This is a genomic window from Bradyrhizobium sp. URHD0069 (assembly GCF_000701345.1).
GTDB lineage: Bacteria > Pseudomonadota > Alphaproteobacteria > Rhizobiales > Xanthobacteraceae > Bradyrhizobium.
In genome coordinates, this window is the sequence record NZ_KL370775.1 from 288,357 (window position 1) to 345,782 (window position 57,426).

The window sequence follows — 57,426 nt, forward strand, 5'->3', positions numbered from 1 at the left end:
AGTTCTATGTCTTCGAAGGCATGAAGGACAACGAGATCGGGCTTTATTCCAAGATGCATCACGCCTGCATCGATGGCGGCGCGGGCGCCGCTCTCACCAACATGATCTACGATGTGACGCCGGTGCCGAGAAAGATCGAGCCGCCGACGGCGCGCGCCAAGGTCGGGCAGGAGCCGCGCGATATCGCGGCCAATCTCGTCGATTCCTATCAGCAGCTCTGGACCCAGCCGTTCGATGCGTCCGCTGCCGCCAAGGGCATCGATCTGCCGCGCTCGGGAAAAAGCGATCTCGGATCGATCCTGTTCGACAATGCCATGTTCCAGATCGAAACCGCGGTGAAGTTTGCCGGCAGCGTTCCGACGCTGTTGAAGAGCGTCTCTGATGTCGTCGGGAAGATTGCGGATCCTAAATCGCGCGACAGCATCGCCAGCATGGTGTCCCCGTCGACGATCCTGAACAAATCGATTTCATCGGAGCGCAGCTTTGCCGGGGTGTCGATCTCGCTTTCGCGTGCCAAGGCGCTGGCCAAGCAGGCCGGCGGCAAGCTCAATGACGTGGTGCTTGCGGTTTCGAGCGGCGTGGTCAGACGCTATCTGGTGGAGCGCGGCGCGCTGCCGGCGAAATCGATGACGGCCGCGGTGCCGATCTCGTTGCGCGAAGAGGGCAATACCGACGCCAACAATCAGGTGTTCGGCATGATCTGCTCGATCGCCACCAACATCGAGGATCCCAAGGCGCGGCTGGAGGCGATCATCGCGCAGTCCACCAAGTCGAAGGAAATGTCGCATCCGCTGCGGGCCTTGATGCCCCAGATGTCCAACCTCTCGATGCTCGGCGCGCCGATCGTGGTCCAGATTCTGGCGCTGTTGTATAGCCGCTCGAGCCTGTCCGACGTGCTGCCGCCGGCAGCGAACATTACCGTCTCCAACGTGCCGGGGCCGCGCCAGACGCTGTATGCAGCCGGTGCGGAGCTGTTGCACATCTTCCCGGTGTCGATTTCAACCCATGGGCTTGCGCTCAACATCACCGTTCAGAGCTATCGCGATCAGCTGGATTTTGGCTTCATCGCCGGCGCCAACATCATTCCGCATGTCCAGGTTCTCTGCGACATGCTGCCGGGAGAATTCGCCGCGCTGGAAGCCGCGTTCGCCCCACCGGCCGACCTCAAGAGCGCGGCAAGCTAGCGCATGATCGGCGAAAAGTGGGAACCGGTTTTCCGAGAAGATCATGCTCCGATCGACGAGAGCATGATCCTGGAAATGAGGTGAGTTGACGATGATAGACATGCCGCCGCCGCAGTTCGCTCAGACCAATGGCATTCGCATGGGCTATTACGAAGCGGGCCCGAAAACCGACGCGCCGCCGGTGGTTCTCTGCCACGGCTGGCCGGAGATCGCGTTTTCGTGGCGCCACCAGATCAAAGCGCTGAGCGAAGCCGGCATTCGGGTGATTGCGCCCGACCAGCGCGGCTACGGCGCGACCGACCGGCCAGAGCCCGTCGAATCCTATGACATCGAGCACTTGACCGGCGATCTTGTCGGGCTGCTCGACCATCTCAAGATCGAGAAGGCGATTTTCGTCGGCCACGACATGGGCGGCTTTGTCGTCTGGCAGATGCCGCTCCGGCATATCGATCGCGTCGCCGGCGTCGTCGGAATCAATACGCCCCACACCAATCGCGCGCCGGCAGACCCGATCGAACTGTTTCGCAAGCGCTTCGGCGACCACATGTATATCGTGCAGTTTCAGAATCCCGCAGGCGAGCCCGACAGGATATTCGACAGCCGGGTCGAGCAGACCTTTGACGCTTTCATGCGCAAACCCGTCCCGCGCAGCGAGCCCGGGCCTTCGGAGCCGCCGACCGCAGGTGTCGGCGCGTCGCCCAGAATCAACCTGGCGTTTCCGCAAATGATCGCAAACTACGATGCCAGCCACGATCCGCGGACGCCGATCCTGTCGCCGGAGGAAAAGAAAGTGTTCGTCGATACCTTCACCAAATCCGGCTTCACCGGCGGCATCAACTGGTATCGCAACATGTCGCGCAACTGGCAGCGCTCGGCCGACCTCGACCACGCCGTGCGCGTACCTTCGCTGATGATCATGGCCGAGAACGATCGCCTGCTGCCGCCGTCTTCGGCCGACGGCATGGAGAAGATCATTCCCGATCTCGAAAAGTATCTGGTCCGCGACAGCGGCCATTGGACGCAGCAGGAAAAACCGGATGAAGTCAGCGCCAAATTGATTGAATGGCGTAGACGAAGATTTGGATAAGTGGACCAACATCATTACGAGGAGCGTCAGCGACGCAGCAATCCAGTTCTTTCGCGTGATATCTGGATTGCTTCGCGGAGCCCGTCATCGGGCGCGGATTCGCGCGGCCCGCTCGCAATGACGGTTGAGGCCACAACTCGTTATCAAGAATCGGATTAAGGCAGGGGATATTATCGCGATGGCGTCAACGAACAGACTGAGCCCGATACCGCAACCCCCGACGAAGCCGGTGGTCGGCAATATGCTGTCGCTGGATTCCACCGCGCCGGTACAAAACCTCGCTCGGCTGGCCAGGGAATTGGGGCCGATCTTCTGGCTCGACATGATGGGCGCGCCGCTCGTCATCGTCTCCGGCCACGACCTCGTGGACGAACTCAGCGACGAAAAGCGGTTCGACAAGGCGGTGCGCGGACCGCTGCGACGTGTCCGTGCGGTCGCCGGCGACGGCCTGTTCACCGCCGACACGTCAGAGCCGAACTGGAGCAAGGCGCACAACATCCTGCTGCAGCCGTTCGGCAACCGCGCCATGCAGTCCTATCACCCGAGCATGGTCGATATCGCCGACCAGCTCGTGAAGAAATGGGAACGGCTGAACGGCGACGAGGAGATCGATGTCGTTCACGACATGACCGCGCTGACGCTCGACACCATCGGGCTGTGCGGGTTCGACTACCGTTTCAATTCGTTTTATCGGCGTGACTACCATCCGTTCGTCGAGTCGCTGGTGCGCTCGCTCGAAACCATCATGATGATCCGCGGCCTGCCGCTGGAAAATCTGTGGATGCAGAAGCGCCGGCGCGATCTCGCGGGCGATGTCGCGTTCATGAACAAGATGGTCGACGAAATCGTCGCCGAGCGACGCAAGAACGCCGAAGCCGCCGAGGGCAAGAAGGACATGCTGGGCGCCATGATGACCGGCGTCGACCGCGCCACCGGCGAGCAGCTCGATGACGTCAACATCCGCTACCAGATCAACACCTTCCTGATCGCGGGGCACGAGACCACCAGCGGCCTGTTGTCGTGCACGCTCTATGCGCTGTTGAAGCATCCCGACGTGCTCAAGAAAGCGTATGAGGAGGTTGACCGGGTGCTCGGACCCGATCTCGATGCCAAGCCGACCTATCAGCAGGTTACCCAACTCACCTACATCACGCAGATCTTGAAGGAAGCCCTGCGGTTGTGGCCGCCCGCGCCTGCCTACGGCATCTCGCCGCTCAAGGACGAGACGATTGGCGGCAAATACAACCTCAAGAAAAACACCTTCATCACCGTGCTGGTGCTGGCGCTACATCGCGATCCAAGCGTGTGGGGACCCAATCCCGACGCGTTCGACCCCGAGAATTTCAGCCGCGAGGCCGAGGCGGCGCGGCCGGTCAACGCCTGGAAGCCATTCGGCAATGGCCAGCGCGCCTGCATCGGCCGCGGCTTTGCGATGCATGAAGCCGCGTTAGCGATAGGCATGATCCTGCAGCGCTTCAAGCTGATCGATCACCATCGCTACCAGATGCAGCTGAAGGAGACGCTGACCATCAAGCCGGACGGATTCAAGATCAAGGTGCGTCCGCGTACCGACAGGGATCGCGGCGCTTACATCGGCCGCATCACGGCGACAGCGGCGGCATCGAGTGCCGCGGCGCCGCCGCGCGCCCGGACCCGGCCGGGGCACAACACGCCGCTGCTGGTGCTTTACGGATCGAATCTCGGGACCGCCGAAGAGCTCGCGACCCGCGTTGCCGATCTTGCCGAGGTCAATGGCTTCGCCACCAAGCTCGCGCCGCTCGACGACTACGTCGGCAAGCTGCCGGAGCAGGGCGGCGTGTTGATCTTCTGCGCCTCCTACAATGGCGCGCCGCCCGACAATGCGACGCAGTTTGTCAAATGGCTCGGCGGCGACCTGCCGAAGGATGCGTTCGCCAAGGTCCGCTACGCGGTGTTCGGCTGCGGTAACAGCGACTGGGCGGCGACCTATCAATCGATCCCACGGACCATCGACGAGCAACTGGCGGCGCATGGCGCTCGCGGTGTGTATGCTCGCGGCGAGGGCGATGCCCGCAGCGATCTCGATGGTCAATTCGAGAGCTGGTTCGCAACCCTTGCGCCGTTGGCGATGAAGGAATTCGGCGTCGATTCGAATTTCAGCCGCAGCGCCGACGATGAGCCGCTTTACAGGATCGAGCCGGTCGCGCCGACCGCGGTCAATGCGGTCGTTGCGCTTGGCGGCGTCGCGCCGATGAAGGTGCTGGTCAACACCGAATTGCAAAACAAGAACGGCGCCAATGCATCTGATCGATCGACCCGACACATCGAGGTGCAACTGCCTTCCAGCATCGCCTACCGCGTTGGCGATCATCTCAGCGTGGTGCCGCGCAACGATCCGGCGCTGGTGGATTCCGTCGCGCGCCGCTTCGGTTTTCTGCCCGCCGACCAGATCCGGCTGCAGGTCGCGGAAGGCCGGCGCGCGCAATTGCCGGTCAGTGACGCGGTGTCGGTCGGGCAGCTATTGACCGATTTCGTCGAATTGCAGCAGGTCGCCACCCGCAAGCAAATCCAGATCATGTCGGAACACACGCGTTGTCCGGTGACCAAGCCGAAACTGCTGGCCTATGTCGGCGACGATGCCGCCGCGTCAGAGCATTATCGCTCGGACATTCTGAGCAAGCGAAAATCGGTGTTCGACCTGTTGGAGGAACATCCGGCCTGCGAGTTGCCGTTCCATGCCTACCTCGAAATGCTGTCGCTCTTGGCGCCGCGCTACTATTCGATCTCTTCCTCGCCGTCAGTCGATCCGTCGCGCTGCAGCGTCACCGTCGGCGTGGTCGAAAGCCCTGCCAGTTCGGGACGCGGCGTCTACAAAGGCATTTGCTCGAACTATCTCGCCGGCCGCCGCGCCGGTGAGACGATCCATGCCACGGTTCGCGAAACCAAAGCCGGCTTCCGGCTGCCCGACGACCCGTCGGTGCCGATCATCATGGTAGGGCCCGGCACTGGTCTTGCGCCATTCCGCGGCTTCCTGCAGGAGCGCGCCGCGCTGAAAGCCAAGGGCGCCAGCCTCGGCCCGGCGATGCTGTTTTTCGGCTGCCGGCATCCCGACCAGGATTATCTCTACGCGGACGAACTGAAGGCATTCGCCGCCGACGGCATCACCGAACTGCACAGCGGGTTCTCGCGTTCCGAAGGTCCGAAGACTTATGTGCAGAACCTGGTCGCGGCGCAGAAGGATCGGGTCTGGAGCCTGATTGAAAAGGGCGCGATCGTTTACGTCTGCGGCGACGGCGGAAAGATGGAGCCGGACGTCAAGGCCGCGCTCGTTGCGATCTATCGCGAACGCAAGAGCGCCGATGCCGATGCGGGGCTGCGCTGGATCGAGGATCTCGGCACTACAAATCGCTACGTGCTCGACGTCTGGGCAGGCGGGTAACATTGTTCAGCGAATACCGACCTCATCCTGTGAGGAGCTTGCAAAGCAAGCGTCTCGAAGGATGGACGCAACGCATGGACTCGCGGCCATCCTTCGAGACGCCCGCAGGGCGCGCTCCTCCAGCGATAACGGCGAAGCCGTTACGCCGGGATGAGGTCGGAGATACATTCAACGGCTCTCAGATACATTCAACGGCTCTCAGGATGACGATACGACCGCTACGCCGCCTTCGCAGCCGCTCCATGCGCATGCTTGTCGATCGCGTCGATAATCTGAGGCCACATCGGAATCGGCAGCGCGTGACCCATGCCTTCGATCATCAGCAGCTTCGCGCCGGGAATCGAGGCGGCGGTGTCCTTGCCGCCTTCCGGGCGCACCAGCGGATCGACGGTGCCGTGAATCACCAGCGTCGGCGCCTTGACGGATGCCAGCCGTTCCTTGCGGCTGCCTGAGGCCAGGATAGCGCGGAGCTGCCGCCCGACCCCGGCGGGATTGAGGCCGCGCTCGAACGTGCGCTCGGCGCGGGCGCGATCGAGCGCTTCGTCCTGCGGGAAGCTGCCCGCGCGCAGAATCTTCCAGGTCTGCGCGAAGCGCGCGAAGTATTCCTCCTTGGTGGCCGGTGGCGGCGCCATCAGGACCGCGGAGGCTTCGCGGGTTGGCGGCGGCACTTTTGGATTGCCCGTCGTTGACATGATCGAGGTGAGCGAGCGCACCCGCTGCGGAAACGAGATCGCGATTTCCTGGGCGATCATGCCGCCCATCGAGGCGCCCACCACGTGCGCCGACTTGATGCCGAGCACGTCCATCAAGCCGATCACATCCTGCGCCATGTCGCGCAGCTTATAGGGCGCCGCGACCGGGATTTTCAGGAACCGAAGCTTGAGCAGTTCGAGCGGGGTCAGGCGGTTGCCGCCGGACAGCTTGCTGGATTTCCCGATGTCCCGATTGTCGAAGCGGATGACGCGAAATCCGCGCGCTGCAAGTTGCCGGCAGAAATCGTCGTCCCAATGGATCATCTGGGCACCTAGCCCCATGATCAGCAGCATCGGCTCTGCATCGGCATCGCCGAAGATCTCGTAGCAGAGGTCGATGCCGTTGGCGCGGGCGATCTGCGGCGGCTGGTGGGCGACTGAGTTCACCTGTGGGTCCTCGATGGTCAGCGAAAAGGCAACTCTATCGCACGGTTTGTGGCGCCGCAGAAGCCTTCGCGACGGCAGGGAAGCGGCAAATCGACGTCCGCGATGTTGACGGTGCTATCGCAAGGGTGTGGTATGACGAAAACAAGGCGGGGCTCTAAAGCCGTCGTGATGACGTGGGAGGGCGCTATGACAGACAAAAGCAACGATCCGGTCGCGATCTGGCAGAACATGATCGGCGAGATGGAGAAGGGATTCAACACCGTCGCCAATCACGCAATGGCGTCGCCGGAATTCAGCAAGGTCGTCAATCAAGTCGGTGGAGTCGCGGCGGGGGCGCAAAAGCAGCTCGGCGATCTCATGGAGAAGTATCTTGTCACCATGAACCTGCCGAGCCGAGCGCAGATGGTCAGCATGGCCGAGCGGCTGCAGTCGATCGAAGGGCAACTGAACGAGATCAAGGCGCTGCTGCATCAGGTTCGCAGCAATTCTGGCGGACTGGAAGGCGGGTACCCGGCGACGCCGAAGCCTCCCCGCACCAAGCGTCCGCCGTCGGCGGACGGAGAGCAAAAATGAATGGGCCGCCGGGTCTCGATCTCGCGGCGATCCCGGAGCGAATTCAGTCCGAGGTGCAGCGCGCGATCCAGCGCAGCATCAAGGGCGTCGAATATTTCTCTAGCTCGGGTCCGTCGCTCGGGTTGACGCCAAAGGACATCCTGCACGTCCGCGGCACGATGAATCTCTATCACTACTGGCCGGTCGCCGACGAGATCTACCGCGTGCCGATCCTGATCGTGATGGCGACCACCAACCGCGGCTACATCCTCGATATGGTGCCGGGCCAGAGTTTTATCGAATTTCTCCTCAAGCGCGGCTACGATGTTTACATGCTGGACTGGACCGCGCCAAAGCCGGAAGAGAAGTCGCTGCGGATGGAGGATTACGTCCTCGACTTCATTCCGGATTGCGTCCGCCGCGTGCAGCAGGATTCCGGCGAGACCGAGCTCACGGTGATCGGCTATTGCTTCGGCGGCGTGCTGTCGCTGCTCTACGGCTCGATTTTCGCCGACGGCCCGATGAAGAACCTGATCTGCTTTACGACGCCAGTCGATTTCCGCGAAATGAAACTGTTTCAGAACTTCTCTGACCGGCGCTATTTCGACCTCGACCGATTGATCGACAGCGTCGGCAACGTCCCGCCCGAAATGATTCTTTCCTCGTTCGAGATGTTGCGGCCGGCGTCACGCGCCGCGAGCCAGGTGCAGTTGTGGGAAAACATCTGGAATGACGAGTACGTCAAATCATACCGCATGTTCGATCGCTGGGCCACCGACACGCTGCCGCTGGCCGGCGAGTATTTCCGCGCAATCACCAAAGACCTGATGTGGGATAACAAGCTTTACAACGACACGATGTCGGTTGGCGGACGGCCTGCGGATATTGCCAAAATCAAGGTGCCGATCCTGCACGCCGTCGCCGAGCATGATCACATCGTTCCCTATGACGCCGCGAAGCCGCTGATTCAAAAGATCGGCTCGACCGACAAGGAAGAAGTGATTCTGAAGGGCGGCCACGTCAGCCTTGTCGCCGGCGCCAACGCCGTCAAGCGGCTATGGCCGAAACTTGATTCATGGTTAGGTGGAAGATCGACATGAGCAGCGAAACACGTTCCTATCCGCGCCGGGTGACGACCGAAGCCGGCGAGATCGAATTCCGGTTGATGTCGCGGGCCGACGAGGCCGCCGTGCTCGCCTTTGCGCAAGAACTCCCGATTCACGATCTGCTGTTCCTGCCGCGCGACATCAGCGAGTCGAAGGTGCTGGCGGCCTGGCTCAAGGAGATCGAGCGCGGCGCGATCACCAGCCTGCTCGCAGTGAAGGCGGGCAGGGTGGTGGGATGCGGTACGTTGGTGCGAGATCCGCTGTCCTGGTCGCCCCATGTCGGCGAAATCCGCAACGTGGTCTCCTCGGACGTCCGCGGCCAAGGGGTCGGACGCGTGTTGTCGCAGGAGACGTTTGCCTTGGCGTTGGGCGCCGGTCTCGAGAAGGTGGTGGTGCAGATGACGGTCGATCAAACCGGCGCCATCGCGATTTTCGAGGGCCTGGGGTTCAAGGCCGAAGCGTTGCTGCGCGACCAGGTGAAGGACAAGGCCGGCAAAAAGCACGATATCGTCGTGCTCGGGCACAATGTGGCGCAGGTCCGGGCCCAGCTGGAAGCCTATGGACTGCCGGGCGCCGTTCAGCACTGAGGCCCATTTACCGGGCAGACCGCCTACCACCTGAGCAGATCACGAATTCGTGATATCGCATCGCAACATCGATGTTGCATTGCACCATTAACTATGGCACAACGATCGCGCCCCGGGCCAATCCGGACGGGGTGAGCCCATAGCTCAAACCTGAGGATGGAGAGACGAAAATGACCACCGAGACCGACACAAATTCCGTGCTGAACAGCGTTGAGGAAGTTTTCGCGCCCGTTACCGAGGCGTTCAAGAACCTCCAGAAATTGGAAGTTCCCGAGGCTGCCCGTGAGTTCGTGAAGAAGACTGCCAACACCGCCAAGGAGCGTGCCGCCGACCTGCATGCCGGTTCGGAGAAGGTGACTGCTGCGATCGAGACCGCCGTTGCCGGTTCGGTCAGCGAGGCCGCCAACATCAGCCGCAGCATCCAGCAGGCGATTTATCAGGACGCCGAAGCGTTCTTCGCCGGCATCGGCAAACTGGCTTCTGCCAAGTCGTTTAACGAGGCGGTTCAAATCCAGTCCGATATGGTGCGTGCGCGCGGCGAAGTGTTCGTCTCGCGGGCGAAGTCCACCACCGAATATCTCGGTAAGCTCGTCGCCGACAGTGCGAAGACCGCCCAGGACAACTTCGCCAAGGTCTACAACAAGACCGCCTGATCGCATTCGGATCAGTTGCCAGCCGTTAGTTCGAGGGCCCGCTCACGCGGGCCTTCTTTTTGAGGTGCGTGCCCCAACATCAATGTTGCCCCTCATGGTGAGGAGGCGCTCTTGCGTCGTCTCGAACCATGAGGCCTCATCCTTCGAGACGCGGCGAAGAGGCCGCACCTCAGGATGAGGGTCTTCGTTCATTCGAAAGCCACCATGACCGTCCCCGCCACCTTCTCATTCGACGCGCCCGGCGATGCCGAGCGCGCGGCGGCTGAGCTGCGGCGGGTCAAGGCCCTGGCTACACTGGTGCTCGCGGGCACGCTGGCACTATTCGTGACTGCGAAGGCGTTACTCCCGGTGCATCCGGTGTTCGGCTTCATCGCGGCGTTCGCGGAAGCCGCTACCATCGGCGGACTGGCCGATTGGTATGCGGTGGTGGCGCTGTTTCGCAGGCCGCTGGGGCTGCCGATCCCGCACACTGCCATCATCCAGAGCAATCAGCACCGCATTGCCGACAAGCTCGGCGAATTCATCGAAGTGCATTTTCTCGAGGCGGCGCCGGTCGAAGCCAAGCTGCGCCAGATCGACTTCGGCTCGTTCATTGCCGACTGGCTGCGCGACCGCAAGCGCAGCGCCGATCTCGCCCGCTTCACGCTGCGGCTTTTGCCGGAAGCAGTCTCGGCGACCGAAACCTCGGGTCTGATGACGTTCATCACCCGCCGCATTACCACCCAGCTGCAGTCGATCGATCTCGCGCCGCTCGCCGCCGGCACGCTGCGCGCCTTCGTAAGCGAGGGCCGCCATCAGGGACTGCTCGATGACATCCTGCGCGCAGTTCATGAATCGCTGACCCAGCCGGAAACCATGGCGATGGTCCGCCAGAAAATCCGCGGCGAGCTGCCGACGCTGCTGAAACTGTATCGCGCCGACAAATATCTGGTGAACAAGATCGTCGCATCCGCGACCACGTTTTTCGAAGAGGTTCGCAGCGATCCGAAGCATCCGTTCCGCGGCGAGTTCGATCGCATGGTGTTGACTTTCGTGGACCGGCTCGGCAACGACCGCGCCTACGCCGATCGCATCGACGGATTGAAACGCGACCTGCTGGCGCGTCCCGAGCTCGGCGATCTCGCACGCACCATCTGGTCGAACACGCGGACGTTCATCGAACGCAGCGCCAGCGGCGAGACCCAGGTGCTGCAGCATTACCTGGCGAGAATGTTCGTGGAAGCCGGCGAGGCGCTCGCCGGCGATTCCGAGTTGCGGGCGGAGATCAACCAGGGTCTCGTTGCTGTGTTCAGGAGTTTTATCGCCGACCAGAAAAGCGGTGTATCGAGCTTCATCTCCGATCAGGTCAAGGCCTGGGACATGGGGCAATTGATTTCGCTGATCGAAATCAACATCGGCAGGGATCTGCAATACATCCGCTTCAACGGCTCGCTGATCGGCGGCATCGCCGGCTTGGCGCTTTACTCGATCGAATTCCTGCTGCGGCTGCTGTGACTAATTGATCACTGCGAGGCCCCTAAATGCAGCGATCCCTTGCTCGGTCAACATGAGCAGGCTTGCAAGGCCGAAACGGGTTCCCTAGCTTTGATGATGAGATTGTTACATTGCGGAACGATTCTTACGAGGTTTGTGTCTTCTTATCGATCCATGTGGCCGGCCGCCAAAATTCAACGGCCCCGGCGCTGAGAGGAAATGCGATGTCCGCCACTGCCCAGACGCTGCGCCCGCCCTCCAGAACCCTGATGTTTCTGGAGGGGCGGGCGATTCACGAGCTTGGCGCGTTTCTGGGCGCATTGCCGCTTCTCAATCTGGCTCCAAGGGGCGACGGCCATCCGGTGCTGGTATTGCCCGGGCTTGTCGCTTCGGACACCTCGACGCGCCCGCTGCGCAGCTTCCTTAGGAATCGCGGCTATGCCGTCAGCGGCTGGCGTCAGGGCCGCAACCTCGGTCTGCGCGATGGCGTGCAGCGTGCGATGGTCGATTTGGTGGACGAGCTTAGCGACACGCATGGGCGCAAGATCAGCATGGTCGGCTGGAGCCTCGGTGGCCTCTACGCACGCCAGCTGGCGAAGATGATGCCGGATCGCGTGCGTTCGGTGATCACGCTCGGCAGTCCGTTTGCCGGCCATCCAAAGGCGACCAACGCCTGGCGCGTCTATGAGATGGCAAGCGGCCGCCGCGCCGACGAAGAGGACCCGCGGTTCGGCGGTGCGCTGGCGGAGACGCCGCCGGTGCCGACCACCGCGATCTTCAGCCGTACCGACGGCATCTGCGCGTGGCAGGGCTGCATGGAAAAGCCGTCCGCCCGCTCCGAGAACATCGAAGTCGAAAGCAGCCATTGCGGCATGGGCCATCATCCCGCCGTAGTTTACGCGGTCGCCGAGCGTCTCGCCCAGCCCGAAGGCAAGTGGGCGCCGTTCGACCGCAGCGGCTGGCGTAGCGTGGTCTATCCGGATCCCAACCGTTAAGCGCCGCGCGCCGGCTGCCAGCTGGTGTGTCGTAAATCCTGAAAACGCGCTATGCCCTGAGCATGCCGCACCCGCTTGCCCGCATCATCGAACAGCTCAAGCGCGAGCCCTCGCGCACCGGCTCGATCGTCATCACGGTGTTTGGCGACGCGATCGTGCCGCGCGGCGGTTCGGTCTGGCTCGGAACGCTGCTGGAGTTTTTCAAGACATTGGACATCGACAGCGGCGTGGTGCGCACGGCGATGTCGCGGCTCGCAAGCGACGGCTGGCTCGAGCGCAACAAGGTCGGCCGCAACAGTTTCTATCGTCTGGCGGACAAGGGACGTCTGACCTTCGATGCCGCGGTCAAGCATGTCTATAATCCGCAATCGCCCGATTGGACCGGACGCTTCGAACTTCTCTTGATGGCGAATGCGGCGGATCGCGAGGCATCGCGCGGGGCGCTGGAGGCGGCCGGCTTCGGCAGCCCTCTGCCGGGCGTGTGGATCGCGCCCTCGGGCGTTCCCATTCCGAAAGTGGCGGCGCGGGCGATCCGGCTGGAAGTGTCAGCCGAGGACGACAGCGGACGGAGATTGCTCAGCGAAAGCTGGCCGCTCGATCGCACCGCCGACGCTTATGTGAAATTCACCAAGACCTTCGAGCCATTGCGGGGCTGGATCGGACGGCGCGAGCGGCTTTCGGATACCGATGCGTTCACGGCTCGAATCCTGATGATCCATCACTACCGGCGGGTGGTGCTGCACGATCCGTTGCTGCCGGTCGCGCTGCTGCCAAAGAACTGGCCGGGTAGGCTGGCCCGTCAGCTTTGCCGGGAAATCTACCGAGGCCTCCTTCCTGCATCCGAACAATGGCTCGACCGGAACGGTTCGAATGAGGCGGGCGCCCTGCCGGCTGCCGGTGTGGAACTTGGGCGACGATTCGAGGATGCGTAAATACGTTACCTTATTAACGTGAGTTTGTGATTTCTTGTCATACGCTAAGGCATCGCCTCCCTGAGGTCGGTCATGTACACGCAGGCGCTCAATACATCCGACGGCGAAGACCGCAACATAGAGGACGCCGCGCGCGCCGCGCATTTCCAGGCGCGCATCGATGCCGAGGAGCGCATCGAGCCACGAGGGCGAAACCTACTCCTTTGGCCGCTTGTCGATGATGCGCTTGGCCTTGCCGAGCGAGCGCTCCAGCGTATCGGGCGCGACCGCCCTGACGCGCGCGGTGATGCCGATGCTGTTCTTGATAGAGGCGGTGACCCGCTCGGTATGCTCAAGTAGCCCGCTGCCGTCCCAGCTCTCGGGGCGCGCTTCCGCCAGCACCGTCATCTCGTCCATTCGTCCCTCGCGCGTCAGTTCGATGATGAAATGCCCGCCGCACCAGTCGGTGGCGACCAGCACTTCCTCGATCTGGGTCGGGAAAAGATTGACGCCGCGCAGGATGATCATGTCATCGGAACGTCCCGTCACCTTCTCCATGCGCCGCATTCCCGGCCGTGCTGTGCCCGGCAACAGTCGCGTCAGATCGCGGGTGCGGTAGCGGACGACCGGAAACGCTTCCTTGGTCAGTGAGGTGAAGACAAGCTCGCCGATTTCGCCGTCGGGCAGCATCGCGCCGGTCTCGGGATCGATCACCTCCGGATAGAAATGATCCTCCCATATATGCAGGCCGTCTTTGGTCTCGATGCATTCCTGCGCGACGCCGGGGCCGATCACTTCGGACAGGCCGTAGATATCGGTGGCGTCCATGTCGAACGTCGCTTCGATCTCACCTCGCAGCGCATTGGTCCAGGGTTCGGCGCCGAAGATGCCGATTTTCAACGACGACTGGCGCGGATCCAAACCCCTGCGTTTGAATTCGTCCGATATCGCCAGCATGTAGCTCGGCGTCACCGTGATGATGTCGGGCTTGAAATCGTTGATCAACTGCACCTGCCGCTCGGTCATGCCGCCGGAGACCGGCACCACGGTACAGCCCAGCCGCTCGGCGCCGTAATGCACGCCAAGGCCGCCGGTGAAGAGGCCATAGCCGTAGGCGTTGTGGATGATCATGCCGGTGCGGCCGCCCGCGGCGCGGATCGAACGCGCCATCACGTCGGACCAGACATCGATATCGGCTTTGGTATATCCGACCACGATCGGCTTGCCCGTGGTGCCGGAAGAGGCGTGGACGCGGACCAGCTTTTCGCGCGGCACGGCGAACATGTTGAACGGGTAGTTGTCGCGCAAGTCGGTCTTCACCGTGAAAGGAAAATTGCGGAGATCCGACTGCTGCCGAAAATCATTGGGATGCACGCCGGCGCCGTCAAAGGCTTTTTTGTAATGCGCGACGTTGTTGTAGGCGTGCGCAAGGGTCCAGGCGAGTCGTTTGGTTTGCAGCGCTATGATCTCATCGCGCGAAGCCCGCTCGGCCTCGTCCATCTCGGCGCTATAGCCGCTGCGCCTGGATTGAGGGGTCCTCGAAGCCATCGCGCGCTCCCCGAAATCGCCTGTCTAATCCAATTGGGCCTCGGCGCCAGTCGGCACCCATGCGCCGCCGAGTGTGCGCGAATGGCCGCGCAACTCGGCGATTGCGACATCATCGATGGTGACGCGCACATCGCAAATCCCGGAACGTCCGGTTCGCGAGATTTCCCGCGCCGTCGCGATCAGGCGATCGCCGAGCTTGCCCGGCCTGATGAAAGAGATGTTGCACTGCGCCGCGACCGTGCGCTCGTTATGGGAGTTGCAGGCAAAAGCGAACGCAGAATCCGCCAGCAGGAAAATAAAGCCGCCATGGGCGATGCCGTGGCCGTTGACCATGTGCGGCTTGATCGTCATCGCCAGTGTGGCTTCGCCTGGCTTGATCTGCAGGATTTCCATGCCGAGACCCCTGCTGGCGTCGTCTTCCTTCCACATCGCCTCGGCGCAGGCGCGCGCGAGATCGTCGGGTAAAAGCGTGGCCTTGACGTTCATCGCGGCCCCTCTGCGAGCGCCAACCTGCCGAGCGGGGATCGATCCAAAGTTGCTCTCCCAGGTCGCCGGGCTTATTGGACAAGCCTCTTGAACTAGCCGATCAGTCGGTTAGTCATGGTGCGAAGCCACCATGGTGTCAGCGATCCCTGCGGGCGTCAAATCGCGTTCGAAATCGCCAAACTCGAGAACACCCATGATGCCGGCCCCCCAAAAACCAGATGGTCCGCCTGTCGCCGTCGAGGCGCGTTGCGTCCGTCTGCCAGCGAAGGCTGATGATCCGGCGTCGCTCGCACCGGCGGTGGAGCGGCGCACGCTTTCGCGAGCGGCGAACGAGGTGCTGATCGAGATCAAGGCGGCGGCCGTCAATCCATCCGACGTGAAGGCTGCGACCGGCCTGATGGCTTACGCGGTATTTCCGCGCACGCCCGGCCGGGACTACGCCGGGATCGTGATCGACGGGCCGGCCGACTTGATCGGGCGCGAGGTGTTCGGCTCGTCGGGCGATCTTGGGATCCGGCGCGACGGCACCCATGCCACGCACCTTGCCGTCGAAGCCGATGCGGTGGTGGAGAAGCCGAAACATCTATCGTGGGATGAAGCCGCCGGGATCGGCGTTCCCTTCGTCACCGCGATGGAGGGCTTTCGCCGCGCCGGAATGCCCAACAAAGGCGAGACCGTGCTGGTGATGGGCGTGAACGGCAAGGTCGGGCAGGCCGCGGTGCAAATCGCAAGTTGGAATGGCGCGCGCGTCGTCGGCGTGGTGCGCAAGAACGAACCCTATGAGGGCCATGCCAATTCGAGGGTTGAAGTGATCGACGCGTCCACGACCGATGTCGCGGCGCGCGTTCGCGAGTTGACGAATGGCAAGGGCGCCGACATCGTATTCAATACCGTCGGCGATCCCTATTTCCAGGCGGCGCACAAATCGCTCGCCGTGCGTGGGCGCCAGATCCTGATCGCCGCCATCGACAGGATCGTGCAGTTCGACATCCTGGAATTTTATCGCGGCCAGCACAGCTATGTCGGCATCGATACGCTGGGGCTGTCTTCAACTGCAACCGGCGAGGTGCTGAGAGAACTCGGCCCCGGTTTCGTCAGCGGAGATCTCAAGCCGTTTCCCATTAAGGCAAGTGCGGTCTATTCGCTGGAAGACGCCAAAGCTGCCTTTCTGACGGTTGCCGGTTCATCGCGCGATCGCGTGATCCTGCGGCCCGCGCCAGCAAGATAATGAATTTAAGCCGTCATGGCGAGCCAGCGGGCGGACGAATCCGCGGCCGATGCCAAGCCCCGGTAACTTGAGATCGGCCGAGCGATTGTTCGTCAATCTGCCGCGTGCGTTACGATGTGAATCTCCGAGGTGAGGGTGCGATGCACCGGGCACTTGTCGGCGATTTCCATCAGCTTCTTGCGTTGTTCAGCGTCTAGCGCACCCTCGATGGTGATGATCCGTTCGATTTGATCGAGCATTCCGACCCGGGTTTCGCAATCGGCGCAATCTTCCGCGTGTATCTTGCTGTGCTTCAGCCTCACCGTCACCCGCTCCAGCGGCAGGGATTTGCGGTCGGCGTACAAGCGCATGGTCATGGATGTGCAGGCGCCGAGCCCGGCAAGCACGAAGTCATATGGTCCGGGTCCGGTGTCCTCGCCGCCGGCGGCGATCGGCTCATCGGCCAGCATGCGATGCGGCCCGGCGGAAATCGTTTGCTGGAATTTGCTGGTGCGGGTTTCGCGAACCACGACGTTTCGCGGCCCTTCGCCGGGATCGACGACCTGCTCGGGCCCGACGGGATCGAAATAGCGCGTCGCCCAGGCGGCAATGACCTCGGCGACATACGCGGCGTCACGCTTGCCGGTGAGCAGATGATCCGCACCGGCCAGCGACACGAAGCTCTTGGGGTGCTTGGCCGCGACGAAAATACGGGTGGCGTTGTCGATGCCGACCGTGTCGTCGGTCGGCGCGTGCATGATCAGCAGCGCCTTGTGCAGTTTCATCACATGTGCCATCAGGCCATGCTCGGCGATGTCGTCGAGAAATTCCCGCTTGATCTGAAACGGCCGGCCGGCGAGCGAGACCTCGACCTTGCCCTGCTCGCGGATGTCCTCGATGCGATCCTTGAACAGGCCGGTGACATGGGCGGGATCGGAGGGGGCGGCGATGGTGACGACGGCCTTGGCATCCGGAATTTGCTCTGCTGCGGCGAGAATAGCGGCGCCGCCCAGACTATGGCCGATCAGGATCGCCGGGCCTTTGCGGGTTTCGCGCAGGTGGTCGGCCGCCCGCACCAGATCCGCGACATTCGAGGAAAACGTCGCGTTGGCGAAATCGCCTTCGCTGGAGCCTAAGCCCGTGAAGTCGAACCGCAGCACCGCGATGCCCTTTGCCGCCAGCGCCACCGCGATCCGCCTGGCGGCCAGCACGTCCTTGCCGCAGGTGAAGCAGTGCGCGAACAGCGCATAGGCAGCGGGTTCATGCTCGGGCAGGTCCAGCGCCGCGGCGAGCTGATCGCCTTCCGAGCCCGTGAATTGGAAACGTTCAGTCGGCACGTCGGCCCTCCATGGTGGCGGTGGGGCTCCCTCTCTCCCTTGGAAAGGATAAGAGAGGTGAACGCTGAAATTCAGTCAATGGCCGGAATAACGCTGCTCCTGCCAGGGATCACCGCGGTTGTGATAACCGCGCACTTCCCAGTAGCCCGGCGCATCCTCGGCGAGGAATTCGATGCTCTGCAGCCACTTCGCGCTCTTCCAGAAATAGAGATGCGGCACCACCAGTCGCACCGGGCCGCCGTGCTCCGGCTGCAGCGGCGCGCCGGACCAGGCGTGCGCGAGCAGGGCGTCTTCGGCGGCAAAATCTTCCAGCGTCAGGTTGGTGGTGTAGCCGTCATGGGAATGCAGCACGACGTATCGCGCTTCGTCGCGCGGCCGGCAGGCCATCAGGAGATCGCGGATCGGCAACCCTTCCCATTGGTTGTCGTAGCGCGACCATGTGGTTACGCAATGGATGTCGGATGTGAACTTCGCCTGCGGCTGGGCCGTGAATTGCGCCCAATCCCAGAATATCGGATTTTCAACTGCGCCGTAGACGTCGAGCCGCCAGCGCTCACGGGAAATCTGCGGCGTAAGGCCGAGGTCGAGGATTGGCCAGTCACGGGTCAGATGCTGCCCCGGCGGCAGGCGCTGCTCCTCCGGACGGGGGGTCTTTCCGGTGAGAAGGCGGCCCTCGCGCGCCCAGCGCTGCTTGCTGCGCGTCAGCTTGCTGATTGGCGGCTGCTGGTTCTCACCGGCCATATCTCATGCCTTCGTTATTCGTGACGATGCATCGCCGATTCATGTTTGGTATCGCGCATGGTCGCGTAGATGATCAGGGAGAGGCAGATCATGCCGCTGAGATAGTAGTAAAACCAGTGCTCGTGGCCAAGGCTCTTGAAATACAGCGCGATCGCAGGCGCGGTGCCGCCGAACACCGAAACGGTGATCGCATAGGGAAGGCCGACGCCGAGCGCGCGGACATTGGTGGGAAACAACTCGGCCTTCACGATGGCGTTGATCGAGGTATAGCCGGCGACGAAAATCCAGGCTGCGCAAATCAGCAGAAACGCCGTGAATGGCGACTTGGTTTCCTTCAGCGTCGTCAGGATCGGAATCGTCGACAGCGTGCCGGCGACGCCGAAAAAGATCAGCAGCGGCTTGCGGCCGATGCGGTCGGACAGCGCGCCGTAAAGCGGCTGAAGCAATGTTGCGAAAATCAGCGAGCCGAAAATCACGAGTGTGGTCTGGTCTTCGGTAAGTCCGACGGACAGTTTGACGAAGGTCTGCATATAGGTCGTGAAGGTGTAGAACGCAGCAGTGCCGCCGGCGGTGAGACCCACTACCAGCAGCAGCTCGCGCGGATATTTTAGGAGGCCGCGGATCGAGCCGGTCGGTTTTGTCACCTTCTTGGCTTCGACGAACGCTTCGGTCTCATGCAGGTTGCGCCGCATCACGGCTGCAAAGATCGCGAGCAGGGCGCCGATCACGAATGGGATGCGCCAGCCCCAGTCTTTCAGCTCCTGCGGCGTCAAAAATACCTTTTGCAGCAACAACAGCACGATAATCGCGGTGAGCTGGCCGCCGATCAAGGTGACGTATTGAAAGCTGGAATAGAACCCGCGATGTCTGGGGTCGGCGACTTCGCTGAGATAGGTGGCGCTGGCGCCGTATTCGCCGCCAAGGCTCAATCCCTCGACGACGCGCGCCAACGCCAGAATCGCCGGCGCGGCGATGCCGATCGAGGCATAGGTCGGCGTTACCGCGATGATCAATGAGCCGAAGCACATGCAGACCACCGACAGCGTCAGCGACAGCCGTCGGCCGTAGCGGTCGGCGATGTAACCGAACAGCCAGCCGCCGAGCGGCCGCATCAGGAACGTCGCGGCGAACAGCACAGCCGCATTGAGCTGCTGCACCACCGGGTCGCTGTTCGGAAAGAAGGCCGGCGCGAAATAAAGCGCGAACGCCGTATAGGCGTAAAAATCGTACCATTCGACAAGATTGCCGATCGAGCCGATGAAGATAGCCTTGATCCGGCGTTGTACATCGCGGATGTCAACTTGATCTACGACGGTCGGATTCACCGCTTGGTCTGTCACGCATAATCTCCGAGTGATGAAGGGCTGGACGCGAAGGCGTCAGCCCGCTTTTCCGAACAGGATCGGAAGCTGCCGTGGGCCGCGTACGGTGCCTTCCGACCAGGTGACCTTGCCGGCCGGGTCCAGCCTGAAATCGGGGATGCGCTTCAGCCACTCTTCGATGGCAACCGTCATTTCCATGCGCGCGAGGTTGGAGCCGACGCAGCGGTGAATTCCAAGGCCGAACGCGGCATGGCGATTTTCCTTGCGGTCGATCACGACCTTGTCGGCATCGGGAAACATGGCGGGATCGCGATTGGCGGCGGGAAACGATAGCAGCACCATATTGCCGGGCTTGACGGGGCAGCCGCTGATAGCCGTTTCCTTCATCACCTCGCGAGCCATCGTCACCGGCGAATAGGCGCGCAGCAATTCCTCGATCGCAGTCGGCATCAATTCCGGCTCCGCGATCAGGCGGTCGCGATCGGCGGGCGTTTTCGCCAGATGCCAAAGCGAAGAGCCGATCGCGCTCCAGGTGGTATCGATGCCGGCGATCAGCAGCAGTCGCAGCGAACCCAGCACATGCACATCGGACAACGGTTTGCCGTCCTTGTCTCTGGCGTTCATCAGCGTCGAGATCAGATCGTCGGTGGGGTGCTTTTTGCGATCCTCGACATGGCCGGCGAAATATGCGGTCATCGCGTGGATCGCGCGCATCATTGTGTCGTCATCCTTGATACCGAGTTCGAGGATTTCGTGGATCCATGTGATGAAAAGATCGCTGTCCTTTTCCGGGATGCCGAGCATATGGGCGATGGCGCGAACTGGAATGTGCTTGGTGTAGCGCGCCGCGGCGTCGCATTTTCCGTCGGTAATGAATTCGTCGATCAGCTCGTTGCAGATCGCGCGAACCCTCGGCTCGAGTTTTTTCATGGCGTCGGGCGTGAACGGCGGCAGCAGCAACTTCTTGGCGGGCTTGTGTTCCGGAGGATCGGAGGTGATCGGCGGCGCCGACTGCGTAGTATCGGGGCGGACGTCGCGCACGATGACCCGACGCGATGAAAAATGTTCGGTGTCGTAGGCGACCTTTTTCACCGCCTCATAGGTAGTCGGCATGTAGCAGCCGAGAAAGCGATCGGTGTGAACCACAGGCGATGCCGTCCGCAACTCGTCCCAGATCGGAAACGGATTCTCCGTCCAGCGCGGATCGGTATGGTCAAAATCGTGAACCCAGTCGGTGACGGGGGCATGATTGGACATCAGGGCATTTCCTCCGGCTTTGGTTCGCTCAATAGTTCAACGAGGGTCGCTATCGCGAACCGAATTCATTCCTCGGTCACATTGATCGCGATCTCCGGACAATTGGCCTTGGCGAGCCACGCTTTGTCCTCAAGTCCCGCAGGGACGGCGCCATCGCCGATTTCGTGCGCGTTGCCGAATTCATCGAGATCAAACAGTTCGGCTGCCAGCGACTTGCAACGGGCATGTCCCTGACACCTCTCCTGGTCAACCCGTACTTTCAATTTTCCGGACATCGAAGCGTTCCTCCATGGTCGAGCTTGTCGCTCGCATCTGTAGTTTCCCGGTGACTATAATGGCGCAGGAGCTATTCGTCAGCGCCGAAAAATCGCGGGTTTTTTGCCGGCAAATCTTTTTCTCAGCCTCATCCTGAGGAGCGGCCGCTTGCCCGCGTCGCGAAGGATGGCGAGGTCTTGTCAACTCATGGTTCGAGACGCCGCGCGAGCTGCGCCTCCTCACCATGAGGGATCTGCCTACTTGGCCGGCCTCGGATCGATCGGCGTCGTGTCGCGTACTCCCAGAATGTCCTCCAGCACCTTCGCGCCCGCCAGAAGCTGTGCTTCGCCGCGCGGCGGCGCCACCACCTGCAACCCGACCGGCAGGCCTGACGCGGTGAACCCGCACGGCAGCGATAGCGCCGGGCAGCAGACCAGCGTGATCGCATAGACGATGCCGAGCCACTCGACGTAGTTGTCGAATTTCTTGCCGGCGCATTCCGCGACATAGCGATCCTCGATCGGAAACGGGGGGACGATGGTCGCCGGCGCCAGCAGAAGATCGTAGCTCTTGAAGAACTCAAGCGTACGCGCGGTCATCGCGACGCGCTGCGCTTCGGCGCGCGTGAGTTGTTCGACCGTCAGCTTGAGACCTTCTTCGATGTTCCAGATCACCTCGGGTTTGAGCAGAGCGCGCTTGGCCCGCAGCAGCGCCGCCTTGCTGATCGCAAAGTCGAAGGCGCGCAGCACATGGAAGCATTCATGGGCCTCGCGCAGGTCCGGATGCGCTTCCTCGACGATCGCGCCGGCTTCGGCAAAACGCGCCGCCGCCTTGCGGGTGATGGCGGCGAACTCGGGGTCGACCGGGGTGATGCCGAGATCGGGCGAGTAGGCAACGCGTGTCGGCCTCGCGCCGGAGCGCGCGGCAGCGCGAAACGACGTCGGCAGCGCGGGCAGCGACAGCGGATCGGCCGGATGCTCGCCGCTCATGGCGTCGAGCAGGAGCGCAAGATCTTCGACGTTGCGCGCCATCGGGCCCTGCACACCGAGATTGCGATCGATCTTGGCGACCGGGGTATGCGCCACGCGGCCGATGCTCGGCCGCATCCCGACGATGCCGCAGAAGCTCGCGGGATTGCGCAGCGAGCCACCCATGTCGGAGCCATGCGCAAGCCAAGCCATACCGGTTGCAAGCGCAACGGCTGCGCCGCCTGAAGAACCGGCGGCAGATCGCGACGTATCCCAGGGATTGCGCGTTGCGCCGAACACTTCATTGAAGGTGTTGGCGCCGGCGCCGAATTCCGGCGTGTTCGATTTGGCGTAAATGAGCCCGCCGTTGCTTTCGAGACGCTCGACCAGAAGATCGGAACGGGCGGGAATATTGTCCTTATAAATCGGCGAGCCTTGTGTGGTCAGCACCCCCTCGACGTTGGTCAGATCCTTGATCGGCAGCGGCATGCCGGCGAGCAGGCCGCGATCGCCGATCGGTTTCTTCATCAAGGCCTTCGCCTGACTTCGGGCGCGGTCGAAGCACAGCGTCGGCAAGGCGTTCACTTTGCCGTCGACCTCGGCGATCCGCTGTTCCAGCACGTCGAGCAGATCGAGCGGTGTGACCTCGCCGGAGTTGAGTTTATCGACGATCGCGCATGCCGTGGCGCGAACCAGCCCCTGATCAGATGTCACTTACGTCTCCATCGTTTCCGCTTCTCGATAGCGGATTGTGTGGTTCTGTAAAACATTTTCCGGCAAAGTGGCAACGCAGCGGAGCTAACCGCCGGAATCGGAGATTTGAGCATGACGACAGCGTTCGACGCGCCTGATTGGCGTGCCATGAGCCAGGAACAACGAGACCTCGGCCTCAATAACGGCGTTGCCGTGGCTGGAAGCGCCGAAATTGTGGCCGGCTGGGAGCGGCATTCAGCTGAGACGCGGGCGCGGTATTCCGATCACCTCGACCTCAGATACGGCCCGCGCGAGCGCAACCGGATCGACTTTCTCAAAGTCGCCGGGAACGGGCCGACGCTCGTGTTCATCCACGGCGGCTACTGGCAGATGCGCGCCAAGGAAGCCTTTACGCTCTTTGCCGAAGGCTCGATGGCGCGTGGCATCAATGTCGCATTGCTTGGCTACACGCTCGCGCCGGATGCGACGCTCGATGAGATCGTCGCCGAAATTCATCGGGCGCTCGACTTTCTGGTTGCACAATTACCTGCGCTCGGTGGCGACGCGAGCCGGATTGTCGTCTCCGGATGGTCCGCCGGCGGACATCTCACTTCGATGGCGCTGTCGCATCCGCAGGTAAAAGCCGGAATGGCGATCAGCGGCATCTATGATCTCGAGCCGATCCGCCACAGCTATCTCAACCTCAAGCTCGGGCTCGACGAAGCGACGTCGCGCCGCAACTCGCCTGTCCTGCAGGCCGGAGGCGTGATGAAGCCGCTGTCGCTGGTCGTCGGCAGTTCAGAATTGCCGCTGTTGCGCAAGCAGACCGCGGATTTCGCAGTCCACCGCGCCAAATACGGTTTGCCCGTCACTTACGAAGAGATCCCCGGCGCCAACCATTACACCATCATGAACGAAATGGTCTCGCCGAGAGGCCGGATCACGACCCTGATCCGGCAGTTGTTCGAGCGCACGGCGGGCTAGCAATCGAGAGTCAACAACGAAGACTAAATTGCTTCGTCGTTAGCGCACCTCGCAATGCGCACCTCCCAATGACGGCGGGCGGAGCGGCTAACCCCAACCAGCGCTGATCCCGCCGTCGACGGTGTAAATCACGCCCGAAGTGTAACCGGAACGGTCGGAGGCGAGGAACGCCATCAGGTCGCCGATTTCCCGCGCCTGCGCCGGCCGGCCGAGCGGCAAGCCTTTTTGGTATTCCTTATAGCGGTTCTCGTCGCCGAACTGCTGCTTGGCGCGCGTCTTCAGCAGCGTGACGTGGCGGTCGGTGCCAACAGGTCCGGGATTGATGCCGACCACGCGGATGTTGTCGGCGAGGCTTTTGCTGCCGAGCGCGCGGGTAAACGCCATCAGCGCCGCGTTGCCGGCGCTGCCGCAGATATAATTGGCATCGAACTTTTCTCCGGCGGCGCCGATGTCGTTGACGATGACGCCATGCCCGCGCGATTTCATCTGCGCGTAGATCGCGCGGGTAAGATTGATGTAACCGAACACTTTCAGCTCCCAGGCGTGACGCCATGTCGCCTCGTCGATCTTGTCGATCGAGCCGCCCGGAATATCGCCGGCATTGTTGACGAGAATGTCGATATCGGAGGCGTCCTTGACAAGCCTGGCAATATCTTCGGGTTTGCGCAGGTCAACGACATGAGCCGTGGCGTCGATTTGATGGGCTGATCGCAGGCGCTCGGCGAGAGCTTTCAGTTGATCGCCGCTGCGGGCCGCCAGCCGCAGATCAGCGCCTTCTTCGGCAAAGGCTTCGGCCGCTGCCGCGCCAATGCCCTTCGATGCGCCGGTAATCAGGACACGCTTGCCGCGCAAATGGAGATCCATGGCATTACTCTCTTTGGTGGGAGATGTCGGAGGAGGGTCGTCGCTGAATTTAACCGTTAGGCTGTCGCCGTCGAAGCCGTCAACATTGCAGTGCAGTGTTGCACCGTGACGAGGTTTGGTTCATTGCAATCCGGTCAAAACGACGTCGCCGGCGCGGCGAGCGCATTAAGGAATCTCTCGATGAGCAACCAAAAAAAGCAATATCGAATCGCGGTCATTCCCGGCGACGGCATCGGCAAGGAAGTGGTGCCGGAAGGGCTGCGCGTGCTGGAGGCGGCCGCGAAAAAGCACGGCGTCAGCATGCATTTCGATCATTTCGATTTCGCATCCTGGGACTACTATGAAAAGCACGGCGAGATGATGCCGGAGGACTGGAAGGCCAAAATCGGCAAGCATGACGCGATCTATTTCGGCGCGGTCGGCTGGCCGGCGAAAATCCCCGATCACATTTCGTTGTGGGGATCGCTGATCAAGTTCCGCCGGGAATTCGACCAATATGTCAATCTTCGGCCGGTGCGGCTGATGCCGGGGGTGCCGTCGCCGCTCGCCAACCGCAAGCCCGGCGATATCGATTTCTGGGTGGTGCGCGAAAACACCGAAGGCGAATATTCTTCGGTAGGCGGACGGATGTTTCCGGATACCGAGCGCGAATTCGTGACGCAACAAACCGTCATGACCCGCATCGGCGTCGATCGTATTTTGAAGTTCGCCTTTGACCTTGCGCAATCGCGGCCGAAGAAGCATCTGACCTCGGCGACGAAATCCAACGGCATTTCCATCACCATGCCGTATTGGGACGAACGCGTGGAGGCGATGGCCAAGAATTACCCTGCGGTGAAGTGGGACAAGTATCACATCGATATTCTCACCGCGAATTTCGTGCTGCATCCGGACTGGTTCGACGTCGTGGTCGGCTCCAACTTGTTCGGCGACATCCTCTCCGATCTGGGGCCTGCCTGTACCGGCACCATCGGCATTGCGCCCTCCGGCAACATCAATCCGGAAGGAAATTTCCCCTCGGTGTTCGAGCCGGTGCACGGCTCGGCACCCGACATCGCGGGGCAGGGCATTGCGAACCCGATCGGCATGATTTGGTCCGGCGCGATGATGCTGGAGCACCTTGGCGAGAAGAGCGCCGCAGCATCGATCGTGGGCGCCATCGAGCGCACGCTCGGCGAACGCACGCTGCGCACCCGCGATCTCGGCGGCAACGCCGATACGGTCGCCTGCGGCAAGGCGGTAGCCGAGATGGTGGAGTAGGGCGGCGAGACCCTCATGGTGAGGAGGCGCCTCTTGCGCCGTCTCGAACCATGAGGCTCCCCGATCCATCCTTCGAGACGCGGCGGAGAGGGCGCTCCTCAAGATGAGGGCAGCGTGTGCGGCGGCTAAGCTGCCGTCGCAATCCGTCTGCAGTGCTCCCATGCAGCCCCAATCAGATTCTCGCTCGCTTCGGGGGTGCGGAAGGCCGAATGCGCCGACAGCGTCACGTTCGGTAATTTCGTCAGCGGATGGTCTACCGGCAGCGGCTCGATGTTGAAGACGTCGAGTCCGGCATGCCGGATGTGCCCCGATTTCAAGGCGTCGATCATCGCACCTTCATCGACCAGCGCGCCACGCGCGGTATTGACCAGGATCACGCCCGGCCGCATCGAGGCGATCCGCTCGCGGGAAAGCAAGCCGCGGGTTTCGTCGTTCAACAAGAGATGCAGCGAGATAACGTGGCTCGCAACCAGCAGCGTGTTCAGATCGACGAAGGCGACGCCCGGATAGGCTTTCGCGGACCGGTTCCACGCGATCACGCGCATACCGCTCCCGAGTGCGATGCGGGCTACTTCCGCGGCGATGCCGCCGAAGCCGATCAGGCCCAGCGTCTTGCCGGTCAGCTGCATGCCGTCCTCGCGCAGCCAGTTGCCGGCGCGCATCTCGCGGTCCATCTGCGCGATACCGCGCGCCGCCGCCCACATCAGCGCGACTGTGGATTCGGCAACCGCCGTGTCGCCATAGCCCCTGATCAGGTGAACGGTTATGCCGAGCTCGGCGAGTTCTTCCGGATTCATATAGCTGCGTGCGCCGGTGCCCAAAAATACCACGTGCTTGAGGCCTGCGCATTTGCGCGCGATTTCGGTCGGCAGCGCGGTGTGATCGACGATCGCAATCTCAGCGTCGTCGATCACCCCAGGCAGTTGATCCGGCGTCACGTCGGGGTCGCGATGAATCTGCACCCTGGGATCGCCTTGCTTCTCCAGACGTTCGAAAATCACCGCCAGCGATTCATTGGCGTCGACGAAAACTCCACGCACTGAATTCTCCGTTGTTGATTAAGAAGCGACCCCGGCGAGCGCGAGCACGGTATGCATTAGCGCGTTGGCGCCGGCGGTGCAGTCGGCTTGGGTCGCGTCCTCAAGCTCGTTGTGGCTGACGCCGTCCTTGCAGGGCACGAAAATCATCGCCGAAGGCACGACGTTGGCGAGGTTGCAGGCGTCGTGACCGGCGCCCGAGGTGATGCGGCGGTGGCTGTAGCCAAGGGTTTTGGTCGCGTTCTCGACCGCGTCGACCAGCTTGGCGTTGAAAACGGTCGGTTCCTTGCGCCAGATCGCATCAAGCGCAATCTCGACCCTGCGCCGCGCCGCGATTTCCGCCACCGCGCTTCGCAAATCCTTGTCGATGGCATCGAGCGTTTCCGCGTTGGGACTTCTAATGTCGACCGTGAAGGCGATCTCGCCCGGGATCACGTTACGCGAGGGCGCGGCAATGACGGCTTCACCCACGGTGCCGACCGCGTTGGGACCATGCAGCTTCGCAATACGCTCAACAGCCAGCACGAATTCGGACAATGTCGCTAAGGCGTCGCGGCGCAGCGGCATCGGCGTGGTGCCGGCGTGACTTTCAAAGCCGGTGACCTTGCCGTCGTACCAGACAATGCCCTGGCCGCGATCCACCACGCCGATAGTCTTGTTTTCGGCCTCGAGCAGCGGTCCTTGCTCGATGTGGAGTTCGACGAAGGCGCCGAACTTGCGCGCGCCGACGGGCTCGCTGCCGCGGTAGCCGATGCTGTCGAGCGCTTCGCCGACGCTGATGCCGGCGCCATCACGCCGCGCCAGAATGTTTTCCGTGGTGTGATCGCCGGCATAGGCCGCAGACGCCATTGTCGCCGGCGCAAAGCGCGAACCTTCCTCGTTGGTCCAGTTGACGATGCAAATTGGCGTTTCGGTCTCGATCCCGGCGTCATTGAGGGTGCGGACCACCTCCAGTGCCGCCAACGTCCCAAGCACGCCGTCGAATTTTCCGCCCGTCGGCTGGGTATCCAGATGCGAGCCAAGCCCGACCGGCGGCTTCGACATGTCGCGACCCTTGCGCAGCCCAAACATCGATCCCAACGCATCGACATGCACTTCGAGGCCCGCGGCCTCGCACGCCCTGCGGAACCAGTCGCGCACCTGTTTGTCCTCGGAGCCGAGCGTCAGCCGCCGCACCCCGCCTTTCGGCGTGGCTCCGAATTTCGCGGTTTCGTGAATGGTATCCCAAAGGCGGGCGGAATCGATTTGCAGATTGGAGGCGACTTTGGCCATAGAGCTATTCCATCAGGAGACGCGCGCACTCGATCATTTTCAATGACGTGCCTGCAGCGGCGCGTCAATAACAGTGCTGCCCTGCGCAAGCTGGACGGCGAGTTCGGCTACGCGCTCGACCGCGACGGTGTCGGGGGAAGCCAGCCAACTCGCCGAGAACGTCAGGATCGGCATTTGCAGATTAGTCGATAGCAATTGCAGCCGTCCGTCGGCCATTTCGTTTTCAACAATCGCGGTTGGAATCACGGCGATGCCGAGGCCTTCGATCGCCATGTGGATGACCGTGGCCAAAGAGGCGCTGGCGTGCAGGCGGATCGGCGGCAACTCGGGCCGATTGAACAGCGAGCGCACCGCTTCATAGAATTGGGTCTTGCGTGAAAACGTGATGATCGGAAATTTCGCCAGGTCGTGCACCGTCAGTCTTCGCGTGCCTAACCCAAGCGAAGGACTGGCAAGAAACCCCACGGGATAGTCGCACAGCACGCGGTTGCTGATGGTCGGCGCGGTCAACGGCCCGAGCAAGAACGCGAGCTCGATTTCCTGCGTCAAAAGCCGCGTCCTTAAATTCGATGTGATGTCGACCTCGATTTCGAGCGAGAGATTGGGATAGGCGTGATCGACGCTCTTGATCAATTGCGACAGCCAGGTGTGGACGATGGTCTCGGCCACGCCGAGCCGCAGCACGCCGCGCATCGCCGAGCGGTCGCCGACTGCCGTCAGCATTTCCGAGCGCAGCCCGATCAGCTTCTCGGCATAAACCATCATTTGCCGTCCGCTCGGCGTCGGTAGCACCATGCGCCGGTCCCGCTGCAAAAGCCGAACCCCCACCTCGCGCTCGAGCTGGGCGATTCGCTGCGAGATCGCAGGCTGAGTGGTATTGAGTTTTTGGGCGGCGCCGCGAAAGCTGCCGAGCGTCACTACCCACATGAAGGTCTCGATTGCCTTGAAATCAGCCATGCCGCCAAAGGCCTCAGGTCGATAAGTAACTTTTATCGATGTCTATTAGATACGATGATTAGACATTATGCTAGCCATATGCGCCATTCGCCGTCGAGCCAATTGGCGGAATCGATGATGACCGGCTTCGCAACAACAGAACGGCCGTTGGATCGCGGGACGAGTGATCGGTTGCCGAGTGTGGCAGCCCGCCTGGCCTGCCGCGCCGGCAGCACGACCACCACGGCCGGTGTCGCCAACGGCTTCGTGCAAGGCAATCTCGCCATCCTGCCGGAGAAGCTGGCGGCGTCATTTCATCGGTTCTGCCAGTTCAACCCAAAACCCTGTCCTGTCATCGGCATGTCCGACGTCGGCGATCCCCACATTCCTTCGCTCGGCATCGATCTCGACATCCGCACCGACCTGCCGCGCTACCGCGTCTGGCGCGACGGCGAGGTGGTGGAGGAGCCGCCCGATATCATGGTGCATTGGCGCGACGATCTCGTGGCTTTCGTGCTGGGCTGCTCGTTCTCGTTCGAGGAAGCGCTGATGGCGGACGACCTGCCGATCCGTCACATCGAGCGCAAACTCCGCGTACCGATGTACCGCACCAATATCGCCTGTGCGCCTTCCGGGCCGTTCGCCGGCCCCATGGTGGTTTCGATGCGGCCGTTCAAGCCGGCCGACGCCATCCGCGCAGTGCAGATCACCTCGCGGTTTCCCGCGGTACATGGCGCGCCGGTCCATCTCGGACATCCCCGTTCGATTGGCATCGCGGATATCGCAAAACCCGATTATGGTGACGCCGTGCCGGTGGAGGCCGATGAGATTCCTGTGTTCTGGGCGTGCGGCGTGACGCCGCAAGCGGTGATCGCCGCTGCGAAGCTGCCGTTCGCGATTACGCACGCACCGGGATTGATGCTGGTGACAGACCTCCGGAACAAGCAACTTGCCGTGCTTTAATGGGCAGCCTTTGCCGCTCTTTGAGGCTTTACCGCCATTTTCAATCGTTTCATCGATAACCGCTGACAAACATAGGATCTCGCAATGACCATCACTCGCCGAAATGTGTTGCTTGGAGCCACCGCCACCGCTGCGCTCTTGCCGATCGCGGCCCGCGCGCAAACATCCGAAGTGGTGATCGGCGTGATCTATCCGCTGTCAGGCGCCAGTGCGCAGATCGGCGTCGATGCGCAAAAGGCGTTCGAGACGGCAGCAGACCTCATCAACAAGAACTATGATTTCGCACTGCCGCTAGCCAAGGGCGAGGGGCTTTCAGGTCTCGGCGGCGCCAAGGTACGCTTGGTGTTTGCCGATCACCAGGCTGATCCGCAAAAGGGGCGCGCCGAGGCGGAGCGCCTCATTACTCAAGAAAAAGTCTGCGCCATCGTCGGCACCTATCAGAGCGCGGTCGCGGTCACCGTCAGCCAAATCTGCGAGCGCTATCAAATCCCGTTCATCTCGGCCGACAATTCGTCACCAAGTTTGCACCGTCGTGGCCTGAAGTTCTATTTCCGCGCGGCGCCGCATGACGAAATGTTCTCGGCAGCGATGTTCGATTTTTTCGACGCGCTGAAGAAGAAGGGTCAAAAGATCGAGACGTTGTCGTTGTTCCACGAAGACACGATCTTCGGCACCGACTCGTCCAATACGCAACTGAAGCTCGCCGCCAGCCGCGGATACAAGGTTGTCGCCGACATCAAGTATCGCGCGAACTCGCCTTCACTGACCGCCGAGGTACAGCAGCTCAAAGCCGCCAATGCCGACGTGCTGATGCCATCGAGCTATACGACGGACGGTATTTTGCTTGTCAAGACAATGGCGGAACTTGGCTACAAGCCTAAAAACATTGTCGCCCAGGACGCCGGCTTCTCCGAAAAAGCATTGTACGACGCGGTCGGCGATAAACTCGAAGGCGTGATTTCGCGGGGCAGCTTCTCGCTCGATCTCGCGGCCAAGCGGCCGATGGTTGGTGCCATTAACGAGATGTACCGCACCAAGTCCGGCAAGGATTTCAATGACTATTCGTCGCGCCAGTTCATGGGCCTGATCGTGATGGCCGATGCCATCAATCGCGCCAAGTCCACCGACGGCGAGAAGATTCGCGAAGCCCTTATTGCGACAGACATGCCCGGCGAAGCCACCATCATGCCCTGGAAGCGGGTGAAGTTCGACGAGATGGGGCAGAACAACGACGCCGATCCGGTGCTGCTGCAATATACCGGCGGCAAGTTCGTCACCATTTTCCCGGCTCAGGCCGCGGTCGCCGAAGCCATCTGGCCGATGAAGTAGGCCATCGACTTTTTGGATCACAAGCGCAACGTCCTCCCTGCGAACGCAGGGACCCATACGCCCGGGAGTACCGTTTTCATCGTGGCCTCACGTCCTTCCTTCAAATACGCTTCCGGCGGTTATGGGTCCCAGCGTTCGCAGGGACGACGTGCGATGGGGGCATGCCTTTGACCGCCGAAACAATCATCCAGAGCCTGGCGAGTGGTTTGCTGATGGGGCTGCTCTACGGGCTGATTGCCGTAGGATTGGCGCTGATCTTCGGGCTGATGGACGTCGTGAACTTCGCCCACGGCGAATTCCTCATGATCGCCATGTACGCGACGTTCTTTCTGTTCGCGTTCTTTGCCATCGATCCGCTGCTGTCGGCGCCGCTGGTCGCGGCGGCGTTGTTCGTGTTCGGTGCGGTGGTCTATCTCCTGATCGTGCGCTTCGCGGTCAGGGCGAAAGCCAATGCCGGCATGGTGCAGATTTTTTCGACTTTCGGGCTGGCGATCGTCATGCGCGGCCTCGCGCAGTTCTTCTTCACGCCGGACTATCGAAGCGTCACGCATTCATGGCTCGGCGGCAAGACCGTGTCGATTGCCGGCGTCTTCCTGCCGGTGCCGCAGTTGGTTGGCGCGCTGGTGGCGATCGCGGCGTTCGGCGCACTGTATTTCTTTATCAATCGCACCGACTTCGGCCGCGCCCTTGAAGCTACTCGCGAGGACGCGGGCGCGGTGGCGCTGGTCGGCATCGACAAGAACCGGGTATTTGCGCTGGGCTGGGGCCTCGGTGCGGCGCTGGTCGGGCTCTCGGGCGCGATCATGGCGATGTTCTTCTACATCTATCCCGATGTCGGCGCATCATTCGCGCTGATCGCCTATGTCACGGTGGCGCTGGGCGGCTTCGGCAGCGTGTTCGGTGCCTTTGCCGGCGGCATCATCGTCGGTCTCGTCGAAGCGACCACCGCATTGATCCTGCCGCCCTCGCTGAAGTCGGTCGGCATCTACGCGGTCTATCTGCTGGTGGTATTCGTCCGGCCGCGCGGCCTGTTCGGGTCGATGTGATGGATACGACCTTTGCCCAGCGCCGCCGTCGCGACCTGATCGTTGCGGGATGTCTCGCGGCGGTCGCCGCGCTGGTGCCGCTGTTCGTGAAGGACGTTTACGTCCAGAACATCATGGTTCTGACGCTGATGTACGCAGCGTTGTCGCAGAGCTGGAATATCCTCAGCGGCTATTGCGGGCAGATTTCACTCGGTCACGCGCTGTATTTTGGGCTCGGCGCTTACACCACCGCGCTTCTCTTCACCAAATTCGGGGTGCTGCCGTGGTTCGGCATGCTCGGCGGCGGCATCATCTCGGCGCTGATCGCGATGGCGCTGGGCTATCCCTGCTTCCGCCTGCGCGGGCATTACTTCGTCATCGCCACCATCGTCATCGCCGAGATCGGGTTGCTGCTGTTCCATAACTGGGACTGGGCGGGCGCCGCACTCGGTATCGATATTCCGATCCGCCGCGACAGCTGGCTCACTTTTCAGTTCACCCGCAGCAAGCTGCCATATTTCTACTTCGCGCTGGCGCTGGCCTGCATCGCCTGGCTCGTGACCTGGTGGCTCGAGGATTCCAAGTGGGGCTACTGGTGGCGTGCCGTGAAGGACAATCCAGACGCCGCCGAAAGCCTCGGCGTGGTCGTGTTCAATTCCAAGATGGGTGCCGCCGCCGTCTCGGCATTCCTTACCGCGGTCGGCGGCAGCTTTTACGCGCAATTCGTGTCCTATATCGATCCCGAAAGCGTTATGGGTTTCCAGTTCTCGCTGCTGATGGCTTTGCCCGCGGTGCTCGGCGGCATCGGTACGCTGTGGGGACCGGTGCTCGGCGCCGTTATCCTGATTCCGCTCACCGAACTCACGCGCTCCTTCATCGGCGGCTCCGGTCGCGGCGTCGATCTGATTGTCTACGGCACGCTGATCGTGCTGATCTCGCTGGCGCGGCCCGAGGGCCTGGTCGGACTGTTCTCGCGCCGGCGCAAGGGAGCGGCCCGATGACACCCTTGCTCGAAACCCGCGCCGTGTGGCAGCGGTTCGGTGGCCTGGTCGCCAACAGCGACATCTCGATTTCCGTCGGGCGCGGCGAGATCGTCGGGCTGATCGGTCCCAACGGCGCCGGCAAGTCGACGCTTTTCAATCTGATCGCGGGGGTGCTGCCGCCGACGCAGGGTTCGATCTGGTTCGACGGCGAAGACGTCACCGCGCTGCCGGCGGCGGAGCGCTGCCAGCGCGGCATCGCGCGCACGTTCCAGGTCGTGAAAAGCTTCGAGACCATGACGGTCATCGATAACGTCATCGTCGGCGCGCTGGTCCGCACCACCATCATGCGCGAGGCGCGCCGCAAGGCCCACGAAGTTCTGGAATTTGCCGGCCTCGCCGCCCGCGCCGACGTGCTCGCCAGCGCGCTGATCCCGTCCGAGAAGCGCCGGCTCGAGGTAGCGCGTGCGCTTGCGACCGAGCCGAAACTGCTGCTGCTCGATGAAGTGCTCACGGGCCTGACGCCGATCGAGGCACAGACCGGCGTCGAACTGGTGCGCCGGGTACGCGCCACCGGCGTCACCGTACTAATGGTCGAGCACGTCATGGAGATCGTGATGCCGCTGGTCGACCGCGCCATCGTGCTCGATCTCGGCAAGGTGCTGGTCGAGGGCAAGCCGACCGACATCGTTCGCGATCCGAAAGTCATCAGCGCCTATCTTGGGGATCGTCATGCTGTCGGTGCATGAAATCACCACCGCTTATCAGGGGCTGGTTGCCGTCTCGGCCGTCAGTATCGAGGTGGCCAAGGGCGAGATCGTCTGCGTCGCCGGCGCAAATGGCGCCGGCAAGTCGACGCTGCTGAAATCCATCGCCGGCGCCGAGCGGCCGCGCTACGGTGCGGTCACCTTTGATGGTAGTCGCATCGACGGCATGGCGCAGCATATGATCACCGCGCGCGGTATCGCCTATGTCCCGGAGAACCGCCGGCTGTTTCCGCGGCTGTCGGTGCACGACAATTTGCGGCTCGGCAGTTATCTCTATCGCAGCCAGCCGGATCGCAACGAACCGCTGGCGCTGGTGTTCAAGCTGTTTCCCCGGTTGTCGGAGCGTTTGGAGCAGCGCGCCGAAACGCTCAGCGGCGGCGAGCAGCAGATGCTGGCGATCGGCCGCGCGCTGATGACGCGGCCGCGGCTGTTGATGCTGGACGAACCGTCGCAGGGTATCATGCCCAAACTGGTCGACGAGATCTTCGCGGCGGTGAAACGCATCCGCGATGCCGGCATGACCGTGCTCATTGTCGAGCAGCGCATGGCGGAGTGCCTCGAAATCGCCGACCGCGCCTATATCCTGCAGACCGGCCGCGTGCTGATGCAAGGCAGCGCGGCCGATATCAAGACGAACCCCGACGTGCGCAAGGCGTATCTGGGGCTGTAGCGTTGCGGTATCTCCGCCCACGCCATCCTCATCCTGTCAGGATGAGGGCCGCGTGTGTGGCGAATGCTCCGGCAGCGTCAGCCCGAACGTCTTTGACAGATCGGCCACCTGCGCCGGCGTCAGATAGCGCGGGTTCAGCCCGCGCAGCAGCAGATAGAGTTTTGCGGTCTCTTCCAGTTCCTCGATGGCGAATACCGCTGTTTCCAGGGTATCGCCTGATACCACCGGGCCGTGATTGGCGAGCAGCACCGATGAATATTTTCCGGCAAGCCCCTTGATCGCGTCGGCAACCGCCGGATCGCCCGGCCGATAATACGGTACCAGCGCGGTGGCGCCGCACTTCATCAGGTAATACGCCGTCATCGGCGGCAATGCGGCGCGCGGATCGATTTCCGGCAGCATCGACAGTGCGACCGAATGCGTCGAATGCAGGTGCACCACCGCACGCGCGGTGCCGCGCGTCTGATAAAGCGCCGTATGCAACGGTACTTCCTTGGTGGGGGCGTCACCGGAGACGAGCCGGCCGTCGGCGCCGAGCCGCGACAGCCGTGCCGGGTCCAGCGAACCGAGCGAGGCATTGGTCGGCGTCACCAGCCAGCCACCGTCGTCGAGTTTCACGCTGATGTTGCCCGACGAGCCCGGCGTCAGCCCGCGCTCGAACAGCGAGCGGCCGAGGCGGCAAATTTCCTCGCGGACCTTCGTTTCGGTCATGGCAGCATCCTCATTTTTAGCCTTTTCTCACGCTTTGGCAGCGCGGCCAAGCCGTGATACCGAAGGGCAAAGCCGGCCTCTGAATTTCGGCCAAAGAGGAAACCAAGGGATCGCCGCATGCCTGAATCCGTAACCGCAAAACCGCGCGTCGCCGTCATCGGGCTGGGCTCGATGGGTTTTGGCATGGCAACCTCGCTCCGCCGCGCGGGCTTTGAAGTCACCGGCTGCGACGTCTCGGCCGATGCGGTGGCGCGGTTCGTCGCCGACGGCGGCGGTGGCGCAACGACGCCGGCGGAAGCCGCAAAGCGCGCAGACATCGTGGTCAGCGTGGTCGTCAACGCCGCCCAGACCGAAGCCGTTCTGTTCGGCAAGGACGGCGTCGCCGAAACGCTGGCCAAGGGCGGCGTGTTCATCTCCTCGGCAACCATGGATCCGGATATCGCGCGACGGCTGGCGAAACAACTGGAGCCGGCCGGCCGGCATTATCTTGACGCGCCGATCAGCGGCGGCGCGCAACGCGCGGCGCAGGGCGAGCTTACCATTCTCGCATCGGGCAGCGCCGCCGCCTTCACCAAGGCGAGGCCCGCGCTCGATGCGATGGCGGCAAAACTCTATGAACTCGGCGATGCCGCGGGGCAGGGCGCCGCGTTCAAGATGATCAACCAGTTGCTGGCCGGCGTACATATCGCCGCCGCCTCGGAAGCGATCACGTTCGCCGCCAAGCAGGGCCTCGATATCCGCAAAGTCTATGAGGTGATCACCGCATCGGCCGGAAACTCCTGGATGTTCGAGAATCGCGTGCCGCATGTGCTCGATGGCGATTACACGCCGCGCAGCGCGGTGGAGATCTTCGTCAAAGACCTCGGCATTATCCAGGACATGGCGCGGACAGCGAAATTTCCGGTGCCGGTGGCCGCAGCGGCGCTGCAGATGTTTCTGATGACAGCGGCCTCCGGCATGGGCCGCGACGACGATGCCTCGGTGGCGCGGATGTATGCCCGCGTCACCGGTACGCATCTGCCGGGCGAACCGAAATAGCCGTAAACAATTAAGAGGACCGCCGATGCCCCGCTTCGCCGCCAATCTCAGCATGATGTTCAACGAAGTCCCGTTCCTCGACCGCTTCGACGCAGCCGCAGATGCGGGATTCACGGCCGTGGAATTCCTGTTTCCCTATGATCATCCGGCGGAGGCGGTAGGCGAAAGGTTACGTCGCAACGGTTTGACGCAAGCGCTCTTCAACCTGCCGCCGGGCAATTGGGACGCCGGCGAAAAGGGCTTTGCGGCGTTGCCGGACCGCTTCGATGATTTGCAGCAGAGCCTGCGCACCTCGCTGCCCTATGCGCAGGCGACCGGCGTCAAGCGCCTGCATTTGATGGCGGGCATTGCCAACCGCAGCGAGCCGCAGGCCGTCGCGGCGTTTCAAAAATCGGTGGTATGGGCCGCCGAGTTTCTTAAGCCCTATGGCCTCGATGTGGTGATCGAACCGATCAATCCGCGCAACGTGCCCGGTTACTTCCTCAACGATTTTGCGTTCGCGCGCGATCTGATCGTCGACCTGCAAATCCCCAATCTGAAACTGCAGTTCGATATCTATCACTGCCAGATCATCCATGGCGACGTGACGATGCGGCTGCGCGAGATGATGCCTGTGATCGGCCATATCCAGATCGCCAGCATACCGTCGCGTAACGAGCCGGACGGTGAAGAATTGAACTATCCGTTCCTGTTCGGTGAACTGGACAGGCTCGGCTATGACGGTTTTGTCGGCTGCGAATATAACCCGCGCGGCAAGACCACCGATGGCCTCGGTTGGTTCAAACCTTACGCTGGAGTGAAACCGTGACGCTGGCACTGGGCTGCATCGCCGACGACTATACCGGCGCATCCGATCTCGCCAATACGCTGACCCGTTGCGGCTTGCGCACCGTGCAGACCATCGGCGTGCCCTCGGAGGATCTTGCGCTGCCCGAGGTCGATGCGGTGGTGGTGTCGCTGAAGAGCCGGTCAATCGAAGCCGGTCTTGCGGTGACACGCTCGCGCGCCGCGGAAAAATGGCTGCGCGGGCGGGGAGCGGGCCATGTGCTGTTCAAGATTTGCTCGACCTTCGATTCTACCGACGCCGGCAATATCGGGCCCGTGATGGATGCGCTGCGCGCCGATTCCGGAGACGCGATCGTGCTGGTGACGCCGGCGTTTCCCGAAACCGGCCGCACGGTCTATCAGGGCAATCTGTTCGTAGGTTCGGTGCCGCTGAACGAAAGCCCGTTGAAGGATCATCCGCTCAATCCGATGCACGACTCCAATCTGGTCCGGGTGCTCACACGCCAGAGCAAGACCAAGGCCGGGCTGGTCGATCTCGCTGATATCGCGCGCGGACCAGAGGCCGTCCGCGCGCGCCTTGCCGATCTCTCGGGCAAAGGCATCGGCGCAGCCATCGCCGACGCCGTTTTCGAACCCGATCTGGAGACCATCGGCGCGGTCGCGCTGGATCACCGCGTTTCCGTTGGTGCATCCGGCCTCGGGCTCGGTCTCGCCCGCGCGCTGGTCGCATCCCACCGTGTCAAATCGAATGCGCCGAACGCGATTTCCAACGCTCCGGTCGGCGGACCGGCAGCCTGCCTCGCCGGCAGCTGTTCGCAGGCGACGCTGCGGCAGATCGCAAACGCCGAGCGCGCGATGCCGGTGCTGCATCTCGATGCCGAGCAGGTCGTTACAGGAAAAGCTGAAGCGAAGCGCGCGCTGGCTTGGGCCCGCGAACGGTTGAAAGAAGGCCCGATCCTGATCGCCAGCAGTTCGACGCCGGACCAGGTCACGGCCCTGCAGGCGCGGCATGGCCGCGATGCCGCGGGCCATGCGATCGAGCAGGCGATGGCCGACATCGCCGAGGGGTTGGTGCAATCAGGCGTACGGCGGCTGGTGGTCGCCGGCGGCGAAACCTCCGGCGCGGTGGTGGATCGCCTGGGGATCCCGGGCTTTCTGGTGGGCGCTGAGATCGCCGCCGGCGTTCCGGTGCTGCGTGCCGTCGGCGCAAAGGACGGCGAGATGTTGCTGGCGCTGAAGTCCGGCAACTTCGGCGGTCCGGAATTTTTCTCCGATGCGCTCAAGCTGATGCGCTGAGCGACGGCAACACCTTCATCTGCCGATATTTTGTGCGTTAATGCAACTCGGGAGGGGTATCACGGAAGTGAACGCGGGCGGCACCTCGAAGGTTGGCTATTTGCTGCAGTTCGGGTAAATCAGCGCCAACGGATGGCTTTCTGGCGCGAGCTCCGCGCCCTTCCGCCGGGGGGAATGTCGGCTTTATGATCTCACTGGTCCGCATCGCGCTGAGCCGGCCGTATACTTTCGTCGTGCTCGCGCTGCTTCTCTTGATTATCGGACCGCTCGCCGCGCTGCGCACGCCGACCGATATTTTTCCCGACATTCGTATCCCCGTGATCGGCGTGGTCTGGCAGTATACCGGCCTGCCGCCGGATCAGATGGCCGGACGCATCACCACGCCGTTTCAGCGCGCCCTGACGACCACCGTCAACGATATCGAACACATCGTCGCCAATTCCTATAATGGCTTCGGCATCGTCAAAATCTTTTTCCAGCCCAACGTCGATATCCGCACCGCCAACGCCCAGGTCACCGCGATTTCGCAGACGCTGATCAAGCAGATGCCGCCTGGTGCGACGCCGCCGCTGATCCTGAACTACAGTGCGTCCACGGTTCCGATCATCCAGGTCGCATTGTCCGGCGAGGGTCTCACCGAACAAAATCTCGCGGACATCGGCATCAATCAGCTGCGCACCCCACTGGTCACGGTGCCCGGCGCCGCGATTCCCTATCCGTTCGGCGGCAAGCAGCGCCAGGTGCAAATCGACCTCAATCCGACGGCGCTGCAGTCCCGCGGCCTGTCGGGGCAGGACGTCGCCAACGCACTTGCTGCACAAAACCTGATCACACCGGTCGGTACGCAGAAGATAGGCAGCTTCGAATATAACATTCAGCTCAACAACTCGCCGCTGAGAATGGAAGAGCTTGGCGATCTGCCGATCAAGACGATGAACGGGGCCACGGTCTATGTCCGCGACGTCGCCAGCGTGCGCGACGGCAATCCGCCGCAGACCAATATCGTTCACGTCGATGGCCACCGCTCGGTGCTGATGATGGTGCTGAAGGCCGGCTCGATCTCGACGCTGGATATCATCGCCGGGATCAAGCAGAAGGTCATCGACGTCAAGGATTCCTTGCCCGACGCGCTCAAGATCGGCTTCATCGGTGATCAGTCGCTGTTCGTCCGCGGCGCCATCACCGGCGTCGCCTTTGAAGGCGTCATCGCCGCGCTGCTGACCAGCGTGATGATCCTGCTGTTTCTGGGTAGCTGGCGCTCCACCATCATCATCGCGGTTTCGATCCCGCTCTCGGTGCTCGGCGCCATCGTGATGCTGTCGGCGATCGGCGAGACCCTCAACATCATGACGCTCGGCGGCCTGGCGCTCGCGGTCGGTATCCTGGTCGACGACGCCACCGTCACCATCGAGAACATCAACTGGCATCTGGAACAAGGCAAGGATGTCGAAACCTCGATCATGGACGGCGCCAACCAGATTGTGACGCCGGCCTTCGTCTCGCTATTGTGCATCTGCATCGTGTTCGTGCCGATGTTCTTCCTGGAGGGCGTGGCGCGCTTCCTGTTCGTGCCGATGGCCGAAGCGGTGATGTTCGCGATGATCTGGTCGTTCCTGCTGTCGCGCACACTGGTGCCGACGATGGCGAAGTACCTGCTGCTGCCGCATGTGCAGCACGCCGAAGGCGAAGGCCCGCCGCCGACGCGCAATCCGCTGGTGCGGTTTCAGCGTGCTTTCGAGGCAGGGTTCGAGCGCGTGCGCGGCGGCTACCGCGATCTGCTGACGCTGGCGATGGCGCGGCGGCCGGTGTTCGTGATCGGATTTCTCGGCCTTGTCGGGCTTTCGTTCCTGCTGGTGCCGTATCTCGGGCGGAATTTCTTTCCCTCGGTCGATGCCGGCTCAATCCTGATGCATGTACGTACCCAGGTCGGCACCCGCGTCGAGGAAAGCGCCAATCAACTGGCCGACGTGCAAAAGGCGATCCGCAAGATCATTCCACCGTCGGAAATCGAGACCCTGGCCGACAACATCGGGATGCCGATCAGCGGTATCAACATGACCTACAACAACACCGGCGTGATCGGTCCGGCGGATGGCGACATCCAGATCAAGTTGAAGGAGGGTCACCGGCCCACCGACGAGTACGTTCAGGCGCTGCGCGAGCAATTGCCGCGTGCGTTTCCCGGCATGACGTTCGCGTTCCTGCCGGCCGACATCGTCAGCCAGATCCTGAATTTTGGCGCGCCGGCGCCGATCGACCTTCAGATCCGCGGCGCCGATATGGCGGCGAATTTCGCCTATGCCAATCAATTGCTGAGCCGGATCCGGCGCATCCCCGGCATCGCCGACGCGCGCATTCAGCAATCGCCGAACAATCCCGGCTTCAACATCGATGTCGACCGCACCCGCGCGCAGTATGTCGGACTGACCGAGCGCGACGTCACCAACAGCCTGGTCGTCAATCTCGCCGGCAGTTCGCAGGTCGCGCCGACCTACTATCTCAACCCCGACAATGGCGTGTCCTATTCGATCGTGATGCAGACGCCGCAATACCGGATGGACTCGCTGAGCGCGCTGGAGACATTGCCGATTACCGCAGGGACGACCGCCGCGCCGCCGATCCTCGGCGGCATCGCCAACATCTCGCGATCGACTTCCAGCGCGGTAGTCTCGCAATACGACATTGTGTCGATGGTGCAGATCTATGCGACGCCACAAGGCCGCGATCTCGGCGCCGTCGCCGCCGACATCAAGACCGCGATCGCCGATACCGCCAAGGACGTGCCGAAGGGCTCAACGGTGGTGCTGCTCGGCCAGGTGCAGACCATGAACAGTGCGTTCTCCGGGCTGCTGTTTGGGCTGCTGGCCGCGGTGGTGCTGATCTACCTCTTGATCGTGGTGAACTTCCAGTCCTGGTCGGATCCGTTCGTGATCATATCGGCGCTGCCGGCAGCCCTCGCGGGCATCATCTGGATGCTGTTCACGACCCAGACCACGCTGTCGGTGCCGGCGCTGACCGGCGCCATCATGTGCATGGGCGTCGCCACCGCCAACAGCGTGCTGGTGATCAGCTTTGCCCGCGAGCGCTACGAAGAGCTGGGCGACCCGATTGCGGCGGCGCTCGAAGCCGGCTTCGTGCGCTTCCGCCCAGTGCTGATGACGGCGCTGGCGATGATCATCGGCATGACACCGATGGCGCTCGGCCTCGGCGAGGGCGGCGAGCAGAACGCACCGCTCGGACGCGCCGTGATCGGCGGCCTGATCTTCGCGACCACGGCGACGTTGATGTTTGTTCCCGTGGTTTTTAGTATGGTACATAAGAAACAGGGCGCCAAAGCCGCCGCCTTACCGGAGACGACACATGCCCACTGAACACGGCTCGCCGGTCTCTCGCCGGAAGTTGGGCATCTTTGGAGTTGTGGCGGTCACCGCGGCCCTGCTCGTGGTTGTAACCGGTATCCGGGCCCGCGAGGATTCCGGCGCCAAGCTCCGCGAATGGACCGATAACCAGGCGATACCGACGGTCGCCGTGATGCTGCCCGACGCCAGAGTTCTCAGTGCCACCATCGATCTGCCGGGCCGGCTGGAGGCCTATTACCGCGCGCCGATCTTTGCGCGTGTCAGTGGCTATCTGAAAAGCTGGAGTGCCGACATCGGCGCCCAGGTCAAGGCCGGCCAGGTGATCGCGGAAATCGAGGCGCCCGATCTCGACCAGCAATTGCTGCAGGCCCGCGCCGATCTCGCCAGCCAGCAGGCCAGCGCCAAATTGTCCGAGGCGACGCTGACCCGCCGCAGATCGCTGATCGCCTCGAATTTCGTTTCGATGCAGGAAATCGACGAGCGCACCGCCGACCTCTCGAACAAGAAGGCCGCGGTCAATTCCGGTCAGGCCAATGTCGAACGTCTGGAAGCATTGGCCAGCTACAAGAAGATCACCGTGCCGTTCGACGGCGTGGTCACCGCGCGCGATACCGACGTCGGCGCCCTGATCAATGCCGGCGGCGGCAGCGGGCCGGCGATGTTCGTGGTCTCCGACATCAGCAAGTTGCGGGTCTATGTTAACGTGCCCCAGAGCTACGTGCCCGCGATCAAGATCGGCGCCAAGGCGGTGATCTCGATGCCGGAATATCCGAACCGGACTTTTGCCGCCACGGTCGAGGCTTCCTCGCAATCGGTCGACGTCGGTTCCGGCACCACGCGGATGCAGCTCGCGCTCGACAACCCCAAGGGCGAGTTGATGCCGGGCGGCTACGCCAATGTGCGCATGAGCCTGCAGCGCGACGCCGCTCCGCTACACATCCCTGCCAGTGCCTTGATTTTCAACCAGAGCGGCCTGCGGGTCGCCACCGTCGGTCCGGACGACAAGGTGCTGTTCAAGACCGTGACCATCGCACGCGATCTCGGCAAGGATATTGAGCTCGCGTCGGGCATCTCGGCGGATGACCGCGTCATCGTGGCACCGCCCGACGGCATCGCCGACGGTGATCAGGTTCGCGTCTCCGGCGCCAAGGGCGCCAAGCCGGCGACGGCCTCGGAGAAGCAGGACGTGAAGGGATAGAGGCGAACGCCGCAGCCTTTGGCCTTGCCCGTTTTTCGGGGAGAGGGGTCTGGAGCGAAGTCCACAATTTCTGCTGTCATCGTCCGGCTTGACCGGACGATCCAGTCTGCCGCGGCGGACGTATTGAACCTCGGGCGGCTGCGATTAATGGACACCCGCTTTCGCGGGTATGACGGGCTAGAGGTGTCGCCACTCCAGCACGCCGTCGTCCGCCGTGACGATGTCGCCGGAGGATCCGACCGGCGTGCGGTCCATGTTCGTAAGATGCGCCAGCGTCGCGCGATCATGCGCCGGTACCCGCGCCAGCGCACGCGCATTGTCTGAGGTCCGCAGCATCACTACGCCGTGGTCGACCTCGCCATTTCGCGCGTAAATCACGGTGAAGCTTTCGACCGAGCCCTTGCCCTCGGCTTCGGTGACGAAGTCGGGCACGGGGCGGCGATGCCGATCCGCCTCAGCCTGCACGCTGGCATCCTGTGTCAACGCGTGCTGCGGCGCCTGCCGCGACAGCACCAGCCCATGATGCTTCGTGACAAAACCGCCCTGGCCGTAGAGCAGGCCGAGCTTGGCGCCGTTGCGGAGTTTGCGCACCATCGCGCAGGCCGCATGCGTCATGTAGGTGTTGAGCGGCGCGCCGAAGAACGTCAGGCCGCCGGTCACGGTCGGCTGCACGTCGGCGCCGAGCCCCAGCGTCCGTCGCGCCATTTTCGGCACGCAGGGAAAGCAGCTATAGAGTTCGATCGCATCGAACGACCTGCCATCGCCGCCGACCAGATCCATGACGGCCTTGAGCACGGCGTTCTGCGGGTGGCTTTCGAAAAACTGGTCGCGGGTCAGATAATCCCGCGGCTCTTCCGCTGACGCGCCGCCCCAGATGTGAACGAGGCGATCCTCGGCAATACCAGCAGCTCGCGCTTTCGCAAGGCTGGTCATCAGCACTGCCGCGCCCATGTTGACGGTTGGATTGGCTACCATCAGCTTGGTATAGGGCCAGGCGATCAGTCGGTTGTCCGCGGTCGGCCGCGTGATTTCGTCTGATGTGAAGCGTCGCTTCAGCCAGGCGTTGGGATTTTGCGACGCGACATTTGAATAGGTCGACCACAACTGGCCGGATTCCGCCATCGCCTCGCGCGGGGTCTGGCCCCAATGCGCCGAGGTTGCCGCTTCGTAGAATGGATAAACCGTCACGGGCCTGAATACGTCGAGCTTCACGGCCATCGGCTTTTGAAACGCGGCGCCGCGCTTCGGCTCCGGCACATCATGCGCGAATGGCGTCCATGGCAGATCGACGCCGGCGCGTTCGGCCTTGGTCGCGGTACTTTGTGCCTCAGCGCCGCAGACCGCGGCGACGCTGCATTCGCCGCGCGCGATCCGTTGTGCCGCTTCATGCAGATAGCGGATCGGACTTTCGCCGCCGACCGGACCGTAATAGGCGCGCTTAGGCTTGATGCCGAGACGCTCGGAGAGCTGAATCTGGGGATCGCGGTAGCGCCAGCTCAGGAAATTGACGATGTCGAGCGACCCGATCTCGCCAAGCAATTTGGCGCCGCTGTCCTGCTCGGCGCGCCTGAGCGCTTCTTCCAGCAAGGCGAGGGGCTCGCGGCCCGAGGCGATCTCCTTCGGACGATCGATGATTTCGCCGACGCCGACAATAACCGGGATACGGTCGTCTGAGATGGGGGAAGTTGGGTCTATCATTGTGCTCATATTTTTCTCATTGCGCTTTTATTTTCACCTTCTCACAACGCAGACCTCATCCTGAGGAGCGCGCAAGGCGCGTTCCTCAGGATGAGGTCGGAGATACATTCACAAACTCTCACCATGAGGATCACTTTACTCCGCCACCAGCGTGTTCATGTGCTCCACCGCCTCGACAAAATCTTCCTTGAACTCCTGCACCACGGCGCCCGCGGACTTCACGCTGTCGATCAGGCCGACCCCTTGACCGACGAAGTAGCTGACGAGATCGCGCGCCTGCTTATTGCCGCCGGCCGCGGAGCGATCGATGGAATTGAACGCGTCGCGGCTGATGATGCTCTGCAGCGGCATCGGCAGCGCGCCGGGGCTGTCGGGTCCGCGGTCCCACGCATCGGTCCAGACCGAGCGCAACTGGCGCGCCGGCTTTCCGGTGCGGCCCCTTGAGCGGACGGCGTCGCGCGAGGAGGCCGCGATCATCTTTTCGCGGAAGATTTCCGTGGTCTCGGATTCGACGGTGGCCAGCCACACCGAGCCGGTCCAGACGCCGGCGGCGCCCATCGCCATGCACGCCGCCATCTGGCGTCCGGTCATGATGCCGCCTGCGGCCAATACCGGCACGTCGCGGATCGGCTTGATCGCCTTGATCACCTCGGGCACCAGCACCATGGTCGAGACCTCGCCGCAATGGCCGCCGGCCTCGGTGCCCTGCACGACGAGGATATCGACGCCGGCCGCGACCTGGCGCAGCGCATGCTCCTTGGCGCCGACCAATGCCGCGACCGGTACGCCGTGCTTGTTGCCCATCTCGATCATCGCCTTCGGCGGCACGCCCAGCGCGTTGGCGATCAGCCGGATAGGATGCCGGAACGAGGCCTCGAGAACTTCCAGCGCGCGTTGCGGGTCGAACGGCTGCGGCTGGTCGTCGGCAACGTTCGTCGTCGTCAGTTCGACACCGTATTTCTTCAGGAGGTTGCGGGTGAACGCGCGATGTTCGGGTGAAATCCGCGCTTCCAGGCTTTTCCAGCTGACGTCCTTCTCGCCTGCGGTCGAAATGTTTTCGGGGATCAGCACGTCGAGCCCATAGGGCTTGCCGTCGACATGATCGTCGATCCATTTCAATTCCTGCTCGATGGATTGAGGCGAATGCGAGGTGGCACCGAGCACGCCGAAACCTCCAGCGCGGCTGACTGCCGCGACCACGTCGCGGCAATGGCTGAAGGCCAGCAGGGGAAATTCAATTCCCAGCATGTCGCAGATCGGCGATTTCATGATTGCGCTCACTCCCTGCGGCAGCTTTTGGTGCTACTTATTATCGTTTGAAAGTTGCGACTTCTCCGTTGACGCTAGCGCATCACGGGTGTGCATGCCAAGCGGGCCTTCGACCTCATCCTGAGGAGCGGCCTTCAGGCCGCGTCTCGAAGGATGGGCCACACGGGCGCCTCATGGTTCGAGACGGCGCAAGCGCGCCTCCTCACCATGAGGGACGAACATTCCACGTCGTAAAATATGCGGCCCGGAAGCTCCGTTTTGTCTCTTGCGCTTTCGCGCCGCGGGTAGAATGCTAGCCGGCAACACGAAAAGAATTTCAAGGGAGTGCGAATGTCCGCCTTGCAATCCATATCCGGCAAGAGCCACTCGGCAGTTGCCGAGACCTATGATGTCGTCGTGGTCGGCGCAGGTTTTGCGGGCATGTACATGCTGCACAGACTGCGCGGGCTGGGATTGGCGGTCCGGGTGTATGAACAGGGTGGCGATGTCGGCGGCACCTGGTATTGGAACCGCTATCCCGGCGCGCGCTGCGATGTCGAGAGCATGCAGTATTCCTATTCGTTCTCGGATGAGCTGCAGCAGGAATGGGACTGGAGCGAGCGCTACGCGCCGCAGCCAGAGATTCTGAAATACGCCAACCACGTTGCCGACCGGTTCAATTTACGGCCGGATATTCAACTCAATACCCGCGTCGATCGGGCCAGCTTCGACGAAACTGCCAATATGTGGTCGGTGATCACGTCCGACGGCAAGTCTGTGACGGCGAAGTACGTCGTTCTCGCCACCGGCTGCCTCTCGAATGCGCGCATGCCTGACATCAAGGGGCTTTCTGACTTCAAGGGCAGGGTTTATCACACCGGCCATTGGCCGCATGAGCCGGTGGACTTTACGGGCCAGCGCGTCGCTTTGATCGGCACCGGCTCGTCGGGGATCCAGTCAGTGCCTGTCATTGCCGAGCAGGCGAACCATCTCACGGTGTTTCAGCGCACCGCGAACTTTTCCATTCCCGCCCGCAATGCGCCGCTGACATCAGAAGAGCGCGAGGCGTTTCGCGCGAAATATCCGGAAATCAGGCGCTTTGCCCGTGAAGAGGCGCGCAACGGCATCTACACCGATATGCCCGATCGCGGCGCGCTCGACGATGGCGACAACGAGCGCCGCGCCAGATACGAATCGCGCTGGGCGCGCGGCGGCCTTACGTTCATGTCGGTCTATAACAACCTGGCGCTCGACAAGGCGGCCAACGACACCGCCGCCGATTTCGTCCGCGCAAAGATCGCCGAAATCGTCAAGAACCCGCAAACGGCAAAGCTGCTGCAACCCAACAATCATCCGATCGGGTCGAAGCGCATTTGCGTCGATACCGACTATTTCGCGACATTCAATCGTCCGAATGTGACGCTGGTCGATATCAGGTCCGATCCGATTGAAGAGATATTGCCGAACGCCGTGCGCACGCGGGCTAAGGATTACGAAGTCGATGCACTGGTGCTGGCAACCGGCTTCGACGCGATGACGGGTTCAGTGGCCAAGATCGACATCGGCGGCCGCAATGGTCAGACGCTCAACCAGAAATGGGCCGAAGGCCCCAAAACCTATCTCGGCCTGATGAGCGCAGGCTTCCCCAACCTGTTCATCATCACCGGCCCCGGCAGTCCGTCGGTGCTGAGCAATATGATCGTCTCGATCGAGCAGCACGTCGACTGGATCACCGACTGCATCGCTTACATGCGCGACCGCGGCCTCGATAGCATGGAAGCGCAGAAGAACGCCGAGGACAACTGGGTCGCGCACGTCAATGAGGTCGCCCATACCACGCTCTATCCGCAGGCCAATTCCTGGTACATGGGCGCCAACATCCCGGGCAAGCCGCAGATCTTCATGCCCTATATCGGCGGCGTCGGCGCCTATCGCCAGATCTGCAACAACGTCGCGGCCAAGGGCTATGAGGGCTTTGCGATGACGGCGGCGGAGCAGCCGCAGAAGATCGCAGCGTCATCCTGAGGCGCGCCCGGCGGCGCAACTGCGCCGCTGACAGCTCACATCCAACAACGCATAACTGGGCAGTTTCCCGGCTTCTGCGCGAATCTCATGACGCACCAACCGGACCAGCCGAGCCTTGCCTCGGTCCACACAACTCGGAGAAGCCCTCAAACCTAAGGAGTTCGACATGAGTAGTACTCAGGCGCGCGGCGAAACTGCAATCGAGACCCCGAGAGCGCGGACGGTCGACATGAAGCTTGAGGTCATCGTCATTCCTGTTTCGGACGTCGATCGCGCCAAGCGCTTTTATGGCGGCTTGGGTTGGAGGCTCGACGCCGACTTCGCCGCCGGTGACGACTTCCGCGTGATCCAGTTCACGCCGCCAGGCTCCGGGTGCTCGGTCATCTTCGGCAAGAACGTGACCGCGGCGGCACCCGGCTCCGCCCAGGGACTGTACCTGATCGTCTCCGACATCGAGGCCGCCCGCGACTAGCTGCTCAGTCGCGGCGTCGAGATCAGCAAGGTGTTCCACGACGCCGGCGACGTGCACGCTGGCACGGACGAACCCTACCTGTTTGGGCGGGTCCGGGTTAGCGGTCCGGATCCCGACCACCGCAGCTACCGCTCGTACGCCTCGTTCAAAGATCCCGACGGCAACGGCTGGCTGTTTCAGGAAGTCACCGCGCGATTGCCCGGACGCGTGGACGCCGACGACACCACATTCACCTCTTCGACTGAGTTCGCGACCGCGCTCCGACGTGCGGAGGCCGCGCACGGCGAGCACGAGAAGCGGACCGGCCAGCACGATGCGGACTGGCCGGATTGGTACGCCGAATACATCGTCCGGGAGCAGGCCGGCAAGGAGCTGCCGTCATGAGCAGCGGCTACGACGGGAGGCAAGATGTGGCCTCGCAAACGCAACGATAATCAGCAAGGACATGATGACGCTGAAGGTGGGGTAAAATATCGACCTGTTGAGCAGCGTGGCCCGACCCGCGGCATAAGCTGCTCACCTACAGCGGAACTGTGATGGGCCGACATTAACTATGCGCAAGCTTGCCGCGACGAAGGCCGGGCGTTTAAGAAGCATTTAATACTTTTGCGCAACAGATGGACAATCAACAACAACATTTAATCATCGCAAGAATTGCGAGCGGAACTCAGCCCCTGATGAGGGATTTGCATGAGAACGCTTTTCATTGGCGCTCTGGCCGCGACCTTGGCCGGCTGTAGCTGTCTTTTGCCGCCGCAAGTAAGCATGGAAGCGTGCACAAACGCGAACGGGTTGCCCTGTTTCGGCGGGGTGGCGGCCACGCAGCCGATTGAAGCGAAGCCAGCGTCATTGAACGCCAATTCCGCGACAGCAAGAGTCAAGTCGACGATCGCGGCGAAGACGGAAAAGCCGTCGCCTGCTCACGTCCGCGATAAGGCCCATCTCGCCACGAAAGAGGCGAAGTCCGCGGTCGCAACGAAAGTCGAGCCTCCGGCGTCCGGTCCGCCCGCTGAGACGTCCGATCCAGTCATTATAAAGGCGAAGACCACGATCGCTGCGAAGTTGGAGGACCCGGCGTCTGCCGAGTTCGGTGAGATGAAGCGAGCGATCCGAAAAAATACGTTCGGGCGATCCGTCGACACCATTTGCGGGCGCGTCAAAGGAAAGACAGCGTCGGGTGAAGATACCGGAGATAGGCCGTTTCTATATCTCGTGAAGGATGATGATGCATACGTCGTCGATGGCCCCGCTGGTTCAGCGGCGGCGACCGCGTATCGCAACATTTGCAAATAGAGCGTTTTCAAGCGAAGTGGAGACCGGTTCGCGTCAAGAAAACGCGTCAAATCAAGAATCTAGAACCCCGTTTCGATTCTATCGAAACGGAAAAGGCTCTAGTCTGGAACAACCGAGCCGTTGCTGAAATTTGTTGCCTGCCATGGACCAGAAGGGTCCGCTGACGACGCTCCTGCGCAGGAGCTTGAAATCGAGAGCAATGTCGCGAACGAGAAGGCAATCGTAGCAGATTGCGTGACGCAAATTTTGATCCATGGAAATCCAAGCTAGTACAGCGGTTCAGTCTTTCTCTGAAATCGGAGATATCATGGACGATTCTCCCAATCCTGCAGTGCCAATTAGCGGATCGCAAAAATTGCCGGTGCTCGTCATCATCGAGCATCACGTCCTGGCGCGTACCTGCATCCTCAGTATTCTCAACAGAGAGCTCGCCGGATTCGAAATCGTCGAAATGGCAACGACGAGTGGCCTGAACTGGCTATCAGGAAGAGATGTCCGCTTGATCGCGCTGAATATCGGGGACAAGGAGGTCACTGATCCTTCGATCGAGCGTACGCTCGCGCTCCTCGCAGAATCCTATCCGAATGCGTACGTTGCGCTGTTGTCAAATCGCAACGACGAGGCCACCGCCTCAGCGGCGATGCAACGGGGAGTCCGTGGTTTTTTTCCGACCTCGATTCCAGTCGAGGTCGCGATCGCCGGATTGCGCCTGGTTCTTGCCGGTGGGGTCTACCGTCCACTGCCGATTATTGGACAAGATGAAGCATCGAACCTCAATAAGATGCCGGCATACACCGGGCCTCCCGAGCTATCCGTTGTCCACGACAGTAGCGGCGCCAGCAAGATTATGCCCGAGAGGACCATGGTCGATCTTACGCCCCGCGAGCAACACGTGCTCGCGGCGCTGAAGCTGGGCCTTCCCAATAAGCTGATTGCCGTCAAGCTCAAGCTTTCGGAGAACACCGTAAAAATGCATATTCAGCATATCATGCGGAAGTGTTCCGCTCGTAACCGCACCGAGGCGGTGGTTCGCTGGAGCGAACGATTATCCGGTCATAACGGTCACGCACGCTAGTGCCTTCATCTTCTTGAAGGCTGCTTTGCTCGCCATGTTGGTCGCAGCTCAATCCTCGCGGAACGCCCTGTTGAAGCTGTCGAGCAGTGGTCTGAGGGCGTAGAGTGCCACGGTCCCGTGGCCAGTCTTGATGAACACCTGGGTCGGCATTCCCGGAATAATCTGGACACCGTCGATCGCAGCGATCAATGGATCCTGCACTCGAATCTTCGTGGCGTAGTATGGCTGGTCGGTGCGCTTATCGACAAGCCGGTCGGCAGAGACATGCATCACGGTTCCCTTAAGCCGTGGTACGCGGCGCTGGTTGTATGGCAGGAGATTCACCTCGGCGCTCAGCCCGGGGCGGACCACATCGATGTCCTCGGGCCTGAGGCGCGCAGACACGATGAGACGATCCTGCCGGGGGACCAGATCCATGAGAGGTGCGCCGGCGCCGATTACGCCGCCGGGGGTATGGATCCGCAGGTCGGTTACCACGCCGTCCTCGGGCGCCTTGACCTCCGTGCGCAAGAGCTGATCATGGGCCGCCTGTAGCCGCTCGCGTATTTGATAAATTTGGTTTTGTGCCTCGCGCAACGATTGCGCGATCTCGTTGTGCCGGTCGCTCTCCAATTTGAGGAGAGTTGCCTGCGATTCGCTGATGACCTGCGCGGCGCGAGAAATTTGTGCGGTGATCTCGCCCCGCCGCCCCTCGATATCAGCCATTTCCCGCTCGAGGTTCAGAAGGCGCGGGCGCCGCTCCAAGCCCTTATTAACGAGATTGGCGACCGTAGCTACTTCCTCGCGGACGATTTCGACGCGCTTCGAGACCGCGCTTTCCTGCGCCCTGAGGCCCTCGATTTCCTTTTCGACTTGCGATCTTCTTTCCCGATTTACCGCGGTTTGCGATTGAAAGACCAGCCGGCGCGTTTCGAAGATGCTTTGCTGGGCCGCAAGGATGGCCGCGACTGACGGACTCTCGTTCTTCGCCATCTCCAAACTGACTGGAAACGACACGCGCTCGTGCCCGTGCTGTTCCGCCTGCAGCCGTGCTTCTCGTGCCGTCGCGTCCCACATCTGGCCTTGCAGGCTCTGGGCTTCGGCGCGGGCCTTGGTGTCCTCCAACGAGATCAGTATTTGTCCCGCGCGGACAACATCACCGTCCGCGACCAGAATTTCCCTGATGATGCCGCCCTCAAGGTGTTGGATCGTCTTTCGGCTCGACTCGGATTCGACGGTGCCGAAAGCAATCGCAGCGCTATCGAGGGGCGCGAAGGTCGACCAGGCGCCGAGGCCCACGACAAAGCAGCACACCAGCAGGTTTCCTGTCCGGGTGACACCGCGCAGCCGGTCGTGGAGCGCGGGCGGTGCCGACCCCAAACGTCGTGGAACCTGCCAAGCCGCGACGCGAGCGATTGCAGTTTTCATGAGATCAGGGGGATAGTGAAAATCATTGCTGGGGATGACGGCAAGTTCGGTTGCGGGGAGGCGCCAACGCGGCTCTCGCATCGTCCGGGTGACATCGCGAAGCCGGTCGCACAGCGCCGCTGGCGCCGATCGCAAACGCCGTGGAATCTCCCAGATCGCGACGCGCGCGAATGCAGTTGTCACGCGATCCGGGAGATGGCGAAAATGTTTGCTGCGGATCACGGCAATATCGGTCGCGGTGAGGCGCCAACGCTGCTCTCGCTCGCCTGGTTCGGATGCGGCGGCGCAGGTTCGCGCAAGACGGCTTGAGGACGCGTCAAATACCTCTCGAAGATTTCCTTGCTGTCACCGAATGCGCTGACTGCGCCGCCCTGCATGATGGCAATCTTGTTGGTTGCGGCGAGGATCCCGATCCGGTGGGTGATGATGATTACCGTCGTATTGGCTGCCTTCATCCGCTCGATGGCCTCGAACAGCACGCACTCGCCGAGGTGGTCCAGGCTGGCGTTCGGCTCGTCGAGGACCACGAGGTGCGGGTCGCCAAAAAATGCCCGCGCAAGGCCGAGCCGCTGGCGAAACCCACGCGAGAGATTGGCCCCTCCGCCAATGACGACCGTATCATACGACTGCGGCAGCCGAACGATTGTCTCATGAAGGCCGGCCAGCTTTGCTGCTTCAACGACGTCCTGCAAATCGGCATCGTCCAGCCGCGCAATGATGTCCTTCACCGTCTCTCCGACCAGGTCAATATCCTGCGGCAGATATCCGAGGCGCCGACCGCCGCCCGAATCTCGCACGGTTAAAACGTCGATGCTATCGAGCCGGACGGAACCTGCCGTCGGAGCAGAAATTCCAGCGATGATTTTGCCGAGCGTGGATTTGCCGGAGCCGGATGGACCAATGATGCCGAGGCATTCACCGGGTGCGAGACGGAACGACGCACTCTTGAGCATCACATGGCCCGATCCTGGCAGGACGGCGCCAACGTTGTCGACGATGAGGCTGCCCTTCGGCCTGTCCGAGAGGGCCCTGATGTTCGCAACCGGAGTGACGGCGGCCATGACTCCGTTGAGCCGGCGGTAGGCCGCTGAGGCCATCGCGAACGCCTTCCAGGCTGCAATTGCCCCTTCAACGGGAGCGAGCGCGCGTCCGAACAACAGGATCGTGGCAAAGATGATGGCGGGACTTCTGCTTTGTTCGAGGACGAGCCACGCGGCGGAGCCCATGATCAGAACCTGCGCCAGCGCCCGCACCGGTTTGGAGATCAGCGTGACCATCTCATTGCGGCGCTGAGCCACCTCGTGCTCGCTCCTCGCATCCTGTGCAGCCTGGTGGACGAGCCGGGCGGCGCCGTCGAGCATTCCCATGGCCCTGATCACGTGGACGTTTCCGACAACCATGCCGAACCGTCCATGGCTCCTCGTCAGGGCTGCCACTGACCGCGCCAGCGGGCCTTCAGTGATGAAGTCGCCGGCAAATCCGAGGCCGAACAGAAGAAGCGCACTGACCACGCCGATCGTCCCCAGCAAAGGATGCACGAGAAAGAGAACGGCGAGGAAGAGCGGCGACCAGAGCACGTCAAACAGCATCGGGCATGCTCCGGACTGAGCAAACTGACGCAGGGTCGCAAGATCGCGATAGGCCTCCGATGCGCGCACCTGATCGGCTCGATGGGCGTATTCGAAGCAAGCGGACAGCACTGCCGGATGGAGTTGATCTTCAAGCCACTCGCCAATCCGGCCCAATGCGGCGCGACGCAATGCGTCGAGCACTCCGCCAACCACGACGGCAAACGCAACGATCAGCGTCAGCATCAGGAGCGTATCGCCGCTGCGGCTCGACAGGACGCGATCATAGATCTGAAGCAGATAGATGGAAGGCGCGAGAAGAAGCAGATTGTAGCTGCAGCTATACGCGAAAACGAGTCCGAGCGACCCCGCGCAAGCCCGCAAGGCCGCCTCCAGCGGCGTCTGCGGCGGTGACATGGTTTGCAGGGGGAGCGTCGGCATCAGCATTGCGGTTCCCCGCCAGAGATTTGAAGTCCGACCCTTCGCGCCCGTCATCCGAGAACCGGCGGCATTCGGCCGCCGGTTCTCTGCCTTCATAAGCGCCGATCAGACATGCCCGTAATCATCAACAGGATGGTGTCCGGAATTATTGAGCACGTCGTTCAGGTTCACCGACTCGATGCTGGCCTTGATGTCGACATCCCCACCTTTCGCGGTGCTGTCATGTCCGCCGTTGCCCCCGATGCCGGCCGCCACGCTCTGACTCTGGTCCGCGAGGACGAAGTTTGTCTGATAGGCCGTCGTGGTGGCATCCACATCGGATGTGTTATGGCCGCTGTACGATTTCTGGTCGCCATTCGACTCGGCTTCTCCGCCGTTGGCCTTCGCAAACCACTCCGCCTTCGCATTCGCGCCCCCGGCGTCCCAGTATGCCTTCTGGTGAACCTGATCGCCGGTCTTGACGTCCACGTCGGCGCCATCAGCTTTATTGGACGGGTTGAAGCTGATGTTCGGATGGCTGCTGATGTTGCCCGAGTTGTGGCCCTCTCCACCGTTCCCGGCGTTGTTGCCGCCAGTCGAAATGTCCTTGATCGCGATCGTGTCGGAAGGAAATGATGCTCTTGCCATATGCGTCTCCCTGATTTGCCTGATTTGTTTGATTTGCTAATTTGGTTTGCACGCGGTGCGTCCAAATTTGGACAGCAACAATTTGGATTTGCGCAACGGATAAACCTAGATGCCAAAGCTGATGCCACCCGATCGGAACGGCGTACGCCCGAAAGGCTACTGTCTCGCCGCCGAAGTCTGGGCGGCTCCAATGCCGCTAGGCATGGTCCGGCAAGTGAAGGTCCGCCAGCACGTGCATGGCGAAATCGCCGCCAAACGCCGCGTTGCCGTGGCCGCCATCACCACCGATTCCAGCGATCTGGATCGCGCTCTGATCGAAGTGGACGTTGTTGGTCTGATGAGCGTCGGCTGTGGAATTGAAGCCGGCGACGGCAATGTTGATCGGAGCGTAGATCGCTATGTTGACGTCGGTGAGACTTCCCATGAAATGGCCGTCGCCGCCGGAGCCAGCGCTGTTGCCACCTGTCGCAATGACGTCAGAGCCGATTAAGCCGAGGATGGAGGTGAGGGCGCCGGCGTCTCCGCCAATCGCAGCATTGCCGCTTCCGCCGTTTCCTCCGACGCCGGCCATCTGAAAGGCAGCTTGATCGAACTGCACATTGTTTGTCTGGTCGGCATGGGCGTTGGAATTGTATCCCGCCACGGCGATATTGATCGGATAGTACAGTGCGAAAGATGCGTGAACCATGCTGCCATAAAAGGATCCATCTCCGCCGTCGCCGGCGTGGTTTCCACCGCTTGCGATCAGATCGGAGGGAATCCAGTTGTGGCCAGCCCCGGCGATAGAGTGACCGGGCGCGCCAGCGCCGAAGACAGACGCGTCTCCACCGATCGCCGCATTGCCGTCGCCGCCATGACCGCCGCCCCCGGCTGCCTGGAACGCGCCTTGGAAGAACTGCGCTGTATTCGACTGATGAGCATCAGGGGTGCCATGGAAACCCGCCGTTGCAATGTTGATCGGATCAAAGACCGCGACAGGAGCGTGCACCAGAGTCCCCGAGAAGTGGCCACCGCCACCATTGCCGGCGCTGTTGTCTCCGGTCGCGATCACGCCGGAGCCGAGCGATCCGAACATCCCGACGCTTCCGCCCATCGCGGCATTCCAATCGCCGCCATCACCGCCAGTCCCGGCTAGCTGGTTCGCCGACTGATCAAAAAGCACGATGTTCGCCTGATGAGCGTTGGCGGCCGCGTGGGTGCCCGCCTGCGCCATATTGAGCGGCTCGAATGCAGCGTAGCCGCTGTCGATCAGGCTTCCGGCAAAAGAGCCGTCGCCGCCGTTGCCGGCGCCGTTATCTCCCGTGTGGATCTGGAAGAGCGGCCCGGAGTCCGTGGAAGGCCACGACGGAACTGGCGCCTCGCGCCCGAACAGATCTTTGCGATCGAGGTGAAGGCCGTCCGATACATACCGAAGATCCATGGCCGCTGCCCTACCGAAATCGCGCCTGATGGGACGGACGCCTCCCGACCTTAAGAAACAATGTCACCTCGGCAAGCCAAAAGCCGAGTCGTCAATTCGGGTTGGAGCGTTCAGGTGCTAGAGGTAAATCGACTACGCCCGTTCGGGTGTGGAGTAGTTGTCCGTTGTCGAGTGGCAAGACAGGCGTCGGCGCCTGCACCGACGTCGCGGCGAACGGCCATCAGGGGTTTGCGATGACGACGGCGGAACAGCCGCCGAAGTTGGCGGCACTCACGCGATCTCCGCGCCGTTCAATAAGTCGAAGGCGCCTCCGAACTTCCTCGCTTCCAATGATTTATCTTGTCGGCGACCCATAGCAAGGGCCGTCGCGTTCGCTGGAGAGGAGTAGTTGTTATGGTGCGCAAAGCGATGATCGTTCTGGCAGCCATCAGCTTCGTCGTGGTGATGCTAGTCGCCACAGCGGCCGACGCGCAGAGGGGCGGCGGTGGGGGCAGAGGGGGCGGCGGATTTGGAGGCGGTGGGGGCGGGTTTAGAGGGGGCGGTGGATTTGGAGGCGGCGGAGGCGGCTTTGCCGGCGGAGGAATGCGCGGCGGCGGGTTCGGGGGTGGTGGTTTTCGAGGCGGACTTGCCGGTCCCGGCTTCCGTGGCGGACTTGGCGGTCCCGGCTTCCGAGGCGGACTTGCCGGTCCTGGCTTCCGGGGCGGAGTTGCCGGTGCGGGCTTCCGAGGCGGACTTGCCGGTCCCGGCTTCCGAGGCGG

47 protein-coding genes and 2 pseudogenes (1 of these 49 cut by a window edge) are annotated in these 57,426 nt (G+C 62.2%); 28 read left to right on the top strand and 21 right to left on the bottom strand.

Going from position 1 to position 57,426, the window contains the following annotated elements; all coding sequences use genetic code 11:
- The 3 genes from N554_RS0131935 to N554_RS0131945 all read left to right on the top strand — a co-directional run.
- Positions 1 to 1,184, top strand: partial view of a WS/DGAT/MGAT family O-acyltransferase gene (locus N554_RS0131935; RefSeq protein WP_029587153.1) — the 3' portion only. The gene continues 364 nt to the left of window position 1, outside the view; the window shows 1,184 of its 1,548 coding nt (coding positions 365–1,548); its start codon lies off the left edge, out of view; its stop codon occupies positions 1,182 to 1,184.
- Between the two features lie 91 nt (positions 1,185 to 1,275).
- Positions 1,276 to 2,271, top strand: coding sequence for an alpha/beta fold hydrolase (locus N554_RS0131940; protein ID WP_029587154.1), 996 nt, complete (start codon positions 1,276 to 1,278; stop codon positions 2,269 to 2,271).
- 178 nt (positions 2,272 to 2,449) lie between these two features.
- Positions 2,450 to 5,689, top strand: coding sequence for a bifunctional cytochrome P450/NADPH--P450 reductase (locus N554_RS0131945; RefSeq protein WP_029587155.1), 3,240 nt, complete (start codon positions 2,450 to 2,452; stop codon positions 5,687 to 5,689).
- Between the two features lie 218 nt (positions 5,690 to 5,907).
- Here the strand turns inward: N554_RS0131945 and N554_RS0131950 are convergent, their stop codons facing one another.
- Complete coding sequence (locus N554_RS0131950) at positions 5,908 to 6,828, bottom strand: alpha/beta fold hydrolase (RefSeq protein ID WP_029587156.1); 921 nt, start codon at positions 6,826 to 6,828, stop codon at positions 5,908 to 5,910.
- A gap of 186 nt (positions 6,829 to 7,014) precedes the next feature.
- On the opposite strand from N554_RS0131950, the gene N554_RS0131955 reads away from it, so the two are divergent.
- The 8 genes and pseudogenes from N554_RS0131955 to N554_RS42530 all read left to right on the top strand — a co-directional run.
- Positions 7,015 to 7,401, top strand: a complete 387-nt coding sequence (locus N554_RS0131955) for a hypothetical protein (protein WP_029587157.1) — start codon at positions 7,015 to 7,017, stop codon at positions 7,399 to 7,401.
- The gene (locus tag N554_RS0131960) at positions 7,398 to 8,480 is read left to right on the top strand and encodes an alpha/beta fold hydrolase (protein WP_029587158.1); all 1,083 of its coding nucleotides are present in this window, start codon (positions 7,398 to 7,400) and stop codon (positions 8,478 to 8,480) included. The genes N554_RS0131955 and N554_RS0131960 overlap by 4 nt, the downstream gene beginning before the upstream one ends.
- On the top strand, positions 8,477 to 9,073 hold the full coding sequence (locus tag N554_RS0131965) for a GNAT family N-acetyltransferase (protein WP_029587159.1): 597 nt from the start codon (positions 8,477 to 8,479) through the stop codon (positions 9,071 to 9,073). The genes N554_RS0131960 and N554_RS0131965 overlap by 4 nt, the downstream gene beginning before the upstream one ends.
- A gap of 170 nt (positions 9,074 to 9,243) precedes the next feature.
- Positions 9,244 to 9,726, top strand: a complete 483-nt coding sequence (locus N554_RS0131970; protein ID WP_029587160.1) for a phasin — start codon at positions 9,244 to 9,246, stop codon at positions 9,724 to 9,726.
- A gap of 204 nt (positions 9,727 to 9,930) precedes the next feature.
- On the top strand, positions 9,931 to 11,220 hold the full coding sequence (locus tag N554_RS0131975; protein ID WP_029587161.1) for a DUF445 domain-containing protein: 1,290 nt from the start codon (positions 9,931 to 9,933) through the stop codon (positions 11,218 to 11,220).
- Between the two features lie 203 nt (positions 11,221 to 11,423).
- Positions 11,424 to 12,194 carry an esterase/lipase family protein gene (locus tag N554_RS0131980; protein ID WP_029587162.1) on the top strand — a complete coding sequence of 257 codons (771 nt, stop codon included), beginning with the start codon at positions 11,424 to 11,426 and terminating at the stop codon, positions 12,192 to 12,194.
- A 62-nt stretch (positions 12,195 to 12,256) separates the two neighbouring features.
- The gene (gene paaX / locus N554_RS0131985; protein WP_029587163.1) at positions 12,257 to 13,126 is read left to right on the top strand and encodes a phenylacetic acid degradation operon negative regulatory protein PaaX; all 870 of its coding nucleotides are present in this window, start codon (positions 12,257 to 12,259) and stop codon (positions 13,124 to 13,126) included.
- A gap of 72 nt (positions 13,127 to 13,198) precedes the next feature.
- Positions 13,199 to 13,309: pseudogene (locus N554_RS42530) on the top strand (1,2-phenylacetyl-CoA epoxidase subunit A); the annotation flags it as partial.
- A 12-nt stretch (positions 13,310 to 13,321) separates the two neighbouring features.
- Here N554_RS42530 and paaK read toward each other — a convergent pair.
- Positions 13,322 to 14,653, bottom strand: coding sequence for a phenylacetate--CoA ligase PaaK (gene paaK, locus N554_RS0131990; protein ID WP_029587164.1), 1,332 nt, complete (start codon positions 14,651 to 14,653; stop codon positions 13,322 to 13,324).
- A gap of 24 nt (positions 14,654 to 14,677) precedes the next feature.
- The gene (gene paaI, locus N554_RS0131995) at positions 14,678 to 15,139 is read right to left on the bottom strand and encodes a hydroxyphenylacetyl-CoA thioesterase PaaI (RefSeq protein WP_029587165.1); all 462 of its coding nucleotides are present in this window, start codon (positions 15,137 to 15,139) and stop codon (positions 14,678 to 14,680) included.
- 193 nt (positions 15,140 to 15,332) lie between these two features.
- Here paaI and N554_RS0132005 point away from each other — a divergent pair, with 193 nt between their 5' ends.
- Entirely contained in the window at positions 15,333 to 16,367 is a 1,035-nt protein-coding gene (locus tag N554_RS0132005) for a quinone oxidoreductase family protein (RefSeq protein ID WP_029587166.1), read from the top strand.
- Between the two features lie 92 nt (positions 16,368 to 16,459).
- On the opposite strand, the gene N554_RS0132010 is transcribed toward N554_RS0132005, so the two are convergent.
- The 6 genes from N554_RS0132010 to N554_RS0132035 form a co-directional block, all read right to left on the bottom strand.
- Complete coding sequence (locus N554_RS0132010; RefSeq protein ID WP_029587167.1) at positions 16,460 to 17,683, bottom strand: bifunctional alpha/beta hydrolase/OsmC family protein; 1,224 nt, start codon at positions 17,681 to 17,683, stop codon at positions 16,460 to 16,462.
- Between the two features lie 75 nt (positions 17,684 to 17,758).
- Positions 17,759 to 18,424 carry a sulfite oxidase-like oxidoreductase gene (locus N554_RS0132015; RefSeq protein ID WP_029587168.1) on the bottom strand — a complete coding sequence of 222 codons (666 nt, stop codon included), beginning with the start codon at positions 18,422 to 18,424 and terminating at the stop codon, positions 17,759 to 17,761.
- Positions 18,425 to 18,438: 14 nt separating this feature from the next.
- Positions 18,439 to 19,764 carry an MFS transporter gene (locus tag N554_RS0132020; protein WP_029587169.1) on the bottom strand — a complete coding sequence of 442 codons (1,326 nt, stop codon included), beginning with the start codon at positions 19,762 to 19,764 and terminating at the stop codon, positions 18,439 to 18,441.
- Positions 19,765 to 19,803: 39 nt separating this feature from the next.
- The gene (locus tag N554_RS0132025; protein WP_029587170.1) at positions 19,804 to 21,003 is read right to left on the bottom strand and encodes a cytochrome P450; all 1,200 of its coding nucleotides are present in this window, start codon (positions 21,001 to 21,003) and stop codon (positions 19,804 to 19,806) included.
- Positions 21,004 to 21,068: 65 nt separating this feature from the next.
- On the bottom strand, positions 21,069 to 21,278 hold the full coding sequence (locus N554_RS0132030) for a ferredoxin (RefSeq protein ID WP_029587171.1): 210 nt from the start codon (positions 21,276 to 21,278) through the stop codon (positions 21,069 to 21,071).
- 237 nt (positions 21,279 to 21,515) lie between these two features.
- Positions 21,516 to 22,940 (bottom strand): amidase, encoded by a 1,425-nt coding sequence (locus N554_RS0132035; protein WP_029587172.1) that lies wholly within the window; start codon positions 22,938 to 22,940, stop codon positions 21,516 to 21,518.
- A 111-nt stretch (positions 22,941 to 23,051) separates the two neighbouring features.
- Between N554_RS0132035 and N554_RS0132040 the strand changes: the two genes are divergently transcribed.
- A complete protein-coding gene (locus tag N554_RS0132040) occupies positions 23,052 to 23,903 on the top strand; it encodes an alpha/beta hydrolase (RefSeq protein ID WP_029587173.1) in 852 nt (283 codons plus the stop codon).
- A gap of 87 nt (positions 23,904 to 23,990) precedes the next feature.
- On the opposite strand, the gene N554_RS0132045 is transcribed toward N554_RS0132040, so the two are convergent.
- Entirely contained in the window at positions 23,991 to 24,767 is a 777-nt protein-coding gene (locus N554_RS0132045; RefSeq protein ID WP_029587174.1) for an SDR family oxidoreductase, read from the bottom strand.
- Between the two features lie 180 nt (positions 24,768 to 24,947).
- Here N554_RS0132045 and N554_RS0132050 point away from each other — a divergent pair, with 180 nt between their 5' ends.
- Complete coding sequence (locus N554_RS0132050) at positions 24,948 to 26,027, top strand: tartrate dehydrogenase (RefSeq protein WP_029587175.1); 1,080 nt, start codon at positions 24,948 to 24,950, stop codon at positions 26,025 to 26,027.
- Between the two features lie 125 nt (positions 26,028 to 26,152).
- Here the strand turns inward: N554_RS0132050 and N554_RS0132055 are convergent, their stop codons facing one another.
- The 3 genes from N554_RS0132055 to N554_RS0132065 are packed head-to-tail and all read right to left on the bottom strand — an operon-like array spanning position 26,153 to position 29,293.
- Positions 26,153 to 27,067: an NAD(P)-dependent oxidoreductase gene (locus tag N554_RS0132055; protein WP_029587176.1), complete on the bottom strand. Its 915-nt coding sequence runs from the start codon at positions 27,065 to 27,067 to the stop codon at positions 26,153 to 26,155.
- Between the two features lie 18 nt (positions 27,068 to 27,085).
- Positions 27,086 to 28,336 (bottom strand): Zn-dependent hydrolase, encoded by a 1,251-nt coding sequence (locus N554_RS0132060; RefSeq protein WP_029587177.1) that lies wholly within the window; start codon positions 28,334 to 28,336, stop codon positions 27,086 to 27,088.
- Positions 28,337 to 28,375: 39 nt separating this feature from the next.
- A complete protein-coding gene (locus tag N554_RS0132065) occupies positions 28,376 to 29,293 on the bottom strand; it encodes a LysR family transcriptional regulator (protein WP_029587178.1) in 918 nt (305 codons plus the stop codon).
- A gap of 117 nt (positions 29,294 to 29,410) precedes the next feature.
- Between N554_RS0132065 and N554_RS0132070 the strand changes: the two genes are divergently transcribed.
- The 6 genes from N554_RS0132070 (at position 29,411) to N554_RS0132095 (ending at position 35,006) form a co-directional block, all read left to right on the top strand.
- Complete coding sequence (locus N554_RS0132070) at positions 29,411 to 30,235, top strand: putative hydro-lyase (protein WP_029587179.1); 825 nt, start codon at positions 29,411 to 29,413, stop codon at positions 30,233 to 30,235.
- 84 nt (positions 30,236 to 30,319) lie between these two features.
- Positions 30,320 to 31,564: an ABC transporter substrate-binding protein gene (locus N554_RS0132075; protein WP_029587180.1), complete on the top strand. Its 1,245-nt coding sequence runs from the start codon at positions 30,320 to 30,322 to the stop codon at positions 31,562 to 31,564.
- Between the two features lie 167 nt (positions 31,565 to 31,731).
- Positions 31,732 to 32,610 carry a branched-chain amino acid ABC transporter permease gene (locus N554_RS0132080; protein WP_029587181.1) on the top strand — a complete coding sequence of 293 codons (879 nt, stop codon included), beginning with the start codon at positions 31,732 to 31,734 and terminating at the stop codon, positions 32,608 to 32,610.
- Positions 32,610 to 33,590 carry a branched-chain amino acid ABC transporter permease gene (locus N554_RS0132085; RefSeq protein ID WP_029587182.1) on the top strand — a complete coding sequence of 327 codons (981 nt, stop codon included), beginning with the start codon at positions 32,610 to 32,612 and terminating at the stop codon, positions 33,588 to 33,590. Before N554_RS0132080 ends, N554_RS0132085 begins: the two co-directional genes overlap by 1 nt.
- Positions 33,587 to 34,318: an ABC transporter ATP-binding protein gene (locus tag N554_RS0132090; RefSeq protein WP_029587183.1), complete on the top strand. Its 732-nt coding sequence runs from the start codon at positions 33,587 to 33,589 to the stop codon at positions 34,316 to 34,318. Before N554_RS0132085 ends, N554_RS0132090 begins: the two co-directional genes overlap by 4 nt.
- Positions 34,302 to 35,006: an ABC transporter ATP-binding protein gene (locus tag N554_RS0132095; RefSeq protein ID WP_029587184.1), complete on the top strand. Its 705-nt coding sequence runs from the start codon at positions 34,302 to 34,304 to the stop codon at positions 35,004 to 35,006. The genes N554_RS0132090 and N554_RS0132095 overlap by 17 nt, the downstream gene beginning before the upstream one ends.
- A 36-nt stretch (positions 35,007 to 35,042) precedes the next feature.
- Here the strand turns inward: N554_RS0132095 and N554_RS0132100 are convergent, their stop codons facing one another.
- Positions 35,043 to 35,717 carry a 3-oxo-tetronate 4-phosphate decarboxylase gene (locus N554_RS0132100; RefSeq protein ID WP_029587185.1) on the bottom strand — a complete coding sequence of 225 codons (675 nt, stop codon included), beginning with the start codon at positions 35,715 to 35,717 and terminating at the stop codon, positions 35,043 to 35,045.
- Between the two features lie 117 nt (positions 35,718 to 35,834).
- Here N554_RS0132100 and ltnD point away from each other — a divergent pair, with 117 nt between their 5' ends.
- The 5 genes from ltnD to N554_RS0132125 all read left to right on the top strand — a co-directional run bounded on the left by ltnD (position 35,835) and on the right by N554_RS0132125 (position 43,394).
- Entirely contained in the window at positions 35,835 to 36,755 is a 921-nt protein-coding gene (gene ltnD, locus N554_RS0132105; RefSeq protein ID WP_029587186.1) for an L-threonate dehydrogenase, read from the top strand.
- A gap of 25 nt (positions 36,756 to 36,780) precedes the next feature.
- Positions 36,781 to 37,563 (top strand): 2-oxo-tetronate isomerase, encoded by a 783-nt coding sequence (gene otnI / locus N554_RS0132110; RefSeq protein WP_029587187.1) that lies wholly within the window; start codon positions 36,781 to 36,783, stop codon positions 37,561 to 37,563.
- The gene (gene otnK / locus N554_RS0132115) at positions 37,560 to 38,837 is read left to right on the top strand and encodes a 3-oxo-tetronate kinase (protein WP_029587188.1); all 1,278 of its coding nucleotides are present in this window, start codon (positions 37,560 to 37,562) and stop codon (positions 38,835 to 38,837) included. Before otnI ends, otnK begins: the two co-directional genes overlap by 4 nt.
- Before the next feature lie 185 nt (positions 38,838 to 39,022).
- Positions 39,023 to 42,208: an efflux RND transporter permease subunit gene (locus N554_RS0132120; protein ID WP_029587189.1), complete on the top strand. Its 3,186-nt coding sequence runs from the start codon at positions 39,023 to 39,025 to the stop codon at positions 42,206 to 42,208.
- A complete protein-coding gene (locus N554_RS0132125; protein WP_029587190.1) occupies positions 42,198 to 43,394 on the top strand; it encodes an efflux RND transporter periplasmic adaptor subunit in 1,197 nt (398 codons plus the stop codon). Before N554_RS0132120 ends, N554_RS0132125 begins: the two co-directional genes overlap by 11 nt.
- Before the next feature lie 177 nt (positions 43,395 to 43,571).
- Here the strand turns inward: N554_RS0132125 and N554_RS0132130 are convergent, their stop codons facing one another.
- Positions 43,572 to 45,101 carry an acetyl-CoA acetyltransferase gene (locus N554_RS0132130; protein ID WP_371259542.1) on the bottom strand — a complete coding sequence of 510 codons (1,530 nt, stop codon included), beginning with the start codon at positions 45,099 to 45,101 and terminating at the stop codon, positions 43,572 to 43,574.
- A gap of 126 nt (positions 45,102 to 45,227) precedes the next feature.
- Positions 45,228 to 46,361: a nitronate monooxygenase gene (locus N554_RS0132135; RefSeq protein ID WP_029587192.1), complete on the bottom strand. Its 1,134-nt coding sequence runs from the start codon at positions 46,359 to 46,361 to the stop codon at positions 45,228 to 45,230.
- Positions 46,362 to 46,691: 330 nt separating this feature from the next.
- Here N554_RS0132135 and N554_RS0132145 point away from each other — a divergent pair, with 330 nt between their 5' ends.
- The 3 genes and pseudogenes from N554_RS0132145 (at position 46,692) to N554_RS0132160 (ending at position 51,205) form a co-directional block, all read left to right on the top strand.
- Complete coding sequence (locus N554_RS0132145) at positions 46,692 to 48,365, top strand: flavin-containing monooxygenase (RefSeq protein WP_029587193.1); 1,674 nt, start codon at positions 46,692 to 46,694, stop codon at positions 48,363 to 48,365.
- Positions 48,366 to 48,531: 166 nt separating this feature from the next.
- Positions 48,532 to 49,221 (top strand): annotated as a pseudogene (locus N554_RS36880) (VOC family protein).
- A gap of 1,162 nt (positions 49,222 to 50,383) precedes the next feature.
- Entirely contained in the window at positions 50,384 to 51,205 is an 822-nt protein-coding gene (locus N554_RS0132160) for a response regulator transcription factor (protein ID WP_245283779.1), read from the top strand.
- 48 nt (positions 51,206 to 51,253) lie between these two features.
- On the opposite strand, the gene N554_RS0132165 is transcribed toward N554_RS0132160, so the two are convergent.
- The 5 genes from N554_RS0132165 to N554_RS41625 form a co-directional block, all read right to left on the bottom strand.
- Positions 51,254 to 52,693 carry an HlyD family type I secretion periplasmic adaptor subunit gene (locus tag N554_RS0132165; RefSeq protein ID WP_081851534.1) on the bottom strand — a complete coding sequence of 480 codons (1,440 nt, stop codon included), beginning with the start codon at positions 52,691 to 52,693 and terminating at the stop codon, positions 51,254 to 51,256.
- Positions 52,694 to 52,830: 137 nt separating this feature from the next.
- Positions 52,831 to 54,621, bottom strand: coding sequence for a type I secretion system permease/ATPase (locus N554_RS0132170; protein WP_051677833.1), 1,791 nt, complete (start codon positions 54,619 to 54,621; stop codon positions 52,831 to 52,833).
- Between the two features lie 105 nt (positions 54,622 to 54,726).
- Positions 54,727 to 55,248 carry a hypothetical protein gene (locus N554_RS0132175; RefSeq protein ID WP_029587198.1) on the bottom strand — a complete coding sequence of 174 codons (522 nt, stop codon included), beginning with the start codon at positions 55,246 to 55,248 and terminating at the stop codon, positions 54,727 to 54,729.
- Between the two features lie 196 nt (positions 55,249 to 55,444).
- Positions 55,445 to 56,668, bottom strand: a complete 1,224-nt coding sequence (locus N554_RS0132180) for a hypothetical protein (RefSeq protein ID WP_051677828.1) — start codon at positions 56,666 to 56,668, stop codon at positions 55,445 to 55,447.
- 447 nt (positions 56,669 to 57,115) lie between these two features.
- Positions 57,116 to 57,426, bottom strand: a 311-nt coding sequence (locus tag N554_RS41625) for a hypothetical protein (protein ID WP_210165391.1), incomplete at its 5' end; no start/stop codon positions are given.

Bases quoted from the DNA above. Each gene is read 5' to 3' on its own strand.
- N554_RS0131945 (WP_029587155.1), top strand. From the start codon at position 2,450: ATGGCGTCAACGAACAGACTGAGCCCGATACCGCAACCCCCGACGAAG.
- N554_RS0132130 (WP_371259542.1), bottom strand. From the start codon at position 45,101: ATGAGCACAATGATAGACCCAACTTCCCCCATCTCAGACGACCGTATC.
- N554_RS0132125 (WP_029587190.1), top strand. From the start codon at position 42,198: ATGCCCACTGAACACGGCTCGCCGGTCTCTCGCCGGAAGTTGGGCATC.
- N554_RS0132160 (WP_245283779.1), top strand. From the start codon at position 50,384: ATGGAAATCCAAGCTAGTACAGCGGTTCAGTCTTTCTCTGAAATCGGA.
- N554_RS0132050 (WP_029587175.1), top strand. From the start codon at position 24,948: ATGAGCAACCAAAAAAAGCAATATCGAATCGCGGTCATTCCCGGCGAC.
- N554_RS0131970 (WP_029587160.1), top strand. From the start codon at position 9,244: ATGACCACCGAGACCGACACAAATTCCGTGCTGAACAGCGTTGAGGAA.
- otnI (WP_029587187.1), top strand. From the start codon at position 36,781: ATGCCCCGCTTCGCCGCCAATCTCAGCATGATGTTCAACGAAGTCCCG.
- N554_RS0132090 (WP_029587183.1), top strand. From the start codon at position 33,587: ATGACACCCTTGCTCGAAACCCGCGCCGTGTGGCAGCGGTTCGGTGGC.
- N554_RS0132075 (WP_029587180.1), top strand. From the start codon at position 30,320: ATGACCATCACTCGCCGAAATGTGTTGCTTGGAGCCACCGCCACCGCT.
- N554_RS0132060 (WP_029587177.1), bottom strand. From the start codon at position 28,336: ATGGCCAAAGTCGCCTCCAATCTGCAAATCGATTCCGCCCGCCTTTGG.
- N554_RS0132100 (WP_029587185.1), bottom strand. From the start codon at position 35,717: ATGACCGAAACGAAGGTCCGCGAGGAAATTTGCCGCCTCGGCCGCTCG.
- N554_RS0131965 (WP_029587159.1), top strand. From the start codon at position 8,477: ATGAGCAGCGAAACACGTTCCTATCCGCGCCGGGTGACGACCGAAGCC.
- paaK (WP_029587164.1), bottom strand. From the start codon at position 14,653: ATGGCTTCGAGGACCCCTCAATCCAGGCGCAGCGGCTATAGCGCCGAG.
- N554_RS0132175 (WP_029587198.1), bottom strand. From the start codon at position 55,248: ATGGCAAGAGCATCATTTCCTTCCGACACGATCGCGATCAAGGACATT.
- N554_RS0131980 (WP_029587162.1), top strand. From the start codon at position 11,424: ATGTCCGCCACTGCCCAGACGCTGCGCCCGCCCTCCAGAACCCTGATG.
- N554_RS0131940 (WP_029587154.1), top strand. From the start codon at position 1,276: ATGATAGACATGCCGCCGCCGCAGTTCGCTCAGACCAATGGCATTCGC.
- ltnD (WP_029587186.1), top strand. From the start codon at position 35,835: ATGCCTGAATCCGTAACCGCAAAACCGCGCGTCGCCGTCATCGGGCTG.
- N554_RS0131975 (WP_029587161.1), top strand. From the start codon at position 9,931: ATGACCGTCCCCGCCACCTTCTCATTCGACGCGCCCGGCGATGCCGAG.
- N554_RS0132065 (WP_029587178.1), bottom strand. From the start codon at position 29,293: ATGGCTGATTTCAAGGCAATCGAGACCTTCATGTGGGTAGTGACGCTC.
- N554_RS0132170 (WP_051677833.1), bottom strand. From the start codon at position 54,621: ATGCCGACGCTCCCCCTGCAAACCATGTCACCGCCGCAGACGCCGCTG.
- N554_RS0132180 (WP_051677828.1), bottom strand. From the start codon at position 56,668: ATGGATCTTCGGTATGTATCGGACGGCCTTCACCTCGATCGCAAAGAT.
- N554_RS0132005 (WP_029587166.1), top strand. From the start codon at position 15,333: ATGATGCCGGCCCCCCAAAAACCAGATGGTCCGCCTGTCGCCGTCGAG.
- N554_RS0132095 (WP_029587184.1), top strand. From the start codon at position 34,302: ATGCTGTCGGTGCATGAAATCACCACCGCTTATCAGGGGCTGGTTGCC.
- N554_RS0131955 (WP_029587157.1), top strand. From the start codon at position 7,015: ATGACAGACAAAAGCAACGATCCGGTCGCGATCTGGCAGAACATGATC.
- N554_RS0132025 (WP_029587170.1), bottom strand. From the start codon at position 21,003: ATGTCCAATCATGCCCCCGTCACCGACTGGGTTCACGATTTTGACCAT.
- N554_RS0132165 (WP_081851534.1), bottom strand. From the start codon at position 52,693: ATGCGAGAGCCGCGTTGGCGCCTCCCCGCAACCGAACTTGCCGTCATC.
- paaX (WP_029587163.1), top strand. From the start codon at position 12,257: ATGCCGCACCCGCTTGCCCGCATCATCGAACAGCTCAAGCGCGAGCCC.
- N554_RS0132145 (WP_029587193.1), top strand. From the start codon at position 46,692: ATGTCCGCCTTGCAATCCATATCCGGCAAGAGCCACTCGGCAGTTGCC.
- N554_RS0132030 (WP_029587171.1), bottom strand. From the start codon at position 21,278: ATGTCCGGAAAATTGAAAGTACGGGTTGACCAGGAGAGGTGTCAGGGA.
- N554_RS0132135 (WP_029587192.1), bottom strand. From the start codon at position 46,361: ATGAAATCGCCGATCTGCGACATGCTGGGAATTGAATTTCCCCTGCTG.
- N554_RS0131960 (WP_029587158.1), top strand. From the start codon at position 7,398: ATGAATGGGCCGCCGGGTCTCGATCTCGCGGCGATCCCGGAGCGAATT.
- N554_RS0132040 (WP_029587173.1), top strand. From the start codon at position 23,052: ATGACGACAGCGTTCGACGCGCCTGATTGGCGTGCCATGAGCCAGGAA.
- N554_RS0132015 (WP_029587168.1), bottom strand. From the start codon at position 18,424: ATGGCCGGTGAGAACCAGCAGCCGCCAATCAGCAAGCTGACGCGCAGC.
- N554_RS0132070 (WP_029587179.1), top strand. From the start codon at position 29,411: ATGACCGGCTTCGCAACAACAGAACGGCCGTTGGATCGCGGGACGAGT.
- N554_RS0132085 (WP_029587182.1), top strand. From the start codon at position 32,610: ATGGATACGACCTTTGCCCAGCGCCGCCGTCGCGACCTGATCGTTGCG.
- N554_RS0132120 (WP_029587189.1), top strand. From the start codon at position 39,023: ATGATCTCACTGGTCCGCATCGCGCTGAGCCGGCCGTATACTTTCGTC.
- paaI (WP_029587165.1), bottom strand. From the start codon at position 15,139: ATGAACGTCAAGGCCACGCTTTTACCCGACGATCTCGCGCGCGCCTGC.
- N554_RS0132045 (WP_029587174.1), bottom strand. From the start codon at position 24,767: ATGGATCTCCATTTGCGCGGCAAGCGTGTCCTGATTACCGGCGCATCG.